Origin of the sequence: Gordonia otitidis, from assembly GCF_020735545.1 — a bacterium.
Classification (GTDB): Bacteria; Actinomycetota; Actinomycetes; order Mycobacteriales; family Mycobacteriaceae; genus Gordonia; species Gordonia otitidis.
In genome coordinates this window covers 2,072,777-2,130,447 of the sequence record NZ_CP085974.1, presented here as the reverse complement: position 1 = coordinate 2,130,447, position 57,671 = coordinate 2,072,777, and the positions used below count along the sequence as shown (strand labels likewise).

General features: G+C 66.5%; 48 protein-coding genes (2 of these 48 running past the window's edge). 29 read left to right on the top strand and 19 right to left on the bottom strand.

What is annotated here, in order from left to right:
* The 4 genes in view from dhaK to LK459_RS09600 are tightly spaced (at most 48 nt apart) and all read left to right on the top strand, a layout consistent with a single transcriptional unit that may run on beyond the window.
* Nucleotides 1-488 carry the 3' end of a dihydroxyacetone kinase subunit DhaK gene (gene dhaK, locus LK459_RS09615; protein WP_227923008.1) on the top strand. 502 nt of this gene lie to the left of the window's left edge, so 488 of the gene's 990 nt are visible here — the last part of the coding sequence; the start codon falls outside the window, past its left edge; the stop codon is at nucleotides 486-488.
* 48 nt (nucleotides 489-536) lie between these two features.
* Entirely contained in the window at nucleotides 537-1,175 is a 639-nt protein-coding gene (gene dhaL / locus LK459_RS09610) for a dihydroxyacetone kinase subunit DhaL (protein ID WP_227923006.1), read from the top strand.
* Complete coding sequence (ptsP, locus tag LK459_RS09605) at nucleotides 1,172-3,709, top strand: phosphoenolpyruvate--protein phosphotransferase (RefSeq protein WP_227923005.1); 2,538 nt, start codon at nucleotides 1,172-1,174, stop codon at nucleotides 3,707-3,709. The genes dhaL and ptsP overlap by 4 nt, the downstream gene beginning before the upstream one ends.
* Nucleotides 3,709-4,689 carry an aldo/keto reductase gene (locus tag LK459_RS09600; protein ID WP_227923004.1) on the top strand — a complete coding sequence of 327 codons (981 nt, stop codon included), beginning with the start codon at nucleotides 3,709-3,711 and terminating at the stop codon, nucleotides 4,687-4,689. Before ptsP ends, LK459_RS09600 begins: the two co-directional genes overlap by 1 nt.
* Nucleotides 4,690-5,453: 764 nt before the next feature.
* On the opposite strand, the gene LK459_RS09595 is transcribed toward LK459_RS09600, so the two are convergent.
* Both LK459_RS09595 and LK459_RS09590 read right to left on the bottom strand, forming a co-directional pair.
* Nucleotides 5,454-6,071 (bottom strand): class I SAM-dependent methyltransferase, encoded by a 618-nt coding sequence (locus LK459_RS09595; RefSeq protein ID WP_227923002.1) that lies wholly within the window; start codon nucleotides 6,069-6,071, stop codon nucleotides 5,454-5,456.
* Nucleotides 6,072-6,174: 103 nt separating this feature from the next.
* Nucleotides 6,175-7,365 (bottom strand): MalY/PatB family protein, encoded by a 1,191-nt coding sequence (locus tag LK459_RS09590; RefSeq protein WP_227923000.1) that lies wholly within the window; start codon nucleotides 7,363-7,365, stop codon nucleotides 6,175-6,177.
* 91 nt (nucleotides 7,366-7,456) lie between these two features.
* On the opposite strand from LK459_RS09590, the gene LK459_RS09585 reads away from it, so the two are divergent.
* From LK459_RS09585 to LK459_RS09575, 3 genes are all read left to right on the top strand, one after another.
* Nucleotides 7,457-8,239: an LLM class F420-dependent oxidoreductase gene (locus LK459_RS09585; protein WP_007237102.1), complete on the top strand. Its 783-nt coding sequence runs from the start codon at nucleotides 7,457-7,459 to the stop codon at nucleotides 8,237-8,239.
* Between the two features lie 10 nt (nucleotides 8,240-8,249).
* Nucleotides 8,250-9,047 carry a DUF1295 domain-containing protein gene (locus tag LK459_RS09580; RefSeq protein ID WP_227922998.1) on the top strand — a complete coding sequence of 266 codons (798 nt, stop codon included), beginning with the start codon at nucleotides 8,250-8,252 and terminating at the stop codon, nucleotides 9,045-9,047.
* Between the two features lie 94 nt (nucleotides 9,048-9,141).
* A complete protein-coding gene (locus LK459_RS09575) occupies nucleotides 9,142-11,247 on the top strand; it encodes a TPM domain-containing protein (protein WP_407648763.1) in 2,106 nt (701 codons plus the stop codon).
* A gap of 29 nt (nucleotides 11,248-11,276) precedes the next feature.
* On the opposite strand, the gene LK459_RS09570 is transcribed toward LK459_RS09575, so the two are convergent.
* Nucleotides 11,277-12,131, bottom strand: coding sequence for a phytanoyl-CoA dioxygenase family protein (locus LK459_RS09570; RefSeq protein WP_007237099.1), 855 nt, complete (start codon nucleotides 12,129-12,131; stop codon nucleotides 11,277-11,279).
* Nucleotides 12,132-12,189: 58 nt separating this feature from the next.
* Complete coding sequence (locus LK459_RS09565; RefSeq protein WP_007237098.1) at nucleotides 12,190-12,408, bottom strand: hypothetical protein; 219 nt, start codon at nucleotides 12,406-12,408, stop codon at nucleotides 12,190-12,192.
* A 58-nt stretch (nucleotides 12,409-12,466) separates the two neighbouring features.
* Between LK459_RS09565 and LK459_RS09560 the strand changes: the two genes are divergently transcribed.
* Both LK459_RS09560 and LK459_RS09555 read left to right on the top strand, forming a co-directional pair.
* Nucleotides 12,467-12,925: a MarR family winged helix-turn-helix transcriptional regulator gene (locus LK459_RS09560; RefSeq protein WP_007237097.1), complete on the top strand. Its 459-nt coding sequence runs from the start codon at nucleotides 12,467-12,469 to the stop codon at nucleotides 12,923-12,925.
* 58 nt (nucleotides 12,926-12,983) lie between these two features.
* Complete coding sequence (locus LK459_RS09555) at nucleotides 12,984-14,270, top strand: MFS transporter (protein WP_007237096.1); 1,287 nt, start codon at nucleotides 12,984-12,986, stop codon at nucleotides 14,268-14,270.
* A gap of 113 nt (nucleotides 14,271-14,383) precedes the next feature.
* On the opposite strand, the gene ggh is transcribed toward LK459_RS09555, so the two are convergent.
* A complete protein-coding gene (ggh, locus tag LK459_RS09550) occupies nucleotides 14,384-15,724 on the bottom strand; it encodes a glucosylglycerate hydrolase (RefSeq protein ID WP_227922997.1) in 1,341 nt (446 codons plus the stop codon).
* 95 nt (nucleotides 15,725-15,819) lie between these two features.
* On the opposite strand from ggh, the gene LK459_RS09545 reads away from it, so the two are divergent.
* The gene (locus LK459_RS09545; protein WP_227922995.1) at nucleotides 15,820-16,497 is read left to right on the top strand and encodes an SDR family oxidoreductase; all 678 of its coding nucleotides are present in this window, start codon (nucleotides 15,820-15,822) and stop codon (nucleotides 16,495-16,497) included.
* A gap of 4 nt (nucleotides 16,498-16,501) precedes the next feature.
* Here LK459_RS09545 and LK459_RS09540 read toward each other — a convergent pair whose 3' ends face one another.
* On the bottom strand, nucleotides 16,502-16,897 hold the full coding sequence (locus tag LK459_RS09540) for a nuclear transport factor 2 family protein (protein ID WP_007237093.1): 396 nt from the start codon (nucleotides 16,895-16,897) through the stop codon (nucleotides 16,502-16,504).
* A 158-nt stretch (nucleotides 16,898-17,055) separates the two neighbouring features.
* Here LK459_RS09540 and LK459_RS09535 point away from each other — a divergent pair, with 158 nt between their 5' ends.
* The gene (locus LK459_RS09535) at nucleotides 17,056-17,214 is read left to right on the top strand and encodes a hypothetical protein (RefSeq protein ID WP_227922993.1); all 159 of its coding nucleotides are present in this window, start codon (nucleotides 17,056-17,058) and stop codon (nucleotides 17,212-17,214) included.
* A 29-nt stretch (nucleotides 17,215-17,243) separates the two neighbouring features.
* Here LK459_RS09535 and LK459_RS09530 read toward each other — a convergent pair whose 3' ends face one another.
* The gene (locus tag LK459_RS09530) at nucleotides 17,244-18,443 is read right to left on the bottom strand and encodes an acyl-CoA dehydrogenase family protein (RefSeq protein ID WP_007237092.1); all 1,200 of its coding nucleotides are present in this window, start codon (nucleotides 18,441-18,443) and stop codon (nucleotides 17,244-17,246) included.
* A gap of 136 nt (nucleotides 18,444-18,579) precedes the next feature.
* Between LK459_RS09530 and LK459_RS09525 the strand changes: the two genes are divergently transcribed.
* Nucleotides 18,580-18,912: a TfoX/Sxy family protein gene (locus tag LK459_RS09525; RefSeq protein WP_227922991.1), complete on the top strand. Its 333-nt coding sequence runs from the start codon at nucleotides 18,580-18,582 to the stop codon at nucleotides 18,910-18,912.
* Between the two features lie 24 nt (nucleotides 18,913-18,936).
* Here LK459_RS09525 and LK459_RS09520 read toward each other — a convergent pair whose 3' ends face one another.
* Both LK459_RS09520 and leuS read right to left on the bottom strand, forming a co-directional pair.
* Nucleotides 18,937-19,806 carry an adenylate/guanylate cyclase domain-containing protein gene (locus LK459_RS09520; RefSeq protein WP_227922989.1) on the bottom strand — a complete coding sequence of 290 codons (870 nt, stop codon included), beginning with the start codon at nucleotides 19,804-19,806 and terminating at the stop codon, nucleotides 18,937-18,939.
* The gene (gene leuS / locus LK459_RS09515) at nucleotides 19,803-22,724 is read right to left on the bottom strand and encodes a leucine--tRNA ligase (RefSeq protein WP_407648762.1); all 2,922 of its coding nucleotides are present in this window, start codon (nucleotides 22,722-22,724) and stop codon (nucleotides 19,803-19,805) included. The genes LK459_RS09520 and leuS overlap by 4 nt, the downstream gene beginning before the upstream one ends.
* A gap of 73 nt (nucleotides 22,725-22,797) precedes the next feature.
* On the opposite strand from leuS, the gene LK459_RS09510 reads away from it, so the two are divergent.
* Both LK459_RS09510 and LK459_RS09505 read left to right on the top strand, forming a co-directional pair.
* The gene (locus LK459_RS09510) at nucleotides 22,798-23,343 is read left to right on the top strand and encodes an SdpI family protein (RefSeq protein WP_227922987.1); all 546 of its coding nucleotides are present in this window, start codon (nucleotides 22,798-22,800) and stop codon (nucleotides 23,341-23,343) included.
* A gap of 6 nt (nucleotides 23,344-23,349) precedes the next feature.
* Nucleotides 23,350-24,336 carry a bile acid:sodium symporter family protein gene (locus LK459_RS09505; RefSeq protein WP_227923655.1) on the top strand — a complete coding sequence of 329 codons (987 nt, stop codon included), beginning with the start codon at nucleotides 23,350-23,352 and terminating at the stop codon, nucleotides 24,334-24,336.
* On the opposite strand, the gene LK459_RS09500 is transcribed toward LK459_RS09505, so the two are convergent.
* Complete coding sequence (locus tag LK459_RS09500; protein WP_227922985.1) at nucleotides 24,220-24,954, bottom strand: DedA family protein; 735 nt, start codon at nucleotides 24,952-24,954, stop codon at nucleotides 24,220-24,222. The genes LK459_RS09505 and LK459_RS09500 overlap by 117 nt on opposite strands.
* Before the next feature lie 315 nt (nucleotides 24,955-25,269).
* On the opposite strand from LK459_RS09500, the gene LK459_RS09495 reads away from it, so the two are divergent.
* A complete protein-coding gene (locus LK459_RS09495) occupies nucleotides 25,270-27,066 on the top strand; it encodes an HNH endonuclease signature motif containing protein (protein WP_227923653.1) in 1,797 nt (598 codons plus the stop codon).
* Between the two features lie 103 nt (nucleotides 27,067-27,169).
* Here the strand turns inward: LK459_RS09495 and LK459_RS09490 are convergent, their stop codons facing one another.
* Nucleotides 27,170-29,137 carry a CocE/NonD family hydrolase gene (locus LK459_RS09490; RefSeq protein WP_227923651.1) on the bottom strand — a complete coding sequence of 656 codons (1,968 nt, stop codon included), beginning with the start codon at nucleotides 29,135-29,137 and terminating at the stop codon, nucleotides 27,170-27,172.
* 219 nt (nucleotides 29,138-29,356) lie between these two features.
* On the bottom strand, nucleotides 29,357-30,022 hold the full coding sequence (locus LK459_RS09485) for a YqgE/AlgH family protein (protein WP_007236963.1): 666 nt from the start codon (nucleotides 30,020-30,022) through the stop codon (nucleotides 29,357-29,359).
* 40 nt (nucleotides 30,023-30,062) lie between these two features.
* Here LK459_RS09485 and LK459_RS09480 point away from each other — a divergent pair, with 40 nt between their 5' ends.
* Nucleotides 30,063-31,463: an MFS transporter gene (locus tag LK459_RS09480; RefSeq protein ID WP_407648761.1), complete on the top strand. Its 1,401-nt coding sequence runs from the start codon at nucleotides 30,063-30,065 to the stop codon at nucleotides 31,461-31,463.
* Here the strand turns inward: LK459_RS09480 and LK459_RS09475 are convergent.
* A complete protein-coding gene (locus tag LK459_RS09475) occupies nucleotides 31,430-32,083 on the bottom strand; it encodes a hypothetical protein (protein ID WP_227922984.1) in 654 nt (217 codons plus the stop codon). The genes LK459_RS09480 and LK459_RS09475 overlap by 34 nt on opposite strands.
* Before the next feature lie 130 nt (nucleotides 32,084-32,213).
* Between LK459_RS09475 and LK459_RS09470 the strand changes: the two genes are divergently transcribed.
* On the top strand, nucleotides 32,214-33,305 hold the full coding sequence (locus LK459_RS09470; protein ID WP_007236966.1) for an aminotransferase class V-fold PLP-dependent enzyme: 1,092 nt from the start codon (nucleotides 32,214-32,216) through the stop codon (nucleotides 33,303-33,305).
* Between the two features lie 143 nt (nucleotides 33,306-33,448).
* Nucleotides 33,449-34,381, top strand: a complete 933-nt coding sequence (locus LK459_RS09465; RefSeq protein WP_227922982.1) for a diacylglycerol/lipid kinase family protein — start codon at nucleotides 33,449-33,451, stop codon at nucleotides 34,379-34,381.
* Nucleotides 34,382-34,474: 93 nt separating this feature from the next.
* Here LK459_RS09465 and LK459_RS09460 read toward each other — a convergent pair whose 3' ends face one another.
* On the bottom strand, nucleotides 34,475-35,938 hold the full coding sequence (locus tag LK459_RS09460; RefSeq protein WP_227922980.1) for a CCA tRNA nucleotidyltransferase: 1,464 nt from the start codon (nucleotides 35,936-35,938) through the stop codon (nucleotides 34,475-34,477).
* A 193-nt stretch (nucleotides 35,939-36,131) separates the two neighbouring features.
* On the opposite strand from LK459_RS09460, the gene LK459_RS09455 reads away from it, so the two are divergent.
* The 3 genes from LK459_RS09455 (at nucleotide 36,132) to LK459_RS09445 (ending at nucleotide 44,771) form a co-directional block, all read left to right on the top strand.
* Entirely contained in the window at nucleotides 36,132-37,307 is a 1,176-nt protein-coding gene (locus LK459_RS09455) for an NUDIX hydrolase (RefSeq protein WP_227922979.1), read from the top strand.
* Nucleotides 37,300-40,209, top strand: a complete 2,910-nt coding sequence (locus tag LK459_RS09450) for a DUF6049 family protein (protein ID WP_227923648.1) — start codon at nucleotides 37,300-37,302, stop codon at nucleotides 40,207-40,209. Before LK459_RS09455 ends, LK459_RS09450 begins: the two co-directional genes overlap by 8 nt.
* A gap of 602 nt (nucleotides 40,210-40,811) precedes the next feature.
* Nucleotides 40,812-44,771, top strand: a complete 3,960-nt coding sequence (locus LK459_RS09445; protein ID WP_227922977.1) for a murein biosynthesis integral membrane protein MurJ — start codon at nucleotides 40,812-40,814, stop codon at nucleotides 44,769-44,771.
* An 18-nt stretch (nucleotides 44,772-44,789) separates the two neighbouring features.
* Here the strand turns inward: LK459_RS09445 and LK459_RS09440 are convergent, their stop codons facing one another.
* The gene (locus tag LK459_RS09440; RefSeq protein ID WP_227922975.1) at nucleotides 44,790-45,725 is read right to left on the bottom strand and encodes a sterol desaturase family protein; all 936 of its coding nucleotides are present in this window, start codon (nucleotides 45,723-45,725) and stop codon (nucleotides 44,790-44,792) included.
* 124 nt (nucleotides 45,726-45,849) lie between these two features.
* Between LK459_RS09440 and LK459_RS09435 the strand changes: the two genes are divergently transcribed.
* Together LK459_RS09435 and LK459_RS09430 are read left to right on the top strand one after the other, a co-directional pair.
* The gene (locus LK459_RS09435) at nucleotides 45,850-46,548 is read left to right on the top strand and encodes a TetR/AcrR family transcriptional regulator (RefSeq protein WP_227922973.1); all 699 of its coding nucleotides are present in this window, start codon (nucleotides 45,850-45,852) and stop codon (nucleotides 46,546-46,548) included.
* Nucleotides 46,549-46,593: 45 nt separating this feature from the next.
* Complete coding sequence (locus tag LK459_RS09430) at nucleotides 46,594-47,022, top strand: PPOX class F420-dependent oxidoreductase (RefSeq protein WP_007236974.1); 429 nt, start codon at nucleotides 46,594-46,596, stop codon at nucleotides 47,020-47,022.
* Between the two features lie 80 nt (nucleotides 47,023-47,102).
* Here the strand turns inward: LK459_RS09430 and LK459_RS09425 are convergent, their stop codons facing one another.
* Entirely contained in the window at nucleotides 47,103-49,088 is a 1,986-nt protein-coding gene (locus LK459_RS09425; protein WP_227922972.1) for an alpha/beta hydrolase, read from the bottom strand.
* A gap of 169 nt (nucleotides 49,089-49,257) precedes the next feature.
* Here LK459_RS09425 and LK459_RS09420 point away from each other — a divergent pair, with 169 nt between their 5' ends.
* The 6 genes from LK459_RS09420 (at nucleotide 49,258) to LK459_RS09395 (ending at nucleotide 54,587) form a co-directional block, all read left to right on the top strand.
* Nucleotides 49,258-49,914 (top strand): CPBP family intramembrane glutamic endopeptidase, encoded by a 657-nt coding sequence (locus LK459_RS09420; protein WP_007236976.1) that lies wholly within the window; start codon nucleotides 49,258-49,260, stop codon nucleotides 49,912-49,914.
* A gap of 167 nt (nucleotides 49,915-50,081) precedes the next feature.
* Nucleotides 50,082-50,645, top strand: a complete 564-nt coding sequence (gene sigM, locus LK459_RS09415) for an RNA polymerase sigma factor SigM (RefSeq protein WP_227922970.1) — start codon at nucleotides 50,082-50,084, stop codon at nucleotides 50,643-50,645.
* A gap of 142 nt (nucleotides 50,646-50,787) precedes the next feature.
* Nucleotides 50,788-51,555, top strand: coding sequence for an anti-sigma factor family protein (locus LK459_RS09410; protein WP_227922969.1), 768 nt, complete (start codon nucleotides 50,788-50,790; stop codon nucleotides 51,553-51,555).
* Nucleotides 51,556-51,670: 115 nt separating this feature from the next.
* A complete protein-coding gene (gene trxB, locus LK459_RS09405) occupies nucleotides 51,671-52,669 on the top strand; it encodes a thioredoxin-disulfide reductase (RefSeq protein ID WP_227922968.1) in 999 nt (332 codons plus the stop codon).
* Nucleotides 52,670-52,725: 56 nt separating this feature from the next.
* The gene (trxA, locus tag LK459_RS09400) at nucleotides 52,726-53,064 is read left to right on the top strand and encodes a thioredoxin (protein WP_007239602.1); all 339 of its coding nucleotides are present in this window, start codon (nucleotides 52,726-52,728) and stop codon (nucleotides 53,062-53,064) included.
* Between the two features lie 263 nt (nucleotides 53,065-53,327).
* Nucleotides 53,328-54,587, top strand: coding sequence for an N-acetylmuramoyl-L-alanine amidase (locus tag LK459_RS09395; protein ID WP_227922966.1), 1,260 nt, complete (start codon nucleotides 53,328-53,330; stop codon nucleotides 54,585-54,587).
* Between the two features lie 55 nt (nucleotides 54,588-54,642).
* Here the strand turns inward: LK459_RS09395 and LK459_RS09390 are convergent, their stop codons facing one another.
* The 3 genes from LK459_RS09390 to LK459_RS09380 all read right to left on the bottom strand — a co-directional run.
* Complete coding sequence (locus LK459_RS09390) at nucleotides 54,643-55,578, bottom strand: hypothetical protein (RefSeq protein ID WP_227922965.1); 936 nt, start codon at nucleotides 55,576-55,578, stop codon at nucleotides 54,643-54,645.
* 240 nt (nucleotides 55,579-55,818) lie between these two features.
* Nucleotides 55,819-56,922, bottom strand: a complete 1,104-nt coding sequence (locus tag LK459_RS09385; RefSeq protein ID WP_227922963.1) for a ParB/RepB/Spo0J family partition protein — start codon at nucleotides 56,920-56,922, stop codon at nucleotides 55,819-55,821.
* Nucleotides 56,919-57,671 carry the 3' portion of a ParA family protein gene (locus LK459_RS09380; protein ID WP_007239597.1) on the bottom strand. The gene runs 222 nt beyond the window's last position, so only the last 753 of its 975 coding nucleotides appear in the window; the start codon falls outside the window, past its right edge; it ends in the stop codon at nucleotides 56,919-56,921. The genes LK459_RS09385 and LK459_RS09380 overlap by 4 nt, the downstream gene beginning before the upstream one ends.

The following is a 57,671-nucleotide window of genomic DNA, read 5'->3' as shown; positions in this document are numbered from 1 at the left end:
CCGAAGTCGCCCGACTCGCACGCAAAACCGATGACAACGCGCGCACGATGGGGCTGGCCCTGACGTCGTGCACGGTGCCCGCCGTCGGACATCCGACCTTCGATCTGCCGGAAGACCAGATCGAACTCGGCGTCGGTATCCACGGCGAACCGGGCCGCAAGCGCGTGCAGCTGCCAACGGCCAACGAGATGGCACACATGCTCATCGATCCCGTCCTCGGAGATCTCGACTTCCCGGTCGGCGAGCAGGGGGTCGTGCTGCTGGTCAACGGACTCGGCGGCACGCCACTCATCGAGCTCTACCTGATGTGCGCAGAGTTCACGCGACTACTCGACGCCGCGGGCATCACGGCCACGCGCACACTCGTCGGCAACTATGTGACCAGCCTCGACATGGCCGGATGTTCGGTCTCGTTACTGCGCCTCGACGACGAGCTACTCGACCTGTGGGACGCTCCCGTCGACACTCCGGCCCTGCACTGGGTCTGACACCAACCGCGGCGCCTGTTCCCACCACGCCACCCCGAAGGACACACCATGATCACCACCGACACCATCGCCACCTGGCTCCGCCTGTTCACCAGCGACGTCGTGGCCAACGTCGACGAACTGACCCAACTCGACGCCGCGATCGGCGATGCCGACCACGGGTCGAACATGGAACGTGGCATGACCGCTGTCGTCGACGGACTCGCCGACGGCCCGGCCCAGCCTGGTCCGCTTCTCAAGAAGGCCGGCATGACGCTCGTCAGCAAGGTCGGCGGTGCGAGCGGCCCGCTCTACGGCACCCTGATGCTGCGCATGGCGGGCACGATCGGCGACACCACCGAGATCGACGCCCCGATGCTTGCCGCCGCACTACGCGCGGGACTGGCGGGCGTCGTCGAACGCGGGCACGCACAATCGGGCGACAAGACCATGTTCGACGCACTGAATCCGGCATGCGACGCGCTCGACGCCGCACTCGCCGACGGTGCAGATCTCGCGAAGGCACTGCGCGCCGCGGCCGACGCCGCCGCGGCCGGACGGGACTCGACCGTCGACATGGTGGCGCGCAAGGGCCGAGCGTCGTATCTCGGTGAGCGCAGCGTCGGACATCAGGATCCCGGCGCGACCAGTGCGGCGATGCTGATCAACGCACTCGCGCGCGCAGCCAACGAGGTTCGGCAACCATGACCGGGCTGGTCGTCGTCTCGCACAGCAGGGCGCTGGGCGACGCCGCGGTGGCCCTCGCCGCGGAGATGATCACCGGTTCTGACATGACGATCGAGGTCGCCGCCGGTCTCGACGCCGACACTTTCGGTACCGACGCCACCGCGATCGTCTCAGCCATCGAGGCGGCGGACGACGGCCAGGGCGTCGTCGTCCTGATGGATCTCGGCAGTGCCGTGCTCTCGGCGGAACTGGCGCTGGAGCTGATCGATCCGGCGCTTCGCGCACGAACCGTTCTGTCCGCAGCACCGCTCGTGGAGGGACTCATGTCGGCGGCTGTGACCGCGGCGTCGGGGGCGTCACCGGCGGATGTGGCCGCCGAGGCAGCGGCGTCGCTGACCCCCAAGCGTTCGGCACTGGGCGAGGGGGAAGACGCGCCGGCGGCGACCGGCGAGACGCCGGTGCCCGACGATGCTTCGGTCGACACGGGCGATGCCGGCGCTGTCTCCGCGGTCGTCGAGATCGAGAATCCGCACGGCCTGCACGCCCGACCCGCGGCCCGGTTGGTCACGGAGGCAAGGCAATTCGATGCCGACATCACCCTGATCAACCTCGACAACGGCGCAGGTCCCGCGTCTGCGGTGAGCATCTCCGCCGTGGCGAGCCTCGGTGTACGTTGCGGGCAACGCCTCGAGATCCTCGCGAGCGGTCGCGAGGCGCGCAAGGCCGTCGACCATCTCGCCTCGTTGGCCCGCGACCGCTTCGGCGAGGAGGTCGACGCTGACACGGTCCCGGCAGTTCCGGCAGATCGACAGGCGTCCGGCGCTTTTGCCGACACCCCCGGTGAGGCGGCACCCGCAGGTCGAGCTCGTCGAAATCACACGGCCCTACCGGCATCGCCCGGCATCGCGATCGGACCCGCATTCACACCGACAGTCGTCGACGTCGAGGCACCCGACGAGCCGTTCGACTCCGCAGAAGCTCAGCTCGCACGCCTGCGCGACGCCCTCGCCGAGACCCACACCGACATCGAACGGATCCGTGACCACACCGCGCACCACAGCGCTTCCGATGCCGAGATCTTCGACGCCCACCTGCTGCTGCTCGACGATCCCGACCTGCGTGCGCGTGCTCGCGCGACCATCGATTCCGGTGTCAGTGCGGCACGTGCGTGGGCGGCGGCCGTTGCGGAGGTCGAGGCGGAGTGGAGCGCCCTCGACGACCCCTATCTGCGTGAACGTGCCGCTGACGTGCACGCGGTCGGTCAACAGGTGCTGCGTCGGCTCACCGGAACTGCGGACTCGACGATCGACGGCACCGGCATCCTCGTCGCCGCTGATCTCCTTCCCGCGCAGGCCGCGGTCCTCGATCCTGACAAGGTCGCGGGCATCGTGCTCGCGGGTGGCAGCCCGACCAGCCACGCCGCGATCCTCGCCCGCGCCCGTGGGATACCCGCGGTGGTCGCCGCCGGACCCGACGTCCTGGCGGTCGATCCCCAGGTCACCGTCGCTCTCGACGGCTCGACAGGCGAGATCGTCGTCGACCCCGACGAAGCGACGCTCCAGAACCTGCGTGCCGCCGCCGCCCGCGCCGACGAACGTCGAGACAGTGCACGCGAGGCGGCGCACCAACCCGCAACGACCGGCGACGGCACGCGAATCCTGGTGGCGGCCAATCTCGGCTCCGTGCAGGACGCGCGTGCGGCGGCTGACGCCGGAGCCGACGGCTCGGGATTGATCCGTACCGAGTTCCTCTACCTCGACCGCACGCAACCGCCGACTGTCGACGAGCAGATCGATGTCTACCGTCGAATGGCCAATGCGCTTGGCGGCGAGCGCATCACACTGCGGACCCTCGACGTCGGCGGCGACAAACCGCTACCCTTCGCGCGGCAACCCGTCGAGGAGAACCCCTTCCTCGGGCTGCGCGGACTACGGCTCGCGCTCGCGGAGAAGACACTGTTCGACGATCAGCTGCGCGCCATCATCACCGTCGCGCACGAGACTCCGGTCAGTGTCATGTTCCCGATGGTGACCACGGTCGACGAAGTGCTCACGGCGCGTGGGTGCCTCGATGCAGCCATCAATGCGGTCGGGCGCGGTATGCCTGCCGATCTGCAGGTCGGCATCATGATCGAAGTACCCGCGGCGGCACTCAAAGCGGCGGCATTCGCGCCGCACGTCGACTTCTTCAGCATCGGCACCAACGACCTGACGCAGTACACTCTGGCCGCCGAGCGCGGTAACACATCCGTTGCAGCGCTTGCCGATCCACTCGACCCCGGTGTGATCGCCCTGATCGACGCGGTATGTCGGGGAGCGGGCCCGGACCGTCTCGTCGCGGTCTGCGGTGAGCTCGCCGCGGACGAAACCGCAACGGAGTTGCTGATCGCGTTGGGCGTGCGGGAGCTGAGTGTCGCCCCGCGCGCGGTGCCGTTGGTCAAGGAGTCGGTGCGCGGCGTCGCAGTCACGTCGAACCCGGGCCTCGTCGAGCGCAGCGTCGAAGCCGAGGACGCTGCCGCGGTGCGCGCGGGTTTGCGAAACTACCCTCACACCTGATGAACACTGCCCGCAACACCCTCAGCACAGGCGCAACCATCGGACTGGGACTGGCCGCCGTCGGCCGGCCCGCATACATCACCACGACGCGGGAGGACGATCTCGGTGACGAGCGGAGCATCGAGGAGATGCGCCTGCGGACGTTCGACGTGCTCGACGCCGCGTACGCCGACGGCGTGCGCTACCTCGACTGCGCGCGCTCGTACGGATTGAGCGAGCAGTTCCTCGCCGACTGGCTGCGCGAGCACCCGGAGGTCGACGACGTGACGGTTGCGTCGAAATGGGGATACCGGTACGTCGGCGAGTGGGAGGTCGACGCCGAGGTGCACGAGGTCAAGGACCACAGCCTCGGCGCATTCACCGACCAGTCGACGGCCAGCCGCTCGATCATCGGCGATCCGCTCGCGATCTATCAGATCCACTCGCTGACTCCCGACAGCCCGGCATTGACGAACAATGCTTTGCACAGGGCGCTCGCTCGGTTGCGCGCCGACGGTTACACGGTCGGGTTCTCGACGTCGGGTCCCGCGCAGGCCGACGTCGTTCGCCAAGCGATGTCGATCGAGGTCGACGGCGAGCCGCTGTTCGGGGTGGTGCAGTCCACCTGGAATCCGTTGGAGACGTCGGTCGGTCCGGCGCTCGCCGAAGCCGCCGAGGCCGGACTCTCGGTGGTGATCAAAGAGGGCATGGCCAACGGCAGACTGGCGCCGGGCGTCGAGGATGAGAGCGAGGCCCGACGCGTCGTCGACCGTGTCGCCCACGAACTGGACTTGTCGTCTGATCAGGTCGCGCTGGCGGCGGCACTCGCACAGCCGTGGGCCGCGCATGTGCTGTCCGGCGCGGTGACCGTCGAACAGGTCGACAGCAATGTCGCGGCGGAGGAACTCGGACTGACGTCCGAGACGGTGTCGGAGTTACTCGCGCACCCCGAACCGCCCGCCGAGTACTGGGCAAAGCGCTCGCAGCGGAGCTGGAGCTAGAGGAGCCGCGGGCCTCTCGGTTCTGCATCCCGGGGTCTCGGCCGCTACGGAGCGTCGAACCTGGGCCGCGGGCGTGGTGTCATGGGCCGCGGGGTGCGCTGCCGCGGGTGCGCGGCGGGTGCAGAAAGTCGGGGAAGAGTGCACGGCCGGTGCAGAAACTAGGGGAAGCGTACGCGGCCGCTGCAGAAAGTAGGGGAAGAGTGCGCGGCCGCTGCAGAAACTAGGGGAAGCGTACGCGGCCGCTGCAGAAACTAGGGGAAGCGTACGCGGCCGCTGCAGAAACTAGGGGAAGCGTACGCGGCCGCTGCAGAAACTAGGGGAAGCGTACGCGGCCGCTGCAGAAAGTAGAGGAAGGGACTCTTCCCGGGGTTTCAGACCGTCCCCCTAGTTTCTTCCAGCGGAAAGGACAGTTTCCCGGGGAAGGACCCTTTTCCCTAGATTCCGCACCGGCCGACGCCCGAGCGGCGCCCTTTCCGCTACTTTCCGCACCTGCCGGCGCCGCCGCGACACCCTTCCCCCGTGTTCCGCCCTGCACTGCACCTGCAGGCCAGTTGCAGAAACCCGGGGAACAGACTCTTCCCCGGGTTTCGGACCCTCCCCCTAGTTTCTTCCAGCGGAAAGGACAGTTTCCCGGGGAAGGACCCTTTCCCCTAGATTCCGCACCGGCCGACGCCTGCGCGGCACACCCTTCCGCTACTTTCCGCACCGGCACCGGCACCGGCACCCACCCCGACCCCCACCCGGCACCCGGCCCCCCACCCGCCCTACGCCGAGCGGCGGGCCCGCAGCACGGTGTCGTCGACGTGGTGTCCGCCGCCGGCGGCGATACCGCGCGGTCTGGTCTCGTGGGTGATGACGTCCCAGCCGTCGCCGAGAAGCTGTGCGAAGTCGTCGGGCTGCACGTAGTCGTCGGGGTCGAAGCCGTGCGCGCGGACCCCCTCCGGCGCGTGCATCACGACGAGCAGCGTGCCGCCCGGGCCGACAGCGTCGACGAGTTTCGTTGCCACACTGCGGTTCTCGACGTGTATCGGGAAGTAGTGGGCGGTGACGAGACCGAAGTCGCGGCCCGGCACGTCGTCGACGGTGAGATCGGCCTGCAGCCAGGTGATCTCCGGTCCCGGTGAGATCTCGCGGGCGCGGTCGACGGCCACCTGCGAGATGTCGATGGCCGTCACCTGCCAGCCGCGCTCGGCGAGCCAACGGGCGTCGGCACCCTCGCCGCTGCCGACGTCGAGCGCGGTGCCCGGCACGAGGTCGGCGGCCTCGGCGATCAGGGACGGATTCACGTTCGACGTCCACAGCCGGTCGGCGCTGCTGTACCTGGCATCCCATTCGGCTGCGGTGTGGGGGTTCTGGTCGTGGTGCCCATGTGTCGTACTCATGAGTCGAGCGTGACACGGGCCCAGCGCGACGTCGAGCGGCCTTGCGCGCGAAGCAAAAACCCGCTGGGCTGCAACCCTCGCACACCACTCGACCAGCGACGCGCTAACCCTCGACGACCCGCGCAATCCGGTCGACGGCCTCGGTCAGCACCTCCGGCGAACACGCGGCGTTGAGACGTGCGAAGCCGTTGCCCTCGGCACCGAACGCCGGTCCGCGGTGCAGCGCGACCCGGCCGTCGGCGAGGATCGGGCCCGCCGAGTCGTCGCCGAGACCCGTACGCCTGAAGTCCAGCCACGCCAGATACGACGCCGCGGGCCGTGCGTACCCGACCGTCGGCAGCCGCTGCGCGAGCAGACGTTCGAGCAGGTCGAAACTCTCCTCGACGACGACGACGGTTGCGGCGAGCCACTCGTCCCCCTCGGCGTAGGCGGCCTCGGCCGCCGTCCGTCCCAGGATGCTCGTGCGGTAGGTGACCTCCTCGGGCTGACGGTCGACAGCAGCGCGCATCGGATTCGAACCGACCACTGTCAGAGCGCATTTCGCTCCGGCGAGGTTGAACGCTTTACTCGCGGAGTGGGCTGCCATCCCCACCTCCCGTGCCGTCTCCGACACCGACAGAAACGGCACGAACTCCACTCCGCGATGCACTAGGGGCGCGTGGATCTCGTCGCTGAGCACCACCGCGCCATGCTCGGCGGCGAGGTCGGCAAGGGCTTCGAGGTCGGCTCGGGGGTGGACGAGACCGACGGGGTTGTGCGGATGGCACAGCAGGATCGCACGCGCCCCGGCAGCGAATGCCGCGGCGATGCCGTCGAGGTCGAGGCGCCACACGTCGGCGGCGCTGGCCCGTCGGCCACCAAGCGCCTCGTCGTCGACCACGCGTAGCGGAACCTGTACGACCGTGCCACCCGCCTCGGGCACGATGTCGAAGAAGGGCGGATAGATCGGCGGCGTGATGATCACGCCATCGCCCGGTTCGATCAGCACGCGCAGCGCCTCCACGAGCACCACCGAGACGTCGGTCGTGGAGCGCACGTCGTCGGGTGCGACGGTCCATCCCCAGTGTCTCTGCGCGAAGTCGGCGAACGACCGGCCGAGGACCTCCGGTTCGGCGGCATACCCCAGGTCGGAGGCGGCGACCTGCGCGGTCAATGCGTCGACGACGACGGGCGCGAGTTGGTAGTCCATCTCGGCGATGAACAGCGGCAACACGTCGTCGGGATAGGTGCGCCACTTGGCGCTGGTGCGTCGGCGCAGAACGTCGAGTGGCGGCGCGGTCGGTCGCTGGGTCACACCTACGTGTCTACCGCGTGCGGTGGCGTTCCTCGACCCGGTTCGCCCGGGATCGTCGACGCGGCGCGCGTCGAGGGGCAGACTGGGACGCATGGCATTTCCCATTCGCATCGGAGTCCAGATCCAGCCGCAGCACGCGCCCGACTACTCGCTGATCCGCGACGCGGTGTTGCGGGCCGAGGACCTCGGCGTCGACATCGTGTTCAACTGGGACCACTTCTATCCGCTCTACGGCGACCCCGACGGTGCTCATTTCGAGTGCTGGACGATGCTCGGCGCCTGGGCCGAGCAGACCGAACGCGTGGAGATCGGCGCACTGGTCACGTGCAACTCGTACCGCAATCCCGACCTTCTGGCCGACATGGCGCGCACCGTCGACCACATCTCGGGCGGCCGACTGATCCTCGGGATCGGCGCGGGCTGGTTCGAGAAGGACTACGACGAGTACGGCTACGACTTCGGCACCAAGGGCAGTCGTATCGGCGACCTCGGCGACGCCCTGCCCCGGATCACCTCGCGGTTCGAGAAGCTCAATCCGCGCCCGACGCGCCACATCCCGATGATGATCGGCGGCAGCGGCGAGAAGAAGACCCTCCCGCTCGTCGCGCAGTACGCCGATGTGTGGCACGGCTTCAACGACGTCGAGACCTACCGCCACAAGACGAAGGTGCTGGCGGGCTACTGCGAGGAACACGGCCGCGATCCCGAGACCATCGAGCGGTCGGCGGGCATTCCGTTCACCGGCGACGTCGAAGAGCTCGTACGCACTGCCGACGCGATCAGCGCCGAGGGCGTTTCGCTCATCACCGTCGGCACGACCGGCCCGGAGTACGACCTGACGGCCGTCGAGGCGCTGTGTCGTTGGCGCGGATGAGCTGACCGACATGTCGAGCCTCGCCGTGGTGGCGATCATCGCCTGCGTGATCTCGCTGGGCTGCTGGGTGGCGTCGCTGATCACCGGAGACACCTCCTGGGTCGACCGGATCTGGTCGATTGCACCGGTGATCTACCTGTGGGTGTTCGCTGGATTCAGTCACTTCGACGCCCGGGTGACCGTGATGGCGGTGCTCGTCACCGCGTGGGGCATACGCCTGACGTTCAACTTCGCGCGGCGCGGCGGCTACAGCGGCACCGAGGACTATCGCTGGGCTGTGCTGCGCTCACGCATGACACGGTGGCAGTTCTGGCTGTTCAACCTGCTGTTCATCGTCGCCTACCAGAACCTCCTGCTGGTGCTGATCGCCTTGCCCGGCTACACCGCGCAACGCCATCCCGGCGGGTTCGGTGTGCTCGACGTCGTGCTCGCGGTGGCCTTCCTGGCGTTTCTCGCGGGCGAGACCGTCGCCGATCAGCAGCAGTGGGAGTTCCACGCGCACAAGGCTGCGGGCGAGACGTCGACCCGCTTCTGCACGACAGGCCTGTTCAGGTACTCCCGACACCCCAACTACTTCTTCGAGCAGGCGCAGTGGTGGGTGATCTATCTGTTCGGCGCGGTCGCGGCCGGCTCGATCCTGCAACCGACGATCGTCGGAGCCATCCTCCTGACCCTCTTGTTCGTCGGCTCGACGAAGTTCACCGAGTCGCTGACACTGGCGAAGTATCCCGAATACGCGGAGTATCAGCACACGACGTCAGCGCAGATCCCGTTGCCGCCGAAGCGGCGACGCGCTGCGACAGCCTGAGAGATCGGACGCGGCGCGTCGAACGAACGACTCGTCGGTGCCCGGCGTGTGGCAGCGGTCCGCGGATGGTGACCGACCGCCTAGATTTGATGTCATGCTCAGACGGTCCGCATCTGGAAAGAACAGCCAACCGAACACGGTGACCCGCCTTGTCCGCGTGCTCATCGTCGGTGCTCTGCTGATGTTCGGCCTCGCCGCGACGTCGCTGACCGCCACCGCTCGTGCCGAAGCACCCATGCGGCTACCCGCCCAGGTGAACGACCCAGCCGATGCGCTCTCGACGTCGGATCGCGACCGCGTCCAGCAAGCGGCCGAGACGCTCTTCAGCGACCACGGCGTGCAGCTGTGGGTTGTCTACGTCAAGACGTTCAACGGCATGAGCAGTGAACAGTGGGGCAGCCAGACCGTGCAGATGAGCGACCTCGGCGAGCACGACGTCCTGCTCGCCGTCGCCACCGACGACCGCGCCTACCGGTTCGACGCGCCCGACTCGGTCGACGGACTCGATCGGTCCACTCTCGACTCGATCGCGCAGGACGACATCGTGCCTGCACTCAAACGGTCGGATTGGGCTGGTGCGGCAGTGGGTGCCGCGAACGGCCTCGGCTCGGCGCTGACACCGTCACACGCAGGGGCGATCACCGCGGGCGTCGTCGGTGGCGTGGTCGTCGTCGGCGGGGGCGGCGCCTACCTGTACTCACGACGTCGCCGAAAGCAGAAGTTCGAGTCCCAACTCGAGACCGTCCGCGGGCAGGAATTGACCGGCGACGAACTGCTGTCACAACCGATCGAGGTTCTCGAGCCGTGGTCACGGGAAGTGCTCACCGACACCGACAACGCGATCCGCACCAGTGAGGAGGAGCTCCGACTGGCCGTCGACGAGTTCGGTCCGGCACAGACCGCACCGTTCACGCAAGCACTCGACGCCGCGAAACGTGGACTCGCGACCTCCTTCTCACTTCGACAGCGACTCGACGACGACATCCCCGAGACCCCGGACGAGCAGCGCTCGATGCTGGTGCAGATCATCACCACCTGCACCGACGTCGACGCCGCACTCGACGAGCAGGTGTCGGCGTTCGACGAGATGCGCAACCTGTTGATCAACGCTGACAGTCGCTTCGAGCAGATCACGCAACAGCTTGTGGCGTTGCGTGCCCGACTCGAAGGTGCCGCGACCCGGTTGGCGTCGCTCACGCAGAAGTACGGTGCTCCCACCCTCAGCTCGATCGAGCACAACGTCGATCTCGCAGCCCAGGAGATCGGATTCGCCGAGAGCAGCGCCGACCAGGGCCGTGCGGCGATCGCGCGCCCCGTCGGCGAGCAGGGTGCGGCGGTTGCCGCCATCCGCTCGGCCGAGGGGGCGATCGCACAGGCCGACAAACTGCTCGACGCGATCGACAACGCCGACGCGAACATCACCGCCGCCCATACGCAGTTGCCGGCACTGATCGCAGAAGTGGAGGGCGAACTGCGGGAGGCCGCCGGATTGTCTCTCGACGGTGGATCGGCGTTGGCGACCGCGGTGGCGTCGGCCACCACGGCGCTCGCCCGCGCCAAGTCGGAAGCGGCTGGTACGCCGGGCTCGGAAGGCGACGACGATGCGGCGTCTCGAGAACACGGCGACCTACTCGGCGCGTTCACCGCACTCGTGGACGCCGACGCCGACCTCGATCGCGCTCTCGACGCGGCACGCGATACGTCGGCGCAGCGTCAGCGTCGTACCGAAGTGCTCACCGCCGCACTGACCAACGCTCAGGCCAAGGTCACGGCGGCGTCGGACTTCGTGGCGACCCGACGCGGAGCCATCGGCTCCACTGCGCGTACGCGTCTCGCCGAGGCGCAGCGGCTGCTCGAGACGGCCAACACGACAGCGCAGAGCGATCCGACCGGCGCCACGGACGCGGCACGTCGAGCAGGCTCGCTGGCCGACCAGGCCCTCATGGCGGCCCAGGGCGATGTGGTGAGCTGGCAGCAGAGTCAGCAGCCGCGCTCGGGTGGCGGCTCGGCGGCGGGCGCAGTGCTCGGTGGAATTCTCGTCGACAGCTTCCTGCGCGGATCGATGCGCGGCGGGGGCTACGGCGGTGGTTTCGGTGGGGGCTTCGGGGGTGGCGGATACACCAGCGGCGGCGGGCGCAGTCCCGGCTCGTTCGGCGGATCGTCGAGTTCGGGGCGCATCGGCGTCGGCGGGCGGTTCTGAGCGGGGAGGATTCGGGCGACCAGCTCCCCTCAGCGCGCGGCGTTCTTGACGAACTCGTCGGGCGTGCCGATCGCCGGCTTGCTCCCAGCGAAGAAGCCACCCCGCACATGTCGGCGCGTGGTGTCATCGTCGGTTGCCCGTGCGGCGGAATGCCAGAGGTAGGCGTCGTGCAGCAGGATGTCGCCGCGCTCGAGGTACACACCGATCTCGCCAGGTACCTTCTCGAAGCCGAGCGGCATCTCGAATGGAGGCGGGGTGTCGGTCCAACCACGCGCAGGCTGCGCGGTGTCAGGAACGTCGACGTTGTTGACGTTCCGGTACGGTGCAGGTGTTGCCCACAGGTGGCTGCCGGGTACCACGCGCAGGAACCCGTTGGCGGGTGATGTGGCGTCGATGTGGATCGTGAAGGCCGTCGACGGCCAGATGTCCATACTGGGACTGGCCTGCCAATCGGAGTGCCAGCCGATTCGTGAGTAGCCGGACTCCCGTCCCGGACGTGCGTCCTGGTAGACGACACCGAAACCGTTGCTCTCCCGCAGCCACGCGCTGTCGCCGATCACCGCGCGGACCGCCGCCAGGAGACGCGCATCGGCAAGGGTGGCGCGCAGTGCGGGCGACAGCTCGTTGACGAACTCGACGTAGTTGGCGAACCTCTCTGCCTTGGCGACGTCGTCGAGGAAGACCGTCGACCCGTGACGCTCGGGGAGCTCTCCCGCGACCACGCGCTGCTGGGCGTCGACGCACTCCTGCTCGATGGCGATGGTCGACGACTCGTCGAGTAGTCCGCGGATCGTCGCGAAGCCGTTGGCACGGTAGAAGTCTGCGAGTCCGCTGACGTCATCGGGTGCGAAGACGCCGGGCTCGGGCGATGTCGGGACGGCCATGCGCGGTGAGTGTAGTTGCGGTGCACCGCGACCGCGCGGCAAGCAGATCGTTCGGTGACTACTTCCGCCCGACCGCCAGATAAGCGATCGGTCCGACGAAGTTGATGAAACTCGCTGCAGCCCAGAGCTTCTTGGGACCGCGGACATGATCGGGCTGACGCTTCTTGAGATCACGTAGCGCGTAGCCCTGCAGCGCGAACTGGGCCACGGCGGCGACGCTGACAGCCACCCGCTTGGCCGGTGAGAGCTTCGAGGACTTCTTCGTGTCACGAGTCACACGATCAGGCTACCTTCTCGCTTTTATTTCATAAGCCTAAGTATTAGACTTACTAAACGTGACCGAGAAGACCGCAGACATCGCCAGAGCGCTCCGCCCATCCGTGACGCGGCTCTACCTGGCACTGCGTCGGCACACCCCGATCCCCGAGTACACCGCTGCTCAGGCGTCGGCACTGGCCACGATCGTCGACCACGAGCCGATGCGGATGGGTGAACTCGCCGAGCGCGAGTCCATCCGAATGCCCACGGCCACCGCACTCGTCGACGGCCTGTGCAAGAACGGGCTCGTCGTCCGCGCTCCCGATCCGGAGGACCGTCGCGCCGTGTTGGTTGCGCTGACCGAGCACGGGCACGAGGTTCTCGAGCGGGTTCGCGGGCAACGCGAGGACGCTCTTGCCGCCGCACTCGAACGACTCTCCGACGACGACCGCGACCGACTGGCAGCGGCAGCCCCCGCCTTGCGGGCGCTGCACGCCGAACTCGAGGGGACCACATCCCTCGCCGGGGAAAAGTAGCCGTTCTCGCTCGACGACATTCGTATCAACCACTACTCGAAATGAACACGAGGTAGACGTGACAACCACAACGGAGAAGCACACAACAGAGAAGCCGACGCTGCCGGCAGAAGAGGAACACCACTCACTCGCCGAGGCCTTCAAAGGCCAGCCACGTGCTGTGTGGGTGACGGCATTCGCAGCCGTCATCGCCTTCATGGGTATCGGTCTGGTCGATCCGATCCTCAACACCATTCGTGAGGAATTGAACGCGCCGCCGTCGAAACTGACGCTGCTGTTCGCCGTGTACCTCGGCGTCCAGGTGATCGCGATGCTCATCACCGGGTGGGCCGCCTACCGGTACGGCCCGAAGCGCACCCTGACCGTCGGGCTCGTGCTGATCGTGCTCGCCGCCGGGATCTCCACCTTCGCGGGCAACATCGACCACCTGATCGCCATGCGCGTCTTCTGGGGTCTGGGCAACGCGCTGTTCATGGCAACGGCGCTGGCCTTCATCGTCGGTGCTGCCAAGGGCGGTCAGCACGGCGCGATCCTGTTGTACGAGGCCGCGCTCGGCGTCGGTCTGGCGGTCGGACCGCTGCTCGGCGCGCTGCTCGGCGCATGGACCTGGCGTGCACCGTTTGCCGGTACCGCGGTTCTGATGCTCATCGGTGCCGTTCTGTGTGCGTTCATGCTCCCCTCCGACGGTCCGCGCAGCGAACGCGTGTCGGTCAGCATCGTCGATCCGCTCAAGGCGCTGCGTAACCGCACGCTGCTGTTGACCTCGATCGGCTCGGCCTTCTACACCGGCGCACTGTTCACCGTCATCGCCTATGCACCACTTGCCATGGGACTCAAGCCCATTCCCGCGGGCATCGTGTTCTTCGGATGGGGCCTGTTGACTGCTCTGTCGGGTGTGTTCGTCGGGCCGAAACTCGCCGAGAAGATCGGCCAACGTGGCGGCGTGATGACCGCCATCGCCGGCTACGGCATCGTGATGGCTCTCGCTGCCGTCGGTGTCGCCACCGACCAGGTCTGGCTGACCGGCCTGGCGATCGTGCTCTCCGGCCTGCCGTCGGGCATCCTGAACACGCTGTTCACCGGTGTCGCGATGTCGTCGGCCGACCCGAACAAGCCACGGTCGGTGGCCAGTGCCGGTTACAGCTTCCTGCGCTGGATGGGTGGCGCGGCGTCGGCTGTGCTCGTGGCCTACCTCGCAGAGTGGTTCGCCCCCTCCGCCCCGTTCTGGTTCGCCGTCGGCTACTGCGCCGTCGCTGTGATCGCCGTCGGATTCGTGAAGTCGAAGAAGGCCGAGTCGCACCACGTCGACGAGGACGCCGCCCTGGTCGGCGCCGAGGAATTCTGAGTCCACCTCCCCGAACTGACAGCGCTCCCGAATCCGCAGTGCCCGTCGATCCACTTGGATCGGCGGGCATTGTCGTATCTGCGGTACGGGTGTCCTCCGGAGGAGGTCGATTCTCAGTCGAGCCAGTCGAGGACGCTTGCCGCGGTCCAGCTCTGTTGCATACTGCCCAACGCCTCGCCGGTGAACGGCTCGTAGTACTCGGCGAACGCGCCGTCGGTCGCCTGGCGAAGACCCTCCTCGCGCAGTCGCGCCGAGCGTTCGGTCCAGCCGCGACGTGCGAAGGCCCAACTGAACAGCCACGTCATCACCGGCCAGACGGGGCCTCGCCAGTACTCGCGCGGACGGAAGTCCGCTGAGATCGGCGACGTCGACGGGGGAACGGTGAACCTCAGGTCCGGGTGGCCGCAGAACCGCGGGCCGTCGAAGAGTCGGAGAAGTGCCCGTTCGCGATCGCGCGAGAGTCCGCCGCTCAGCAGCGGCGCGAATACCGCGATGCTCTCGGAGTTGATCCACTGCCCGGCCCGGAGGTCGTAGTCACGCGCAGCGCCGTTGCGATCGTTCGCCGCCGCGACGACACCGGCCTTGAAACGGTCAGACCAGGCACGCAGATCACGGACGTCCGAACGCGGCTTGGAGTAGTCCTCCCCGATCGTCGCGAGCACATCGCATGCGACGGAGAAGATCGCGCTGACGAAGACGTCCTCGACCATGAAGTCCATGACCTTGGGCAGCACGGCGTCGTCGTAGTGGGCGCGTTTCATCTCCTCGACGAGCCAGATGTAGCGGTCGTATTCGAGATCGGTCGGTCGCATCGACAGGTCGGCGACGTGTTCGAGGTCGGCGCGGGTGTAGGGCGGCAGATCCTCACCGGGGACCACACGCGAGTACGGGCCGTCCCACCGCGGTGAGTTGTCCATACCCGATTCCCAGCCGTGGTAGATGGTGATGCGGCCGCGCCCGAGCGGATCGCGGGCATGCGCGAGCCACCGGTGCCACCGCACGAGGGCGCCCCAGCGTCGATCGATGAACTCGTTGGCGACTGCTCGCGTCGAACGGCCATGTCGCCGAGAGTGATCCAGGATGCGTTGCACTGCGATCGCATGCACGGGCGGCTGTGTGATGCCGGAGGTCTCGGGGTAGTCGGGAGCGCACTCGGCCAGGCGCGCACACTCCCAGCGTCCCGGGCCGGGAAAGTATCCGTCGCGTCCATTGGCGAAGACGATGTGCGGGATCATGCCATTCGACCACTGCGCGGAAAGCAGCGTGTCCATCTCGATGACCGCACGCTCGACACTCAACGGCGCCAGACCGACGGTCACGAACGCCGCATCCCAACTCCACATGTGCGGGTACAGACGGGGTGCCGCGCTCGTCATCGTGCCCAGATCGTTTCCGCGGAGCAGATACGCGGCTCGTGCCGACAACTGCGTTGGGGTGAATCCGTACCTGGCCACGCGTTGATTCTGCACTGCCTGGTCTGTCCTCGCCGCGCGAGGTCGCGGGCTGCGACACTCGAGCCGACGGTGTCGGCAGCCGTACGGTTGAAATCATGCCAACCGCATTGATCACCGGCGCCAGCCGCGGCCTCGGCGCCGCCATCGCCCGACAGCTCGCACCGACGCACTCTCTCGTACTGGGCGGCAGGCCGTCGGACACGCTCGATGCACTTGCCGCAGAGCTCGATGCGACGACCTTCGCCGTCGAACTCACCGACCACGACGCGGTGGCCTCCGCAGCGGCAGCGATCGGGTCGTTGGATGTTCTCGTGCACAGCGCGGGTGTCGGTTCGACGCTGTCCCCCGTCGCGGAGACGACTGCCGACGAGTGGCGGCACGTGCTCGAGGTCAACCTGGTGGCCGCCGCGGAGGTGACACGCACGCTGCTGCCCGCACTGCGCGCAGCGCGGGGTCACGTGGTGTTCATCAACTCCGGCGCCGGAATGCGCGCCAATCCCGGGTGGGGCGCCTACGCGGCGAGCAAGTTCGGGTTGCGCGCCCTCGCTGACGCGTTACGCGGTGAGGAGCCGTCACTGCGTGTGACGTCAGTGTTCCCCGGCCGCATCGACACCGACATGCAACGCGAGTTGGTCGCGATCGAGGGCGACGACTACGACGGGTCGAAGTTCTTGACGCCCTCGACCGTGGCGGGCGCGGTGGTCACGGCGATCCAGACGCCGGCAGACGCCCACCCGACAGAGATTGTGCTGCGCCCGACCGGTCGGGCATGACCTCCTACAGCTGCTTGAGGTCGCTGGGCTCCCACACCGCGCGCATCGAGGAGATCTTGCCGTCGGCGTCGAAGACCATGATGTCGATCGGCGTGATCTCGAAACGCATGTCGGCGGTACCGGTGACCAGCGTGAACTCGAAGACCGCGGTGTCACCGGCGATCTTCTTCCAGTTCAGGGTCGCGACGTGCTCGTCCATCCCGGTGATGATCCCGTAGAACTCGACGAGTTGCTCGCGGGTGTCGCGGATGTCGGCACCGATCGGGTCCTCGACGGTGGCGTCTGCCGCAAAGAGATCGGCGATCTGCTCGGCGGTCCCATTGGTGAGCAGGTCGATGTACGCCTGCACGGTGGCGTCGATCCTGCTCGACAGCTCGGTCTGGTCCTGCTCGACGGTCATCTACGTCTCCGATTCTAGAACGTGTTCTACTTGGAGACAAAGTATCAGTCGACCCGCTCGTAGATGGTGGCGTTCGCGATTCCTCCGGCCTCGACATTCATCGCTGAAACCGACACCCCGGTCTTGCCCGTCCGCGGTCAGATGGGTCCGCCCCCACAATGGACTTCACGGGAAGAGACGCTGGCGACCTCGAGCAGTGGGCAGCCAATGCCGATATCGGTGTCCTGACCGACCACGAGGCCATGCTGATCCGCGGATTCCTCTGCCGCGCATCGTCGTTACGTGGCGAGAACCCTCGACGCGGTCTGCTGCGCTGAGCAATCGGCGTCGAGCCCTGCGGCGGAACCTACTTCAGCTCGCTGCTCGACTTGCCGAGCACGCGGCGCGCGATGATCAGCTGTTGGATCTGCTGTGTGCCCTCGAAGATGTCAAGGATCTTGGAGTCGCGGGCCCACTTCTCGAGTAGGCCTACCTCCGAATAGCCCACGGTTCCGCCGATCTCGACAGCCTTGTTGGTCAACTCGGTGACCATACGCCCGGCCTTGGCCTTGGACATCGACGCCTCGGTGGAGTTCGGCTGCTTGTTGTCGGCCATCCATGCGGCGCGGATGGCCAGCAACCACGAAGCCTCCCAATCGGATTCGAGGCGGATGAAGTCGTGCACGGCGGCAGCCTGGTTGGCTGCGGGCTGATCGTAGTCGATCTCGAGGCCCGCACCCTCGATGACAGTGCGCAGCTCCTCGAGCGCAGCCCGGCCGAGTCCGATCGCCATGGCCGCGACGAGCGGACGGGTGTTGTCGAAGGTCTGCATCACGCCGGCGAAGGCCTTCTTGGTGTCGACTTCCGGTGAGCCGAGCAGATTCTCGGCGGGGACACGTGCGTCCTCGAAGCGGAGAACCGCGGTGTCGGAGGCACGGATACCGAGCTTGTGCTCGAGACGCACCACCGAGACGCCCTCGGTGGTCATCGGCACCACGAAGCTCTTGATGGCCGCGCGACCGGCAGACTTGTCGACCGTCGCCCAGACGACGACGTGGTCGGCGCGTGACCCAGCGGTCACGAAGATCTTCTCTCCGTTGATGACGTAGTCGTCGCCGTCGAGCGTCGCGGTGGTACTGACCGCAGCCGAATCGGAGCCGAAGCTCGGCTCTGTGATGGCCATCGACGCCCAGACGTCCTTGAACTTCTCGAGCTGCTCAGGGTTGGCGACCGCGGCGATCGCTGCGTTACCCAGACCTTGGTACGGGATCGACAGCATGAGCGCGACGTCGCCCCAGCCCATTTCGACGCCGTGCAGCACAGCCCGCATGTTGCCGCCGTTGACGACGTCGGACTTCTTTGCCGACGACTTGTCTGCGGCGTCGGATTCGCGGCCCTTTCGCGTGGCCTCGCGAGCGAGCTTGCCCAGCTCGTCGAGCTCCTGCGGGTAGGTGTGCTCGGCCTTGTCGTACGTGCGCGAGATGGGCCGGAAGATGTGCTCGGCGGCGAGGTGCGCCTGCTCGGTGACCGGGGCGAGCTTCTGGGGGAGCTCGAGGTTGATTGCCATGCCGGTATCTTACTGCGCGGTAAGATCGATTTCCAGCCCCCACCGTAACCGCGTGCCGGTCCCGCGGGGCGTCGTCGGTCAGTCGTCGGTCAGCAGTACCGCTCCGTGCAGCCTGGAGACCGTTTACGCTGGCCACATGGTCTACGACGACGACCTCGCCCACCGCATCCGCGAGTTGCTGTCTGGTGAGAGCGGCGTCGGAGAGAAGGCGATGTTCGGCGGTCTCGCGTTCTTGGTCGACGGCAACATGGCTGTTGCGGCGAGCGGGTACGGTGGACTGATGGTGCGCGTGCCGCCGGACGAGACCGACGCCTACTTGAGCGCGGCGCACACCGCTCCGGTGGTCATGTCGGGCCGGGAGACGCGTGGCTGGTTGCGGGTCTCGGCCGAGGGCATCCGCACCAAGCGTCAGCTCGAGAAGTGGGTCAGCCTGGGTGTCGGGTACGCACGATCGCTGCCGCCGAAGTGACGAGCTCTACCTCTGACGGCCCGCTCATTCGTCGAGAAGCGGCACTACTGCGAACACTTCGAGGTCGCGGGGCGTGCCCTTCGCCTTGAAGCGTCGCTTTCGGCTGAGCAATTGGAGGCCTTCTGCCGACTGCAGGGCATCACTGGTGGCGAGCACCTCGCCGGTTCCGGCGGCATCGGCGACGCGTGCCGCGATATTCACGTCGACGCCGAGGTAGTCGTCACCGACCTGACGCGGAGTTCCGGTGTGCACTCCGGCGCGCAGCTGCGCACGGTAGTCATCGTGGGTGATCGCGCTGACGGCGCCGCACAGTTCGAATGCGGCGAGAATGGCATCACCCGCGTCGGGGAACACTGCCATGACGCCGTCGCCGAGCGACTTGACGATCCGACCCCGGTGCGCGGCCACGATCTCGCTGCTCACGCGATTCACCTCACCGATCAGCGACAGCACGCTGTCGTCACCGGCACGTAGCGCCCACGACGAGAATCCGACGAGATCGGTGAACACGACCGTCACGTCGCCGGTGTGCGGGCTGTTCGCAGATCTGCGGTCGACGAGGGCCTGCCACACCTTCACCACCGTGAGGGCGAGCTCACGCGAGGCGCTCGGCGACCGGTCGGCGCCGGTCAGCAGCCGCTCCATGCGGTCCGACAGTCGGGTGGGGCGCGAGAGATCGAGCTCGGGAACCGTTTCGGGCGTCAGCTTCCTTGGCAGCTGTGCGGCCCGGATGAGCGACGGCGTGCGGTCGGCGCGACTGAGGAACTCTCCGACACGGGCCGGTCCCGACTGCCCGCGCACGTCGTCGCGCGGGTTGTTGTCAGCGGGTGCACCGTCGCGGGACTCATCGTCTTTCGAGCCACCACCGGGCGTCGCGCCATCATCGGCGATCACGGAACGATGTTCACCATCCGTCCGGGTACGACGATCACCTTGCGCGGCGGTTGGCCGTCGAGCAGCGCGACGACCTTGTCGTCGTCGAGTGCTGCTCCGCGAATGGTCGCTTCGTCGGCGTCGGCGGGGACGGTGATGCGGCTGCGCACCTTGCCCTTGACCTGGATCGGGATTTCGATGGTGTCGTCGACGAGATACCGCTCATCGGCGACGGGGAACGGTCCGCGTACCAGCAGCTCGTCATGCCCGAGACGTGACCACAACTCCTCGGAGATATGCGGTGCCAGCGGCGCCAACATGAGCACGACCTGCTCTACCGTGTCACGGGGAGCGCCGTCGGGATAGCGCTTCGTCAGATGGCTCGTCAGTTTGGTCAGTGCGGCGACGGCGATGTTGTCTCGAAGACCGTTGTAGTCCTCGCGAACCTCGGCAATCGTCTTGTGCAACAGGCGAAGTGTCTCGTCGTCGGGATCGATGTCGGCAACCCGCACCTCGCCTGATTCCTCGTCGACGACGAGGCGCCACACGCGTTGCAGGAATCGCTGGAGGCCGACGACGTCCTTCGTCGCCCACGGCCTCGACTGATCGAGCGGACCCATGAACATCTCGTAGAGCCGCAGCGTATCCGCGCCGTACTCGGCGGCGATGTCGTCGGGTGTCACCGAGTTCTTCAGCGACTTGCCCATCTTGCCGTACTCCTGGGTGACCTTCTCGCCGTTGTAGAAGAACTCGCCGTCGAGTTCGGTCACCTCGTCAGCGGGCACGTAGATCCCGCGCGAATCGGTGAACGCATACGCCTGGATCATGCCCTGGTTGAACAGCTTTCGGTACGGCTCGCTACTTGTGACGTACCCGAGGTCGAAGAGCACCTTGTGCCAGAAACGTGAGTACAGCAGGTGCAGCACGGCATGCTCGACTCCGCCGATGTAGAGGTCGAGTCCGCCGGGATCGCTGAGTCCGTGCAGCTCCGGCCGCGGACCCATCCAATAGGCCTCGTTCTCCTTGGCGCAGAACTCTTCTTCGTTCGTCGGGTCGATGTAGCGCAACTGATACCACGAGCTTCCGGCCCACTGCGGCATGACGTTCGCGTCCCGCTTGTACATCTTGGGTCCGTCACCGAGATCGAGTTCGACGTTGATCCAGTCGGTTGCCTTCGCCAGCGGCGGGCTGGGTTCGCTGTCGGCGTCGTCGGGATCGAACGCGACGGGTGCGTAGTCCTCGACCTCCGGAAGCTCTACCGGCAGCATCGATTCCGGCAGTGCGTGTGCGCGACCGTCCTCGTCGTAGACAATCGGGAACGGCTCACCCCAGTACCGCTGTCGCGCAAACAGCCAGTCGCGGAGCTTGTACTGTACGGTGCCCTTGCCCTTGCCCTGGTTCTCGAGCCATTCGACGATGGCGGCCTTCGCGTCCTCGACGTTCTTGCCGTCGAGGAAGCCTGAGTTCACCAGCGGGCCGTCACCGACGTAGGCCTGCTCTGCGACGCCCTGTTCGGATCCGATGACCTCCACGATCGGCAGTCCGAAGACCGTGGCGAACTCGTAGTCGCGCGAGTCGTGGGCGGGCACGGCCATGATCGCGCCGGTGCCGTAGCCCATCAGGACGTAGTCCGCGACGAACACCGGAACCTGTTCTCCGTTCACCGGATTCGTCGCGTACGAGCCGGTGAAGACGCCTGTCTTCTCCTTGTTCTCCTGGCGCTCGAGATCCGACTTCGCGGCGATCGACGCGCGGTAGTTCTCGATTGCCGCTGCGGGCGAGTCCGCGGAGTACGTCCAGCGCGTGTCGACACCGTCGGGCCAGGCGTCGGCGGTGAGAGCGTCGACCAATGGGTGCTCCGGGGCGAGCACCATGTAGGTGGCGCCGAAGAGGGTGTCGGGTCGGGTTGTGAAGACCTCGATGACCGCATCGCCGTCGGCCTGCGCCGGGACTCCCGGCACGGGGAACTGCACCTGCGCGCCGCGAGAACGTCCGATCCAGTTGCGCTGCATGGTCTTGACCTTCTCCGGCCAGTCCAGCAACTCGAGGTCGTCGAGCAGGCGGTCGGAGTAGGCGGTGATGCGCATCATCCACTGCCGCAGGTGCTTGCGGAACACCGGGAAGTTGCCGCGGTCGCTGCGACCGTCGGCGGTGACCTCCTCGTTGGCCAGCACCGTGCCCAGACCGGGCGCCCAGTTGACCAACGAATCACTGAGGTAGACAAGACGATACGAGTCGACGACGTCGGACTTCTCTGTCGCGGACAGGTCGGCCCATACCCGACCGTCGGCGAGTGTGCGTGTGCCGCTGTCGAACTCGGCGATCAGCTCGTCGATACGACGCGCCTTGCCCGCCTCGTCGTCGTACCAGGCGTTGTAGATCTGCAGGAAGATCCACTGTGTCCATCGGTAGAACGAGACGTCGGTCGTCGCGATACGACGACGCTCGTCGTGTCCGAGGCCGAGGCGTCGGATCTGGCCGAGGTAGCGCTCGATGTTGGCCTCGGTGGTGGTACGTGGATGGGTACCGGTCTGCACCGCGTACTGCTCAGCCGGAAGACCGAACGAGTCGAAACCCATCGTGTGCAGCACGTTGGCGCCCGTCATGCGCTGGAACCGCGCGAAGACGTCGCTGGCGATGAACCCGAGCGGGTGCCCGACGTGCAGTCCCGATCCGGACGGATACGGGAACATGTCCTGGACGAACAGCTTGTCGGGAGCGTCGGGCCCGCTGCCGTCGAAGGCGCTCATGTCGCCGGCGAGCGGTCCGACCGGGTTGGGCGCCTCGAAGGCGCGGCGCTGCGTCCACTCGCGCTGCCAGCGCTCCTCGATCTCGCCCGCGAGTCGAGCGGTGTAGCGGTGCCCCGGCGTCGCGGAAGCTGGGTCGGTGCTCGCCGGATTGGCGGCGCCCTCGGGGGTGGAGATGTCGGCGGTGCTCACCTCACCAGGGTAAATCGTGGCTTCGGCTGCCCTGAAATCGACGTCGGGTGGACGGGAAAAGTATGGTGGTCGGGTGCATGTGGTGTCGATCGTGGTCTCGGTATGCGTCTGTGCGTTGGCCCTGGTGTGGCTGATCGTGGGAGCGACCGGCCTGGTCGGCCGTCTCCCACGCAACCGTTACTTCGGGGTTCGCACCGACTCGACGATGGCTTCACCCGAGGCATTCGCACTGGCGAACCGCATCGCGGCGCCCGGAACACTCGGCGCCGCGGTCATCTTGATCGCCGGTGGCGCACTGACACTGGCCGTCGACAGTGCGTGGTCTGTGGTGTTCGGGCTGATCGCACTCCTGGCGGGCATTCTGCTGGTCGGCGCGGTCAGCGGCTATGCCGTGCGGGCAGCCGACGCCGTGGCACCCGCCGACGACGCCGGCTGCAATTGCTGCTCGTCTGATCACGGCGCTTCCGACCACTCGCACGAAGCCCCTACGCCTGCGGAATCGGGTTCGGATCCGGCCGCCGACTGCGGCACCGACAGCTGCGCGTCGTGCACGCTGCGCGGCATGTGCAGCACCGACGACACCTCCGCACACTCCGACCGTCGCGCGCCGACCAGCTAGGACGTGCTGCGCAACCTTCTTGCCCGCTCCCCGATCGACGGGTTCATCCTCGCGATACTCGCAGCGGTGCTCGTGGCGGCGATCTTCCCCGCACGCGGGACGTTCGCCGACGTGCTCGACTGGGTGGTCACGATCGCCATCGGCTTCTTGTTCTTCCTGTACGGCGCGCGACTGCACCCGCGGGAGGCACTCAACGGGCTTGCGCACTGGCGTCTGCACCTGACCATCCTCGCGTTCACCTTCCTGGTGTTTCCGCTCATCGGGCTGGCGCTACGGCCGGTCGTCGAACCACTGATCGGCCACGACCTCTACACCGGCCTGTTGTACCTGACCCTGGTGCCGTCGACGGTCCAGTCATCGATCGCCTTCACCTCGATCGCCCGCGGCAACGTACCGGGAGCGATCGTCAGCGCCTCGGCGTCGAATCTGATCGGTGTGGTGCTGACGCCGCTGCTCGTTGTTGCACTGATGAGCGGAACCAACGGGGTACACATCACCGCGTCGTCGGTGGTGGAGATCCTGCTGCAGGTCCTGGTTCCCTTCATCGTGGGCCAGCTCTGCAGGCCGCTGGTGACGCCATTTCTCAAGCGGTACGCCGAGCCGACGAAGTTGGTCGACCGGGCGTCGATCGTGCTCGTCGTCTACGCAGCGTTCAGCGAAGGCGTGCGCAACGGGATCTGGTCGATCGTGAGTGCGTGGCAGGTCGTCGCGGTAGCGGTCATCGCCGCCGTGCTCGTGATCGTGATGCTCACACTCACCTGGTGGAGCTCCCGACGTCTCGGCTTCAACCGCGCCGACGCCGTCGCGATCCAATTCTGTGGCACCAAGAAGAGTCTCGCCACGGGACTGCCGATGGCCACGGTGTTGTTCGGCGGTTCAGTGGTCGGGCTGATCGTGTTGCCGCTCATGATCTTTCATCAGATCCAGCTCATCCTCTGTTCCTGGCTGGCCACCCGCTACAGTCGCACCCACGACGCCGTCGACGCCGCCTGACGCCTGCGCGACGCGTCGCCGCCGAACGTAGAACATGACGAGCACGTAGATCACCGCACAGCAGACCAGCGCGATCACCACGTAGAGCAGGATCGTCGCGCCGAGAACAGCGCCCGCGAAGTAGCCGACGAGCAGCACCGCAGTCACCCAGCTGACCGCTCCGACGATGTCGGCGACACCGAACTTCGCGAACCGCATCCCGCTCATTCCCGCGACCCGGGGCATCAGCGTGCGGACATACCCCACCCAGCGACTCGCCGCGACCATCACCATGCCCGACTCGTCGAGGCGGATGCGGGTCTGTTCCCACCGCTGCTCGCCGAATCGCCGCCCGAGCGACGATTCCATGAGGCGCGGTCCGCCGATTCGTCCGAACGAGAAGCCGACCGCATCGCCTGCGATCGCGCACACGCACGCCACCACGATCAAGACGCCGATGTTGGTGTCGCCGACAGCTGCCGCCACCCCTGACGCCAACAGCAACGCCTCACTGGGCATGATCAGCCCCGCGAAGACGACCGCGGTCTCTGAGAACACGACGCCACCGGCAATGAGATAGACCGCCCACACCGGGACCGATCTGATCAAATCGATCAGCCAGTCGGCGATGGAATGCACCTGCCCGAGGTTAGTTCAGCCCGGGATTCCACGCCGCAGAGGAGACCCGGTCGTCTCGGTGCCGAGCTCGCCGATGTCTCCGCGAGATGCCGCCCGAACTTGTCGGTGGGGTCGGCTAGTGTAGAACACATATTCGATCCAGGTGGTAGTGGTGGAGATGACAGGCGGGGGTGACAGAGCGTGAACAGTGATCATGGCGGCGGGGCCGATGGTCGGGGTGGTGTCCGTCGTGACGACCCGGCACCTGGTGACACTGGATCTGAAACCGGGTGCGCGCCTTCGTTGTTGGATGCTGCTGGGTTGGGTTCTGCGGTGGTGGGGTCGGTGGATGCTCGGGTGGCGGATGTGTTGTCGCGGTTGGCGTCGGTGGTTGAGGAGTTGGCCGGCTGTGATGTGTCGCAGCTGTCGGATGCCGGTGTGGTGGAAGCGGCCGCGGTGGCCGAGCGGTTGGCGCGGCGGACGGCTGCAGCGGTGACTGACCGGCTGGTGGTGGAGGCGTCGGATCGGAATCTGCCACACGCGTTGGGGTACCGGGATGTCCGCGGGTTTCTGGCGGACCGGTTGGGGGTGGGTGATCCGGCAATCCGCTCGCAGATCATCACCGCGACCGGCTCGTTCACCTCGATTGTGGGTGAGGTGCGGGAACCGGCATGTCCGACGTTGGCACGGTATTGGGTTGATGGTCAGATCGCGCCGGCCCGCGCGCGGGCGGTGCTGGAGGTGTTGGATCAGATCCCGCATCAGATTGCTGCTGATGTGCGGGCGGCGGCTGAGGCGCAGATGGCTGGCTATGGTCTCGACTTCACGCCGAAAGAGATCACCAATCTCGGCACTCGATTGATGGCGCATCTGGATCCGGATGGGACGGTCACTGATGACACCGACCGTCAACGGCGTCGCCGGTTGTGGGTGAACCGGCAGGGTGCGGATCTGATGTCACGGTTGACGGCCGATCTTGATCCGGCGACCCGCGCCCGCCTGGATGTGGTGTTGGACGCCTGGGCGAAACCCGGCATGAACAATCCCGACGACGCCGACTCGCCTGTCGGGCCGGTCACCGCGGCGAACGCCGAACAGGTCGCCGAGGCAGCCGCGCGTGATCAGCGGTCGCAAGCGCAACGCAACCATGATGCGTTTTCCGCGTTGCTGGCGCGGGTGGTGGAGTCAGGCATGCTCGGCGGCACCCACCGCGGGTTGCCGATCCAGGTGATCGTGAAAACCACGCTGGCCGAGTTGGAGGCACAGGCCGGGGTGGCACAGACCGCATCCGGGACCCTGTTGCCAATACCGGATCTGATCTCGATGGCCACCCGGTCGGCGAGCGGGGTGCAACCGTATCTGGCGGTATTCGCCGAGCACACCACCGTCCCGCTATATCTGGGCCGGTCGAAACGACTCGCTTCGCCAGGGCAGCGGTTGGCGTTGTTCGCTGCCGAGGGCGGCGGCGTGTGTTCAGCACCCGGCTGTACCCAGCCGGCGTCGCGGGTGGCGATGCATCACGCCGCCAAGGACTGGGCTGCTGGTGGGTGCACCGATATCGACCAGTTGGCACCGGCGTGCGACATGCACAATTCACGGGTGGGTTCGCGCCCTGGTCAGTTCACGACCCGCATCATCACCGACGGCCCCGATACCGGGCGGGTGGCGTGGCGGTTGAACGCCGCCCCCGGTATGCCGCCCAACCCCGAACACGTCAACCGGGCCGCGGATGTGGCCGCCGATTTCCGTGACCACCTCGCCACCACACGCGCCGAAACGTCGGCCGCCACCGGCACCATCACCCACCTGGCAGACCGACGCCGCCGACACACACGCACAAGCACAAGCACAGATGGTGCAGGTGCTGTGCGGCAGGGCGTCGACCGCGGCGACGTGACCGCCTCGGCCGATCAGCGCGACGCGCGTGACACTCCCGGCAACCCGCCAACGCCCTACTCGATCAGCATCGTCGATCACCAGATCCTGACCGCACTGCTCGACACCACACCCGAGCGCGCGGGTGACCGCCGCGTCGACATCACCTGGAACCCACCCCGACCACTCGACCCCGACCCACCGCCCGATGGCGAACCACCCGGCAACGTCGGCCCGCCTCTACCCGACGCCGCCTGACAGACCCGGCCCGCCCCATCGGGTCACGGACCACCCCACACCCCGCCACCGCGCCAGGTGGCGGGGCAGAAGTGGTGGCCGCATGTCGTGCCCGATGCGAGCCTCAGATGCCGTCCGACAGTGGAAGGTTCACGAAGCTCGGCTGCGCAGGGTCGAGCATGATGTGCTGCGGTTTGAGGCCCGACTCGTTCAACAACGGACGGAGGGGAAGACCGCGCGGCATATTCATGGCGAAGACGTCGATCCGCAGTCGATGACCGGCCGGGATTCGCGCCTCAGTCGGCAGTAGTCCGACGTCGAGTGTGACCGGCTTGCCCGGTGTGACCCGTTCTCGAGCAGCAAGAGTCATCGTGTACATCGGGTCGATCACGTCACCGTTCGACGCGAACTGCGACTCCGCCCGGTTGTAACCACGCAGCGACGCCATCACCTGACCCGAACTGATCACCTTCGACGTTCCGTCCGGTGCAACGTCGTTCAACGTCGCCGTCCAGTAGCCGTCGGTGGCATCCATGACGGTATTGAGGTGAAGGTTGCTGTAGCCCGACACCTGACGGGTGCTGCTCAGCGGAGCAGTCGTGAACGAGAGTGCACCCCGCTCCGAGATCCTTGCGTCGTCCGAGCAGCCCTGGAACACAGCGGTCAGACCCGCCATCTGCTGGGCGGAGTCGCGCGAACACAGCGTCCACAATGTCGGCGACACGGTCATCGATCCGCGCGCTTTGGTGGCCGCAGGCGTCAGGGTTCCGTCGCCTTGCGCGTGCGGGGCAGTTCCACTGCGACGATTCGACAGATACAACCGCTGCCGGGTCATACCGTCACGCGGGAACTGTGACGCGCTGATCCAGCTGTCGCCCACCTGCTTCAGGTTGACAGGCCCGTACGAATCGATCCCGTTGTCGATTCCCTTGAGCCACTTGTCGAACCACGCCTTCTGCAACACGTCGAGTCGCGGTGGGGTACCCGGTCGGCCCTGCCCGCCGCCGATTGTCATGTGGTAACCGTCGCCCATCACGAGCTGTTTGCGTCCAGGTGAGAGCGGAATCTTGTTGTACATCCGCACCTCACTGTTGGTGAACAGATCGAACCATCCGCCGTAGATGAACGTGGGCGTGGTGATCCGCTCGGCGTGGTCCTGCCACGACTGCCGCGGCTCCGAGCCGGTTCTCAGCAAGTCCTTCAAGTACGGGGGAATGGAGGGGATATCGGGGGTGGTGAGCGCCGCCATGAGCTCGGGATAGAAGGTCAGCGGGTCTTTTACCCTGTCCGCCAGCCACTTCCAGTCGAATGTGCCGTTGAGCATCGATGCAACGTTGGGAATCATCTTGGTGCCATTGACCAGGGTCAGCCACAACGGTAGAAAGCCCGCTCCGAGCGCTCCGCCCGGGGCGACGATGTCGCGGATGAGGTCGCCGCCGGGCTCGACGGGGAAGATAGCCTTCAGCGCCGCGGGGCGCTTGTTGGCAGCCTGGATCTGGTTGATCGCCGAGTACGAGACGCCCGCCATGCCGATCTTTCCGTTCGACCAGCGTTGCTTGGCCGCCCAGTCGATCACCTCGGTCGTGTCCTGCTGCTCACGACTCTGGAACACGTCCCAGACGCCCTGGGAGAAGCCGGTGCCTCGGACGTCGACGACCACCACTGTGTACCCGCTGCGAACCAGATCGAAGTCGGCCGAGAAGTTGCGGGTCCCGCCGTCGCTGACGGTTCTCGCCAACTGGTTGATTCCGTCGATCGGAGTTCCACGCAGATTGATTGCCTTAGCGAGTTGCATCGCATAGGGGGCAAGCACCGGGTGCTGGAGCGCCTCCGAGGCAACGGCGGTGACGAGCTTGGTGTACGGAGTCATGTTCACCACGACCGGGGTCCGCGTCGCGACGGCCCTGCCACGAGCATTCGCGGGCCGATACACGTTGGCGCGGAGCACGGTGCCGTCGCTCATGCGAATCGGGACGTCCCATTGCGTTGCCACGCCAGCGTACGGATGGGCGCCGTCGTGGGACGCCTGCCAGCGGGCTGCCGCCTGGCCGCCGTCGGGCGTCGACGCGTCTGCGACACCCGGCCCGGCCATCGCCAGCACAACCGCCGAGAGAACGGCGATCACCGCACCCCATCCTGTCGAACCTGACACACTTCGCAACCGACCGACCACCGGGACCCCTGACCGTTGAACGCATTGTGAGACGAACCCGTCGAAGAGTATCAGCCTGCTGTGGCACACGTCACTTACGGTCGCGAAAAGGGGCTCCGTCGCAGGCCTCCGCAGGTCCGGAAGCTTCCGCGCAGGCGATCAGTTCTGCTCGACGTCGATCGGATGCGTCGCGAGCAAGGGCATCGGCCAGGGCTGGCGACGCAGCACGTCGGCCCACACGTCGACAGTGGGAGGTGCCAGGAGATCACGCGGCAGAGCCGAAGCCAGCAGCCAGCTGTCCTGCGCCAGCTCGGCGTCGAGCTGCCCGATCCCCCAACCTGCGTACCCGGCGAAGATACGAACGCCTTCGAGAACTTCGGCAAGGAGTTCTTCATCGGCGTCCAGGTCGACGAGAACCACTCGACCGTCGACCGGACGCAGCCCTTCGAACGCCTCGATCTCCACGCCATGTTTCGCGACACCGAGGCACAACGCGGCGTCCTGCTTGACCGGCCCCCCGATGAAGAGTGCCTGCGGCGACGCCGCGAGATCGGTCCACTGCGGAAGGATGTTGTGCACCGCGGTCTGACTCATCCGGTTGAGGATCACCCCGAGGCTGCCACCGTCGTTGTGCTCGATGACATAGATGACCGAACGGGCGAAGGTGGGTTCGATCAGGTCCGTGGACGCGAGCAGCAGCGTGCCGGGTCGCACACTGTTTGCCGATTCCATGTCACGGGCACCGGGGATGCCGCTGCCGCCCTCGGTTCCGTCAGAGTTCTCGGGTGAGAAATCGTCCGCGCTGTCACCACCCACGGTGACCATCATCTCATGCCTGATGCGCGTGGGTCGGTACTCTTGATCGGTGAGCTCTACTGCACGCGACGGCCGTTCTGTGCGTGCTGCGTGGCGCGATCTCCTCGACTCGTTGCGCCGATCGCCGGGGCTCGGCCGACTACTCTCCGTGCGCCTTGCAAGCCAGTTGACCGACGGCGTGTTCCAAGCAGCACTGGTCGGCGGCGTGCTGTTCAATCCCGAGCGCCATGCCGACCCGCTCGCTGTCGCGGGCGGTATGGCGGTGTTGCTGCTGCCCTACTCGGTCATCGGGCCGTTCGCGGGAGCGCTCCTCGATCACTGGGATCGTCGAGCAGTTCTGTTGTACGCCAACCTGATTCGCGGTCTGATGATCACCCTGGTCGCAGTTGCCATTGCGACGGGAAGTCCGGACAGCGTCGTGCTGGTCGGCGCGCTCGCAGTGACCGGCGCCAGCCGCTTCGTCGCGTCCGGACTGTCGGCAGGCCTTCCCCACGTCGCGTCGCAGGACGTCATCGTCGCGACCAACGCGCTGTTCACCACCCTCGGCGGCTTCATGTTGTCGGTGGGTGCCGTCATCGCGATGGGTGTCCGTCTGCTCGCGGGATCAGGTAACTCCGGCAGTGCCGTCACCATGATCGCTGCCGTGGTGATCGCGCTTGGCGCCGCTCTCCTGGCGCGTGGCTTCCCCCGATTGCAGTTGGGACCCGACCGTCCCGACGATCCCGGACGCTCCGCGGTGCACGCTGTCGCCGTCGGACTGCAGCACGGTGCGATAGCAGTTGCGCGCTGTCGCCCGGTTGCCGCCGCACTTTCGGCGATCGGAGCTCATCGTGTCGTGTTCGGTATCAACACGCTGATGCTGCTCGTGCTCGCAAGACACATGGGATCCGGTGACGGGCTCAGCCAGGTGGGGATGGTGGTCGCCTGCACGGCCGCCGGGGCACTCGTCGCGGCCTTCGTCACGCCTGTCGCCGTCGACCGCTTCGGCCGCAAGGCCACACTCATCACCGCCCTGTCGGTCGGCGTGGTCGCCGAACTGTCGCTGCTGTCGTTCTCACTGGTCGTCTTCTGCATCTCGGCGGTGGTACTCGGACTCGTCGGCCAGGTCGCCAAGCTGTGCGGCGACGTCTCGATGCAGGTCGACATCGACGACACCGTGCGCGGCCAGGTCTTCTCCGTCCAAGACGCGGTGTTCAACGTCGCGTACGTCGCCGCCATCGCCATCGCCGCATCGACCGTCGCGCCCGATGGCCGGACGCCCGCGCTCGTCGTGGTCGCCGTGGTCATCTACCTCGCGGGAATCGCTGTCGTGCGGCTCGTCCACCCCGGCCGCGACGAACTCGTCGGTGCGAGTCAACACGCGATAGAGCACGCGCACGACGACGAGCGCGAGGACCAATCCCGAGCCTCGGAGTCTCATCTTCCGAACTCCGGCGCTTCCGCGCCGTAGACGGCGTCGGCGATGCCGTCTCCGTCGGAGTCGACGAGAACCGTGTCGAACGCGCCGTCGCCATCCTGATCGATGTAGAGCCGACGCTGCTTCCCCGAACCGACGACCTCGCCGTCGACCCGACCATCACCGTCGAGGTCGAGACGTTGCGGTGACGGCTGCCGTCCCGCTCGCGGTGGGTCGGGGGATCGAGATGATTCGGACGACTCGCGCGATTGCGGCTGTTCACCTCCGGCGGGAGGACCACCGTCACCCGCGCCGGGCTCGTTCCGCTCGGCATCCCCCGCCCCCTCATCGCGCTCAGCCTCGGCCTTCTCCCCGCCGGCAACCCTCTTCCCGGCCACATCGTCATCGGCGACGGCGATGTCCCACAGACCGCGCCCGGAATCGCGGTACAGACGTTCCGGTCGGCCGTCGTCGTCGACGTCGAGAGCTGCGATATCAGCGCGGCCGTCCCCGTCGACATCCCACAGGGCGTCGTCGGCGCGGCCGTCGCCGTCGAAGTCGACGGCGACCGCGTCGGGGGTGCCGTCGGAATCGAGATCGAAGTCGGCGGGACTCGACCACCGGCTCAACGTGCCATCACCGGGGCCGAACACGTACTCGATCAGAGGATCCACGCGTCATCAGACGTTCCCGGACGCACGTGGGTTCCGCCAGCCCGCAATCGTCGCCCGCCCGCTGTGCCGACTTCCCTCTTTCGCACTTCCCGCGATCATTTCCGAGTTCGCAGCACGGTACGTTTTGTTCATGTATGTGAGCGAGCTGGGAGAGCAGTTCCACCGCGCTCGTCTCGAACCGGCGATCACACATCTCGACGCCGCGTCGGCCGGACGTTCGTCGAACGCCGTCATCGGGACGGTGTCGGCGCACCTCTGGCGCGAGGCCGAGCGCGGATCGTATGTCGCGGCCGACGACCGCGCTGCGGAGATCGCGCGGGACAAGCGCGACATCGCGCAACTCCTCGGCCACACCCCGGACGAACTGACCTACCGCGAGAGCGCTCGTGCCGCTCTCCGCACGCTCCTGACCTCGTGGAGCCTGCCGATCGCGTCGACGGTCTGGGTGGCCAAGAACGAGTTCGGACCCAACCTCGTGGAGTTCGAGCGGCGCGGCTACGCGGTCCGACCGCTCCCCGACGGCGACGTGTACGGACACGTCGACACCGACGCCCTCGAGAACATGCTGCAGTTCGAGCAGCCCGACTTCATCCACGTCTGCCACGTCGGCTCCATGTCGGGGGCCGTGCAGCCCGTGGCCCGCATCGTCGAGATCGCCCATCAGGTCGGGGTGCCGGTCGTCGCCGACATGGCACAGGCCGTCGGTCACGTACCGACGGTCACCGGCGCCGACGTCGTCTACGGCACCAGCCGCAAATGGCTGACCGGCCCGCGCGGCGTCGGATTCCTTGCCGTGCGCCGTGATTCGCTGCGCCCGATCGAGGTCGACGCCTCACAATCGTTCATCGCGGGCATGCTCGGCCTGGGCGTCGCTGTCGCCGAAGTGCTCCAGATCGGGCAGCAGCGGGTGTTCCGCGAACTCGCCGGGATAGGCCGGGCCACCCGCGAACGGCTCGACGGCATCGGCAGTTGGCAGGTACTCGAACCGGTCGACGAGCCGTCTGCCATCGTCACCCTCGCCCCACCCCCCGGATGGGAAACCGCAGACGTCCATCACGCGCGGGACAAGCTCTTCGAACTCGGACTGCTGGTCACCGCTGCCGACTCCTGGCGGGCCCCACTCGCAGGCGAGACGTCGGTCCTGCGGATAAGCCCGCACCTCGACGTGACACGCGAACAGCTCGACAGACTCGCCGACGCACTCCGCACGATGGGCTACTGACTACTGCTAGATGCGACATTCCGTACAGCCTGCCCGGCCGGTGAGCAGTCGTCGAATCCAATTTTGCAGATCCTGAAACTCGTTCCGCGACCCTCTGTGTGACCTGCCACTTTGCTGGGATGCGATGTGTCAGACTGTGCTCAATGTCCTCGAGCCGTAAGAGCACGAACACCGTCGGTCGCCTCGCCGTCATCGCGAACCCGGCGTCGGGCCATGGCGCGGGAGAACGCACCCTCGGCGCCGCCACCGCCATTCTTCGCGGACGCGGCGTGAGTCACGAGGTTCACGTCGGCACCTCCCGTGAGCACAGTTCGCAACTCGCGCACGAGGCCGCCGAACGTGGCGCCGACGCGCTCGTCGTCATCGGCGGAGACGGAACGGTACAGCCGGTCCTCCGATCGGTCCTGACCCACGATCTGCCGCTCGGCATCGTCCCGGCGGGCAGTGGTAACGACACCGCGCGCATGCTCGACATCCCGCTCGACGACGCCGCGCGCGCGGTACAGATCATCCTCGACGGACGCACCCGGCGCATCGACCTCGGTCGTGCCTCCTTCTCCGACGGGACCGACGAACTGTTCGCCACGATCGCGGCGACCGGGTTCGACGCCGCCGTCGCCGAGCGCGCCCAGGATCTCTCCTGGCCGAGCGGACGAGCGCTGTTCGCACTCGCCGCGCTCCGACAACTACCGATGTTGAATCGCCACCACTACGAGGTACGCGTCGACGACGTCGAGGTGGAGACCGACGCGGCATTCACTGCCATCGCGAACGGACCGACCTATGGCGCAGGCATGCGGATCGCTCCCCGCGCCAGTGCGGATGACGGGGTCTTCGACATCGTGATGGGCACCCATCCCCGGCATCTGCCGCGACTGTCGCTTCTGCGAGGTCTGGTGCAGGTGATCTGCGGGCACGTCGAGAACAATCCGCTGTTCAGAGAGCTGCACGGACGCGAGGTCGAGCTGTACTGCGATCCGCCCGCAGACGTGTCACTCGACGGCGACATCGTCGGGTCACTTCCCACCGTGTTCGACGTGGTGGCCGACGCGATCGACGTCTTCGCGCCGCGCTGAACCCGACCCCGTGCTGGGCGCTTGCGGCCCGCACCGAACCTTCGCGAGACAGCGACGCCAGTCATCGGCGGGGACGAAACTCGTTGTGCAGGGCTAGCTTTCGCCGCGCTCGGCCCACCACTCCTGCAACGCGGCCACTGCCTCCTCGTGGGAGAGCGGACCGCGGTCGAGGCGCAGTTCTTTCAGATACCGCCATGCTTGTCCGACGACGGGCCCCGCCGGTATCCGCAGGATCTCCATGATCGCGTTGCCGTCGAGATCGGGCCGCACCCGTTCGAGATCCTCGGCCGCCGCCAGCGCGGCGATCCTCTCCTCGAGGCTGTCGTAATTCTCCTGAAGCCGTCGGGCCCTGCGCTTGTTGCGGGTCGTGCAGTCGGCGCGGACGAGTTTGTTGAGTCGATCGAGCAGTGGGCCGGCATCGGTCACATAGCGTCGAACGGCCGAGTCGGTCCACCGACCTTCCCCGTACCCATGGAACCGCAGGTGTAGGAAAACGAGCGTCGCGACGTCCTCGACGACAGCCTTCGGATACTTCAGGGCACGCATACGCTTGCGGACCATCTTCGCGCCGACCACCTCGTGGTGGTGGAAGCTGACGCCGCCGTCGGGTTCGTGGCGCCGGGTCGCGGGCTTGCCGATGTCGTGGAGCAGCGCCGCCCACCGCAATATGAGGTCGGGGTCGCCCTGCTCGAGGTCGATCGCCTGCTGCAGCACTGTCAGCGAGTGCTGGTAGACGTCCTTGTGCTGATGGTGTTCGTCGATGGTGAGCTTCATGCCCGGGACCTCGGGCAGCACGCGCTCGGCGAGCCCGGTCTCGACCATCACGTCGATCGCCTCGATCGGATGCTCACCGAGGATCAACTTGTCGAGTTCGGTGCGCACGCGCTCGGCCGTGATGCGGTCGATCTCGTCGGCCATCTCGGTGATTGCGTCGAACACCCGCGGCGCGAGACGGAACCCGAGCTGCGAGACGAACCGCACCGCGCGAAGCATCCGTAGCGGGTCGTCGTTGAAGGACTCCTGCGGCGTTGCCGGGGTGTCGATGATCCCGGCGAGCAGCGCGGTCATCCCGTCGAGTGGGTCGTGGAACTCGGCGGGTCCGCTCGGACCGATGGCGACGGCCATCGCGTTCATGGTGAAATCGCGACGCACGAGGTCGGCGTCGAGCGAATCGCCGAAGGTGACGTCCGGATTCCGGCTTAGCCGGTCGTACTGGTCGGCGCGGAACGTCGTGATCTCGATCATCACATCGCCCTTGCGCGCCGATATGGTGCCGAATTCGATGCCGGTATCCCATATGGCGTCCACCCACCCGGTCAGGAGACGGACGATCTCCGCCGGCCGGGCGTCGGTGGTGAAGTCGAGGTCGTTGCCGAGCCGACCGAGCACGGCATCTCGGACCGAACCGCCGACCAGATACAACTCGTGATCGGCCGCGGCGAACCGCTCCCCGAGCGGCGCCAGGACGTCCGAGAGCCCTTGCAGCGTGACCGCCGCGGCGGCGAGTAGCCGGGTTCGGCGCTCGATGCGTGCATGCGATGCGGTCGGGTCGGTCACGGCACGCCAGCCTACCGGCGTACGTGCCGGACAGACATCTCGCCTGCCGCTACAGCACAAGCCGCACCAGTCGCCGAGACGTCGACGGAGCGGCGCTCGACAGAAGCACCGCATGCCGACTGACCGGTAATGTTCCGGGCGCACCTGGCGGCACTGGGCAAACGGCAGGTGACCAGCGGCTAGCATCGAGTCTGTGTCCACCGAGTCCCCGACCAATCGCACAGACGTCTCCGGCGACGTCTCGTCGGCTGGTCACGGGAACAATTCGGGTGGCAATCCCGCTGGCAACAACCCGAATGCGTCACGTCGCTCGCGGCGCGGCCGACGCCGACGACGCGCCCAGGACAATCGCCGCGCCGACGGTGGCGGCAACGATCATCGCGGCGGTAGCGACTCCTCGCTGACCAGCAAGAACACCGACAACCAGCGCGACAGACAGCGCAAACGCGCGCCTTCTCCAGCCGACGTCGCCCGCGCCACCGCACGGCCGCACCGCGCCGAACCGGGACTCGTCGACGCCGAGAGCACCGAATGCGACGCGGAGACCTCGATCGAGGGTGCGCGCGCCAAGGTGACACCACCCAAACCGTCGGACATCGCTGTCGTGAGCGCGAAGATCACCAAGACCGGCCTGGCCCACGGGTCGACCGGCCCTAAGCCCGGACAGAACCGCAATCGACGACGCGCGCGCACCGGCGAACGTGGTGGCAGCCCTGACCGACTGCAGACCGTCCGGGAAACCTCGGCTGGTGGACTGGTGATCTCCGACCTCGACCTCCCCGTCGACGAGTTGTCTGCCGCACTCATCGGACGTGTGGACAGGCGCGGACGGCTGATGTGGTCACTACCCAAGGGCCACATCGAGACCGGGGAGACCGCAGAGCAGACGGCGATCCGCGAGGTCGCCGAAGAGACCGGCATCCAGGGCACCGTCGTGGCGCCGCTCGGCAAGATCGACTACTGGTTCGTCAGCGAGGGCAAACGCATCCACAAGACCGTGCACCACTATCTGCTTCGCAGCATCGGAGGCGAGCTCTCCGACGCCGATTACGAGGTCAGTGAGGTGGCGTGGGTGCCGTTGCACGAGTTGCCGCGCAAGCTCACGTACTCTGACGAGCGGCGACTGGCCCGGATGGCACGCGGCGTGATCGCCGATCTCGCCGCCGACCCCGCGCGGTTGGCCCAATCCGAGGCCGAGAGCAGCCGCACCGAACCGAACGCATATGAGAAAGCCGCAGCCGCACGTAATCAGCGACGCAATGACGTCGGGCACCGCTCGGAGGTCAAGCGCCGCACGGACGGTCAGCCCCAGTCTCGGTCGCGTCGACGACGCAGGCGTCCCCGGCGACCTGCGTCCGGGGATGCGTGACGTCCTGCGCACTGGTGTTTCCCGGCGCTCTGGCGCCTCCTTTGTCACGCGTGCGCGCGTTCTCGTCGCCCTCGTCGGAGTGGTGATCGTCGCCGCACTGTGTGCCGCGCCCGCCGCGGCGGCACCGGGCACGCCGTCGGATGGCGGAACGTCGGATGGCGGCGATCAGCGGTTCGCGTCCGTGGTGATCGACACACTCACCCCGTCGCTGGTCACCACGACGTCAGGTCCGGATCTCACGGTCCAAGGTCATGTGCGAAATACCAGTTCGCGCACGATCAAAGATCTCAGCATCCGACTCGAACGTGGCGACGCCGTCCGTGATGCGGCAGGGCTGCGGAGCAGTCTGGCCGTCGCCCACCCGCCGATCGCTGTCGCGGGTCCGTTCCGCGCTCTCACCGACGAGTTGGCGCCGGGCGCACAGGTGTCGTTCCGGATCACCATGTCCCTGTCGGGTGAGGAGGGCATGCAGATCTCTCGGACGGGCGTGTATCCGTTACAGGTCAACGTCAACGGCGTACCCGATTACGGATCGATGGCGCAGGTCGCCGGCTCGCGCACGCTGCTTCCCGTGCTCTCGCTACCGCCGGACAAGAACCGGGCAGCGCAATTCGACTCCTCTGGGTTCGATTCCTCTGGGTTCGATTCGGGCACCTCGGATCCGAGCACTGACTCGGGGACGCCCGCCCCCGGAAGCGGCGGTCTGGGCGCCGACGGGGCCGTATCCGCCGACACCTCCGATCCCGCTCGCATCACGATGCTCTGGCCCCTGGCCGCACCCCCACAGCTCGCTCCGGGAGGTGTCGGCGGCGGTACCGAACCCGTCCGCCTGATCAGCGACGACATGGCGCGCTCGTTGCGCGATGGCGGTCGGTTGCACGAACTCCTCGATTCGGTCCGCACCGTGGTCGGGACTTCGGCTCCCGACGCGACCACCGCACAGGGCAGCGCCGACAACGACACCACGAGCGACAGCGGCAACGAAAGCGCTGCGGGCACGCCGCCGAGTGGTACCGGATCGTCGTCGCCACCGGGCACATCAGCACCCGGTGCGCCCACGACCTCCGACCTCCAGCGCAGCATCTGTCTTGCCGTCGACCCGGATCTGCTGGTGACGGTACGAGCGATGTCCTTGGGTTACGTAGTGTCGAGCAATCCGTCCGACCCGACGTCGCGCACGACGCCGGGTACCGGAAGCGACGCTGCGACCCAGTGGCTGGCGGACCTCCGCGGAGTCGCATCGCGAACCTGCGTGGTCGCCCTACCCTTCAGCCAGGCCGACATCACCTCGCTGGCCCGGATCGACCGCTCGGGCCTCACCGCCGCGACACTCGACACCCCGGCAGACGTCGTCGACGCGATCCTCGGTGTGCGCAGCGTGCGTGGACTCACGATTCCAGCTCTCGGCGCAGTCGACCAGACGGGCAGCGCTCTACTGCGCAATTCCGGGCACACCCGCGTCCTCGCCGCGGCGTCGTCGGTGGATCCGGCCGAGAGCCCGAACGCCGCCGGTCTCTACGACGTCGGAGGATTGTCGACCCAGACCTACGACCCGTCGCTGAGCGCCGCGCTGGGCGCGGTCGGGACGGGCCCACTCGTCACGGCGCTCACCCCGCCGAGTCAGCGGGTCGACCTCGCCGACGAATCCCCGGTCAGCCGACGTCAGGCCGCGGTCGCGGCACTGGCATTCCGGTCGATCCAGACACCCGGTGCACGGACGTCCGACTCCGACTCGTCGTCGACGGGCACCTCGGGAGACGCGGCCGTCACGAACACGACCGGTAGGGCCGAGGTGGTCATGCCGCCGACCTATTGGTCGGCGACCACCGACGACGCCGACGCGCTGATGAGCACGGCCACTGTCCTGTTCGGCTCGCGCGCGGCAACCCCCGCGCCACTCGACGACCTCGTGACCAGGATCGGCGCGGCGTCGGCACCCGCGCGCCTGATCGACCCCCCGGGCATCGGTCCGGTGTCGCGGATCGGACCAGCACTGTCCGACGACAACGTCGACGCGATCCGATCGGCAGCCGACGACTCGTGGCGAGTCCAGGGTGCGCTGGTCGACTCGACAGACGTCGACGCCAGCCCGGAGCGCTACGTCTCCCAGTTGCGTGAGGATCTGCTCCGCGCCATCCGCTCCCCCGACGAGAACAACGCTGCAACCAGAACCCGGCTCGCCCGGGAACGTCAGCAGCGGATCGGCGCGGTGCAATCGACGCTCAACCGGATGCACAGATCGGTGACCATCCTCGACCCCGGCGGCAGATACACGCTGGCTTCCGAGCGAAGTCCGCTCCTGCTCGTCGTCCGCAACGATCTCGCGCTCCCGATCCGCGTCCGGATCACCACGACCGCGCCGAAGGATCTCGAGATAGGCGACGTCGGTGTGGTCGAGATTCCCGCGCGAGGAACGCGGCAGATTCAGTTGCCGACCCACGCACAGTCATCCGAGGTGATGACGGTGACCATCGGGATGTCGACAGTCACCGGCGTCACACTCGGGACACCCATCAAGCTGTCGGTGTATTCCAACGCATACGGAAAACCGCTGTTCATCGTGACGATCTGCGCCGCGGTCGCATTGATCCTTCTCACGGCACGCCGACTCTGGCGCCGATTCCACGGCAGGCCCGACCCCGCAGACCAGGATCGTCCCGAGCCCGACGAGCTCGAACGGATGCTCGCTGCGACCACATACCAACAACGGCGCCGTACCCTCCAACAGGAGGGACCGTTCGCCGAGACGGCAGCAGGTGCGGAGCAACGACCGCCTGGCCCTGCTGATGTCGACGACGCTCCGCCGAGCGGTCGAGGCGATGCGCCGCAATCACAATCCGACGGCGACGGCGCGGAAACCAGTACAGCGAAGGACAGCGGCACAGACAGGACGGGCGCATGAGCGATCGAGGACACCGCGGCGAGCCACCGCGGCGAGCCACGCCGCGCCGCATGCCACCCGGCGAACACACGCCGCCCCGCGACAGCCGGTCCCCCAACGACTCCGCACCTCGCCACGAGCCCTCGTCGCACCCCGAAACTGCGTCACGTCACGAACCACCGTCGCGTCACGAATCTGCGTCACGTCACGAACCGCCGGCGCCGTCACGCGGATCCGCCGCACGGAACCCTCGCGGCCGGGACTCCGACGTCGGCCCCGCTCCGCTCAACGGACCCGTCGGTGCACGGCCACCGCTGTCCGGCCGCGCTACCCCTCGTGTGATTCCGCCGGCCCCCGACGATGCTCGACGATCCGCTCGTCCCGGTTCGCGCCGCCCGGATGCCGGGCACTCGGATGCGGGCCGGGACGGTTCGCCCCGATCAGCTCCAACCCCTTCTGATCCGCGGCGGTCGTCGGCAGCCCGCGAGCCCCGCCCATCGCGCGACCACGCGCAAAGCAACGACCCCGACCAGCGCAGCGATCCCACCCAGCGCAGCGACCCCCGCAAGCGCAACGATCCTGCCCCGCGCAACGGCCGACGCCCGGAACGCGACGGTAAGCCGATGCGGCCCCGCACTCCCGAGCCGCCCCGAGCCTCGCCCCGCCCGGGCCGACCGCTGCGCGGAACCCGACCCGCACCCGGGGCACAGCGCTCCGACCAGTCCCGATTCAGTGGGTCCGCTCAGTCGACGCCCTCCGAATCGACGCGTTCGACGCCCCTCGCTGCGTCAGCGCGCGCGTCGGCCGCAACGAGCACACGTGCGAGCACCGATCACACCCACACCACCGACGCCGACGCGGCGTCGCCGACGGGGCTCTCACGTGACTCGGATGCGAGCATCGTCAAGACCTCCGGTTCGATCGCCCTCGCCACGCTGACCAGCCGGATCACCGGATTCGTCCGCACCGTCCTGGTGCTCGCCATGCTCGGACCGGCGATCGCCTCGGCGTTCCAGGCGGCCTACGTGCTGCCGAACATGATCGCCGAAGTGGTGCTCGGCGCAGTGCTGACCGCCATCGTCATCCCGACACTTGTCCGCGCGGAGGCCGAGGACCCCGACGGCGGTCGGGGATTCATCAACCGCATCTTCACCCTGGCGCTCTGCACACTGGGCGCCGCGACGGTGATCGCACTGATCGCCGCTCCCCTGCTCACCTACCTCAACGTGGGCGACGGCGACGTCAACCGGCCGCTGACCACGGCACTGGCCTATCTGCTGCTTCCGGAGATCCTGTTCTACGGCCTCTCCGCGTTGTTCATCGCAATCTTGAACATGAAGGGCCTGTTCAAACCCGGTGCGTGGGCGCCGGTGTTGAACAACGTCGTCCAGATCGCGACGCTCATCCTGTACGCGCTCATGCCCGGCGAGATCACCCTCAACCCGGTCCGCATGTCCGAGCCCAAGCTGCTGGTACTGGGCGTCGGGACCACGCTCGGCGTCGTGCTGCAGGCATCGATCCTTCTCCCCTGGCTTCGTCGCGCGGGCGTACATCTGAAGCTGCAGTGGGGCATCGACGCCCGGCTGCGTTCCTTCGGCCGCCAGGCTGTCGCGATCGTGGGCTACGTGGCGATCTTGCAGGTCGGACTCGTCATCACCTATCGCATCGCGTCACACGCCGATTCGTCGGGCATCTCGGTCTACGCGACGCATTGGCAGCTGCTCCAGCTGCCCTACGGCGTACTCGGTGTGACGATCCTGACCGCGATCATGCCGCGATTGTCACGCAACGCAGCTGCCGACAACCGTGATGCCGTCGTCGACGATCTCTCCCTCGCCTCACGTCTCACCATGGTCGCGCTGGTGCCGACAGTCGCGTTCATGACGTTCTTCGGTCCGGCCATCGGCATCGCGATCTTCAACTTCGGCAAATTCGACGCCTCGATCTCCTCGCAGCTGGGTTCGGTGCTCGCCTGGGGCGCCTTCACGCTGATCCCCTACGCCATCACGCTCGTGCAGCTTCGCGTGTTCTACGCTGCGCAGGACGCGTGGACTCCGACCTGGATCGCGCTGGGCATCACAGTCGTCAAGATCGCGTCGTCGTATCTGGGCCCGGTGCTCTTCTCCGATCCGCACCTGGTGATCCGGTGGCTCTCGCTGTCGAATGGACTCGGATATCTCGCAGGCGCCATCGTCGGACACTTCCTCCTCCGCAAACGACTCGCCTACCGACGCCTCGAAGGTGTTGCGCGCACAACGATCGTGACGCTCATCGTGTCGATCGGTGTCGCCGCCATCGTGTGGGTGGTGGCCGAACTGTCCGGCCTGCACTATCTCGGCACCGCCGAGGGCAAGTTCGGCTCGCTTGTCTACCTACTGCTCACCGCCGTCGTGGTGCTCGGCGTGACCTACGCCGGACTCTCCGCAGCGGGACTCCCCGACGTCGTCGCGATCGGGAATTCGGTACGACGCCTCCTCGGCCGATTCGTACCCGCCCTCGCGCCCGCAGCGGGCGAGGTAACGGATTCGACGCCGACCATCACGGTTCAGTTTCCGCGGGTCACTGCTGACGAATCGCTCCCGTACTCTGGTCAGGTACAGGTGATCCGGCGTTTCGACCGCGGTACCGCGACATGGCAGTCGTATGCGGTGCACAGCGGTGGGGCGGCCGGTGGTCGGGGTCTCGAGGTCGCATCGCCTACGCGTGAACCACGAGATATTCGTTATCGGAGGAGAGGAGTCCGACGCGTGACTGACAGCGGCTTGACAGACAGCGGCTTGACAGACAGCGGAGTCGAGACTCCCCACCGACCCGGGTCACCGACCGAGCAGACAGTCGGTCCGGTCTCGTCCTCGTCCTCATCGGACTCGCCGGCGACCGGCAATGACGCCTCCGGTGCCCCCGCATCGAGCTCGTCAGACCCGACGACATCCTCGCAGACTTCTGCATCGAGTCCGAGTTCTGGTGAGCGCAGCGGAGATTCGACGCCTGGTCGGGGAGGTCCCGCTCCCGATCCCGACCGTCCCGAGGTCGTGCCGTCGATACGTCGCGGTCCTCGTCTCGTACCCGGCGCGGCGGTTGCCGGTGGGCGTTACCGACTCCTCGACAGCCACGGCGGCACCCGGGGACTGCAGTTCTGGCGCGCACAGGACATCAACCTCGACCGCGAAGTCGGCCTGACCTTCGTCGACGCCGAGCAGCTCACTCCCCCGCCCGCTCGTGGCGATCAGCTCAGCGCAACAGATTCCGGGCCCCAGGGCGTGCTCACCCGCACACTGCGCCTCGGCCAGATCAGCTCTGCAGGCGTTGCGCGCGTCCTCGACGTCGTGCGCGGCTCCTCCGGCGGCATCGTGGTCACCGAATGGGTGCCAGGGTCGTCATTGGCCGACGTCGCACGCTCGGGTCCCTCCCCCATCGGTGCTGCCCGCGCGGTCCGCGCCCTCGCCGCTGCAGCTGAAGCCGCCCACCGGTCCGGCGGAGCGCTCTCGATCGATCATCCCGACCGGATTCGCATCAGCACAGACGGCAACGCAGTGCTCGCTTTCCCGGGAACCCTTGCGGGCGACGACAAATCGTCGGACGTTCGGGGACTCGGCGCCGTGCTGTACGCACTCCTGCTCGCACGTTGGCCCCTCGACGGTGCGACCGGACATCGCCTGGTGACCACCGCCGACACGACGACACCCGTCGGCGGGCTCCCCATCGCGTCCCCTGGACCGGATGGCGAGCCGATCGATCCGCGAGAAGTCAAGTCCGACATACCTTTCGAGATCTCGGCTGTTGCCTCGCGCGCGCTCGACGGAGCGCGTGGCATTCGCACCGCGGGCACCGTGCAGCACGTACTCGACCAGGCGACCGTCGTCGATCTGCAGACCGACATGCTGCCCGCGATCGGCGACGGGACCGCCGAACCCGTTCGGATCGGTGCGCACGAGCCGTCCGCGGCGACAACGCGGAAACGGAATGTCGGCTTGCTTGCCGGCGCCGCGCTCCTCGCATTGTTCGTGGTCATCGCGCTGATCGTCTGGGCGACAGGCGTGTTCGGCGGTGATGATGGCGACACAAACATCAACTCGATCCTTCCGACGACGTCGGCGCCTGCCTCACCGGGCACAACCGCTCCGCCAGCAGCCGCCGCGGGGACCGCGATCCCTCTGAACGCCGTGTCGATCGTCGATTTCTCCGGGCAGCCGCCGGACAACTCCGTCAACCTGCAGAATGTGATCAGCGGCGCGGCGCCCCCGTGGCGGAGCGACAATTACCGCGGCTCAGCGGCTTTCGGTGGTCTCAAGAACGGCATGGGCCTGATGTTCGACCTCGGCAGCGAGCAGAACGTCAAGACCGTGACCGTCAAGACGCCGACTCCCGGGTTCAACGTCGAGATCCGTACCGCACCGTCTGCAACGCCGACTGCGGCGCAGACGTCGACCGTGGGGTCGGGAACCGTCGACCAACCCAGCACCACCCTCACCATCGCCGACCCGCAGCCGAGCCGCTACGTGATGGTGTGGCTCACCTCGTTGCCCGCGTCGAGCAACGGCAGCTACCAGGTACAAATCGGACAGGTCACGATGACAAACTGACCGCCTTCGGTCTGGCGTCTACCGACCCCCGACCTTCGATCCTGTTGCGATCGAACGGCTTTCGCCCGCTTGGCTCTGCACAGGGCTGCTCGGCGTCCAGCCAGGCGGGCCGAACACATAACCGAGACGGGCACGCCAGCCCGCTGCCGCGCGCACATCGCGTGCGATGCTCGCGTACTCGTGGGTCTGCAGCTTCACGATGTTGTAGGTACCGACCGGCTTGGTGAGACCGTATGTCGGACGGTGGGTTTCGGGTTGGAACGATCCGAACAACCGATCCCAGACGATGAGCGTGCCACCGTAGTTGCGATCGAGGTACTCCGGGTCGCTCCCGTGATGAACCCGGTGATGCGAGGGAGTGTTGAACACGAACTCGAAAGGGCGCCACATCTTGTCGATCCGCTCGGTGTGAATCCAGAACTGGTACACGAGGTTCAGGGAGTACGAGGCGAAGACCAGGGCTGGCGGTACGCCGAGGAAGGGGAGTGGGAGCCACATCACCAGTGCGGCACTGATGTTCCACTTCTGACGGAGCGCCGTCGCGAAGTTGAAGTACTCGCTCGAGTGATGCGCCTGGTGTGTCGCCCACACCAGACGGACCCGGTGCGACACCCGGTGCGACCAGTAGAACAAGAAGTCGACGCCGAGGAAGGCGATCACCCACGTGTACCAGGCGGTCACGGGGAGATGCCATGGTGCGAGGTAGGCGAACACGGCGGTGTAGACGAACAGTCCGAGCAACTTCCACACCGCGCTGGTCGCGATCGACACGATGCCCATCGACACGCTCGCGCGGGCGTCGCGGCTCTCATACCCGCCCCTGGGTGCTCGGCCGTCAGCGTCGGAGTCCTCGAGTTTCCACGCGGCGAACCACTCGATGGCCAGCATCGCGACGAAGAACGGGATCGCGAGGACCGTCGGTTCCCTCATGGGGTCGGGGAGTAGGTCGAGCATCTCGGTATCACCTCCGGTCCGGGCATCTGACACGGCAGTGTGTCAGATTCATGTTGACACAGTATCGTGTCAGATGAGAGGTGTCCATGCCGTCGGCACGCGAATTATGACGAGAAGGGATTACATGACACTCGAGACCTCCCACTCCGGTACCGCAGGGCGTCTTTACGGCGGTACGGCGCCGGAGCAGCGGCAGGCTCGACGTCGGGCCGCATTTGTGGACGCCGGACTGAACCTCTTCGGCCGCGAGGGTTTCCGTCAGGTGTCGGTCAAGAAGTTGTGCACCGAGGCAGGTCTCACGCAGCGCTACTTCTACGAATCGTTCTCCGACCGTAGCGCGTTGCTTGCCGCCGTCTACGAACACTGCGTCGACATCTGCCGCACGGCCGTGGGGGAGAGCCTCGGAAAGGTGCCAGACGTCGGCGATGATGTGACGCACGAAGAGCGACTCGTCGAACTGACGCGCGCGGCACTCGACGCACTGCTGTGCTGCCTCACCACGGACCGACGCATGGCACGGGTCATGCTCGTCGAGGTCGTCGGTGTGGATGCCTCGCTCGAACGACTCCGGATGGACGCGATCCACGCGTGGGCCGAGCTTGCCATGCAGATCGCCTTCGGCGACGCTCCGCGGCCACCGCGATTCCGGCTCGCCGCGGTCGGTTTGATCGGTGCCCTGACGCAGCTTCTGGTGGACTGGTACGTGGCCACCGGGACTGGGGACACGGGAGCCGGACCTGTCCGCAGCCCGGCGGCCGACGTCGCCGACATCCGCGACGTGTGCGTCGACATGTTCATCGCCACGTATCAGCGCCTAGCCTGAAAAGAGTTCACCGAGAAGGCGAGTCTCCGACGAAAGGTCCGATCCATGTCCACAGCCGAGCTGACCGACGAGGTCGTCGAGTTCTTGTCCGCGGGTACGCGCACCGGGAAGATCGCCTGGGTGTCGAAGGACGGCCGGGCTCTGGTGACCCCGATCTGGTTCATCGTCGAAGACGGTGCCCTGGTTTTCAACACGGGGGAGAACACCTCAAAAGGCCGTGCGCTGCAACGTGATCCGCGAGCAACCATCGTCGTCGACGACGAGCGCCCCCCGTTCTCCTTCGTTCAGGTACAGGGCACCGTCACCTTCGACGACGACCCCGCCGACCTGCTCCGCTCCGCCACAGCAATCGCCGCCCGATACATGGGTGACGATCTCGCCGAACAGTTCGGCACACGCAACGCCGTCCCGGGCGAGGCCCTCGTTCGGCTCACACCCACGAAGGTCATCGCCGCATTCGACGTCGCCGACTGAGCTACGTTCCCGCCGACGACTCGCGCTGATCGAGTCACCCGTCCGGGCGGACGAGCCGCTGCGCCGGGGCCTCTCGCGCCCTACCCGTCGCGATGCAGGCGCGGCTCGAGTTGCTCGGTCTTCTCATCCGTCCAGCCGGGCGGCTGCAATATGCGCGACCACGCGTACGGAATGGCGGACTGATAGTTGTGCCCGTGGCCGTCGGGAACGTCGACCGAGACCGCCATGTCGGCAGACACCTGGAGGAACGTCACGAACGGAATCCAGTGCGTCGCGGCGATGACGTCGCGTCCACGTGCCTCTTTCAACCAATCAGGCTCGCGCAGAATGAGTTCGGGTGACCACCAGGCAATCGGGTCGGAAGCGTGCTGCAGGTAGACCATGCGGGAGAAGTCCCACGGCGCGTCGGGGCGAGCGAGATCCTTCTTCTCTGCGATGAACCGCACCTGCCTGCCGTTGTTGTAGATCGGCAGCCACTGAGGTGAACCCCTGTCACGTCCGGCGGTCGCGTCGTTCCACAACGTGTTGCTGAACGTGGGACCTGACAGGAGTGCACCGTCGGTGCGTGCCGTAACCGTCGGCACGGTACCGAAAGCTGCCTCGGCGCCGAACGATCCGAGACTTTCACCGAAGACGACGAGCTTCGGACGCTCGGCCTCGGGAAGTTCACGCACCTTGGCGTCGACCGCCTCGAACAGTGCGGCGCCCGCCTGGCGCGCCCGTTCCTTGTCGACGATGAACGAGATCCAGCTCGGCAGATACGAATACTGCATCGCCACTGTGGCGACGTCGCCGTTGTACATGTACTCCAGCGAGTCGATGGTCACCTTGTTCAGCCATCCGGAACCCGTCGTCGATCCGACTGCGATCACCTTGCGCTTCAGTCCGCCCACTCGGACCAATTCGTCGGCCGCCAATTGTGCATTGGCCCGGAGGTTGTCACCCGAGCCCAGACCGACAAACGACCTGATGGGTTCCATCGCCGGTTGCTTGTTGAAGTCCGAAAGCATCGTGACATCCGGACCACCGGACACGATCACACGACCCTCGCGGCCGAGCGACTCCCACGTCACCAGTGACCCCGGACCACCCGATCGCAACCCGGAGGTCGGGGGAGCGGTGTTGGGTCGCACCTCGTCGTTGGCGGTGGCGAAGCTGCTGTTGAGCGCCTTCATCGAGTACTTGGCGACGACGCCGTTGAGGATGAACACTGTCAGCAACGCAACGACGAGCAGGCCCGCGACCGCTGCAACACGGGGCGGCGCAATCTTGTTGAGCTGTCGTACCAGCCATGTCACGAGGCTCGCCCACGCCTGGCCGATCACCATGAGAAGCGCGCACACCAGCACGGCGAACACGACGATGATCGGGTAGGCGGTCCACGACAGGTTCTCGACGCCCATCAGATTGCGAATCTCGGTCTGCCAGCGCGAATACCAGTACAGCATCACGACGGTCCCGATGACGGACACGACTGCGAGCGCGATCCAGTAATTGCGTTTGGGCGACGACCACCGTTGCGGGCGAGACAGCATGTAGCGGATCAGCCAAGCGATGAAGACACCGAGGCAGTATCCGACGGCAGCAGCGCCGCCGGACACGACGCCCTGGAACAAGGGGCCACGGGGTAGTAGCGACGGCGTGGTCGAGAGCCACAGGAAGACCGTCCCGAAGACGAGACCGGCGAAGCTGATCCGATGTGCGTAGGCCGTCGCCGCGCGCCGCAACTTCGACGGCTTGGCGACATCGGCGTCTGCGGACTTCTCTCCAGCGGTGTTCGTGTCCGCTGTGTTCGTGTCCGCGGTCTGCTTTCCGGCGGTGTTCGTCTCCGCTGTCTTCTCTCCAGCGGTCTTCGTCTCCGCGGCCTTCGTCCCCGCGGCCTTCGTCCCCGCGGCCTTCTTTCCGGCGGCCTCCGTGTCTGCGGCTTCGGGAGGGGCGGCTTCGGCGTGGGCAGTGCTGGTGTCGCCTGGGTGGCGGCCAGGACCTGATTCGGTCTGTGCCGTGTCGGGCGCGCTGTCGGTAGCCGACGGATCGTGCTCGGAGCCGGTCGCTGAATTGTCTGGCACCTGGGCACCCTTCAGGGTCGTCGGACATCGATGTGACTCGTGAATCCTAAACCTGTGCGACGCTACCGTGGTGAGCCGCGACGATACTGCGTCAGCCGGCGCCGCCGACGCGTCGAATTCGCGGGGGCGACGTCGGCTCTGGTTGGTACCTGTCGCGGGAGCGGCCCTGATGCTGGCCGCGCAGATGTGTGCTCATTTCCTCCACTTCCCGGGTGTCGACTGGTTGGTGACGGTGGCCGCCGTGCTGTCGGTGTCCCTAGCACTTTCCGCAGGTCTCACACATGAGGATCTGGGGCTGGGCCGCGCAGGACTGCGTACTGGTGCCCGCTTCGCATTGGTTATCGTCCTCGCGGTGGCGGTCATCGTGGTGATCGCTGTCGCGATTCCACCGACTCGCGAGTTGTTCCAGAACGACGCCTATCGCGACCTCGGGCACGCGCTGCTGTCGGCATTCGTCGTCATCCCGTTCCAGACCGTGCTACCTGAGGAACTGTTCTTCCGCGGCGTCCTGTTCGGGTCACTGCGTCGCCTCACGACTCCCATGCGCGCCCTGCTGATCCAGGCGTTCCTCTTCGGTTGTTGGCATGTCATCACCTCGCTGGGTCTCACTGCGGGTAACGCGGGGCTCTCCGATCTCTTCGGCCACAGCGTGTTCGCGCAAGCCATCGGGGTCGTCGGGGCTGTTGCCATCACGGCCGCCTCCGGTGTGCTCTTCGGCTGGCTTCGGGTACGCAGCGACAGTCTTCTCGCGCCGATCGCGCTGCACTGGGCAGTCAACGGGATCGGCGCAGTCGGAGCGGCATTGGCGTGGAGATTTGGAACCTGAGGGTCGTCGGGAGTCGCAATGGACTGGGCAGCCCATTGGTCGCCCGGACCGACACAAGCACGCTCAGCCAACCTCTGATCCCCAGCCCACCATCCCCACCCCGACCTCCCTCCACAACCCTGCGCCAACCCGACATACCCGACACCCTGCTGCACTACTCTCAGTCCATGCCGGGGGAAATCAGCGACACACGCAGCGACGAGCACCTGCTCACCGCCCACATCAACGGCGACCTCCACGCCTTCTCCACCCTCATCCGACGCCACCAAGAACGCCTCTGGGCCGTGGCCTACCGCACCCTCAACAACCCCGACGACGCCGCAGACGCATTGCAAGACGCACTCTTCAACGCACACCGAATGGCACACTCGTACCGGGCCGACGCACAGGTGTCGACGTGGTTACACCGCATCGTCGTGAACGCCTGCCTCGATCGAATCCGGCGAGATAAGTTGCGTCCCACGGTTTCTCTGCCCGAGTTCGATATCCCGGCGATGGCCAGCCGCGAGGATCGTTATGCTGCGGTGGAACTGTCGATGAGTATCGGGGCCGCGCTCGCCCAGCTTCCTGCAGAGCAGCGCGCCGTCGTGGTCGCGCTCGACGTCGAGGGCCTCAGCATCGCAGAGACCGCGCAACGTCTGGGTGTTGCCGAGGGGACGGTCAAGAGCCGCTCGTCGCGGGGTCGCCTTCGCCTGGCCAAACTGCTGGGCCATCTGAGAGACGACTCATGAATGAGACATGTCGCGAGATGGCGGGAACCGTTCGACAGCCGCCGACGTCTTATCTGGCAATGACGTCCTATCTGGCAACGAAGTCTTATCTGGCAACGAACGTTGTCGACCGCAAGAATTGGGGGAGTAGGTCCGCGTCGCGATGAACCAGTCTTATCCCGAACCGCCCTACTCGGAGGAGCTGCTCGCCGACTTCCATGCCGGCGCGCTACCCGACGACGTCACCGCACACCTACGCCGACGCATCGCCGACGATCCATCTGCACTGCGCGTGCTCGCCGCACTCGACCGCACCACGGACGCGCTCCATGCACGCCCGCTGGAGCCGTTACGAGTTCCCGAGGACGTCGACGCCAGGATCACCTCGACGCTGGCCGCCATCCGGGCAGAGTCAGTGCCCGCGGCGTCACATGCAACTGCACACACGTCACCAGAGCGCGTCGTCGACCTCGCCCAACGTCGGCGGCGTCGGTCGCCCTCACGTGCGCGAATCGCCGCAATAGTCGTCGGGACTGCAGCGGCGGTCGCACTGCTGGTCGGAGTTGTCACGGCAGCACTGACGACAACCGACAATGCGCCGGACCGCGGGGTGCAGGCACAGCAATCCACGGCCTCGACGGCCGCCTCCGGTCTCGACGGCGTCGAGAAGGCCGCCGCACTGTCGGTGCTGGGGAAGCGCACACATGCACCCTTCGACTCCGACGCGGCGCTGCGACGCTGCACGGCAGCCAACGGCGTCCCCGCATCCACCCCGGTGCTCGGCTCCGGCGAGATCACCGTCGGCGGCTCGACCCAAGCCGTCATTCTGCTCGGCACCGGTGTCGCCGGTCGGTTCGACGCTCTCGTGGTCGACCGGGACTGCGATACCGGCAATCCGGCCACCGTGTCACGGACCCGGCTCGGCGGCTGAGCGACGCGGCGCCGCGAGCAGCGGGAACATCTGCCCTTAGGCTTGTGTTGAACGAGCCGACAACGCGTACCGGAGAACCGGCAGCACAGCGCGTCGCCACAAGCACGGAGGATGGATGAGCACCACAGACAGCGACCAGATCCACGACCTGATCATCATCGGGTCAGGACCGGCGGGTTACACCGCAGCCGTCTACGCGGCGCGCGCCGAACTCGCTCCGATCGTCTTCGAGGGGACCCAGTTCGGTGGTGCCCTGATGACCACCACCGAGGTCGAGAACTATCCCGGCTTCCAGAACGGCATCCAGGGTCCGGCACTCATGGACGAGATGCGGGAGCAGGCCATCCGCTTCGGCGCCGATCTGCGCATGGAAGATGTCGAAGCCGTTCGGCTGACCGGCACGGTCAAAGAGGTCGACGCAGGGGGCGAGACCTATCGCGCCAACGCTGTCATCCTGGCGATGGGCGCCGCGGCCCGATACCTGGAGATCACCGGTGAGCAGGAACTGCTCGGCAGGGGAGTCTCCGCATGTGCCACGTGCGACGGCTTCTTCTTCAAAGACCAAGACATCGCGGTCATCGGCGGCGGCGACTCCGCGATGGAAGAGGCTACATTCCTGACCAAGTTCGCACGCAGCGTGAAGCTGATCCACCGACGTGACGAGTTCCGGGCGTCGAAGATCATGCTCGAACGTGCTCGTGCCAACGACAAGATCGAATTCGTGACCAATGCCGCGGTCACGGGCGTGATCGGTAGCAACTCGGTCACCGGCCTCGAACTGACCGACACGGGCTCCGGCGACAAGCGCACCATCGACGTCACCGGCATGTTCGTCGCGATCGGCCACGACCCGCGCAGTCAGCTCGTTCGCGGTCAGGTCGACCTCGACGACGACGGCTACGTCAAGGTGCAGGGCCGAACCACCTACACATCGATTCCCGGTGTGTTCGCGGCGGGCGACCTCGTCGACCACACCTACCGGCAGGCCATCACCGCAGCCGGCAGCGGTTGTTCGGCCGCGATCGACGCTGAGCGGTGGCTCGCCGAGCAGGGCGACATCGAACCCATGCCGATCGAGGGCGACGTCGTGGCCACCGTGCCGCAGACCGCCTGACCTGCCGAATCTCACCCAACCCGCTACCCCGCACCACGTCCAGAGGAGGACACATCATGGGAGCAAACACCGTCGCCGTCACCGACGCCACCTTCAAAGACCAGGTACTGGAAGCCAGCGGACCGGTCCTCGTCGACTTCTGGGCCACCTGGTGCGGACCCTGCCGCATGATCGCGCCGGTGCTCGAAGAGATCGCCCGCGACCACAGCGACAAGCTGACCGTAGCCAAGGTCGACGTCGATGAGAACCCCGGCGTGGCCCGCGACTACAAGATCATGTCGATCCCGACCATGATCTTGTTCGAGAACGGACAGCCCACCAAGACCATCGTCGGCGTCAAGGGCAAGGCAGCGCTTCTCCGCGACCTCGATTCCGTTGTGGGGTCGAACGCCTGACCGACCCGCTGTCAGTGAGAACAGCCACACCCGTGGCACTCGTCTTGATCACCGTGAACACCGAGCTGGTGTTCGACGGTGATTTGTACTGGGGATTCACCATTGCGAAGAGCCTTCGTCGGCCAGTCGGCTACGGACGGTAGCCTCGGTGTGATCGCACAGAGCCGATGAGTTTTGTTCGGGTGCCGTCACCTGAGACAATTCACTTTGGTTCACTGTCGTCCGTGCCCCCAACAGGCGACATGTCCATTTGAGGAGATGAGATGCCAACGTTCCGACTGGGAGATCGCGGGTCGGCAGTGGCCGAGATTCGATCGATCCTCTCCGGACAGGGTCTGCTCACCTCCACGCCGGGTCGACATGCGGCCGCCGAGGGCGACCGTCCGGCCAGCGTCGACAACACGACACAACTGCAATCGTCGACAGCACCTGCGAACGGGCTCGGCGCAGCAGGCCGGGTCATCCACAGCACCGAGGACGCCCTCTTCGACACCGACGTCGACCACGCCGTGCGCGCTTTTCAGCAGCAGCGCGGCCTCATCGTCGACGGCATCGTCGGCCAGGCGACCTATCGAGCACTGCGCGAGGCCTCGTATCAACTCGGCGCGCGTGTGCTCCTCTACCGTCTGTCCGCACCCATGGTCGGCGACGACGTCGCCACACTGCAGAGCAGGCTCCAGAATCTCGGCTACTACACCGGTCTCGTCGACGGCGTATTCGGCGAAAGCACGCACAACGCGATCTGCCTCTACCAGAGCGAGTACGGCCTCTCCGCGGACGGAATCTGTGGGCCCGCCACACTTCGAGCGCTCGACCGACTCGGCACTCGTGTCACAGGCGGCTCGCCGTACGCCATCCGACAGGAAGAGCACGTTCGACGCTCCGGACCGCAACTATCTGGCAAGCGCATCGTCATCGACCCGGGAACCGCTGGGCTGCATGCGCTTTCAACAGGATCCGTTGCTGAACTCGAGTCCAGGGTGCTGTGGGATCTCGCCGCACGTCTCGAGGGTCGGATGGCTGCGGCAGGCATGGAGACCTTCCTGTCGCACGACGGCCGCGGTCACGCCTCCGACGACGAGCGCGCACGAGTCGCAAACCTCGTCGACGCCGACATGATGATCTCGCTGCGCTGTGGACACTATGACACTCCGGCAGCAAACGGCGTTGCCTCCTTCTACTTCGGCAACAACCGCGGCTCGTACTCCACCATCGGACGCAATCTCGCTGACTTCATCCAGCGGGAGATCGTCGCGCGTACGCCGCTGACCGACTGCCGGGTCCACGAACGCACCTGGGACATTCTGCGGTTGACCCGCATGCCGGTCGCGCTGATCGACGTCGGGTACATCACCAACCCCGACGACGCGAAGGTCCTCGACGACCCGCACTACCGCAATGTGATCACCGAGGCCATCCTCGTCGCGGTCAAGCGTTTGTACCTGCTGGGTGAGAACGACCGACCCACGGGTACCTACACGTTTGCCGAACTTCTTGCGGCCGAACGTATTTCCGGGTTCTGATTCAACAGATTCGCCGCTCGCACCCGGGCATCTGCCACTTCGCTGCGCTTTGGTGCTAGCGGGTTCGCGCCCCGCTGCGACGCGCGGTGGGCACTGCCGCACGTTCCTGCCCCACCAGATCGATCGCCGCCATCACGACCAGTTTCTCCAGCGCGCTCTCGACCTCGAACTTCCAGCCGAGCCCCTCGTCGAGCTCGAGTCGGAATCGCGGAAACCGTGGATGTGAGGAGATGACGTCGAATGCCGATTCCTTCAGCAGTCCTGCGTCGATCATGCACTGACCGCACAGATCGGGGCCCGGTCCGTCGAGGATCTCGCGAGCGATCTCGACGACTGCATCGTCCGACCAGGTACTGAGGTCCCCAAAATCTGTTGTGCTCGAGAGGTTTCGACCTTCACCCGGCGCCTGGTCGCCGAGATCTGTTGCAGGAGAGTCAACATCGCGCCGAAGGTCGGCAGAAGATCGAGACGCACCGTATCGGGAGCCACCATGCCTGACCAGTCCGAAGGCCTCGACGGCCCGCACACCGCGTCGGATCAAGTCGGCCACGACGGCATCGATGAGTTGATCCGCGGCTTCCTCGAATCCGGGTTCGGTACGAATCGATGTCAGCAGGACGGCATCTGCGCTGACGGGTGATGTCGGAAAGCTACGCGACCTGGGGACGCGACTCGGCGGCGCGTAGAGTGCCGCGCCCACTACCACCCCTGTCGACGAGTCGATCGCGATCTGACCGCAGGTACCCCACTCCAGGAGTACCGAGGAGATCCACGCTTCTTTGTCGAACTCGCTCTCGAAGTCAGCGAGTCCCGACGCAATCGGTGACTCGATACTCGAGCCAGAATAGCGCAGAGAAGCTGCGTCCTCGTCCGGCCGTGCAGGTGGTGCGTTGGTGAAGGAGGGATCGACTTCCCAGAACACACACCGACGCGTATGCGGGGGGAGCGACTCGAAGGACTCGAGATCAAGGCCGGAAATCGTGAAGTTCATCTGACACCGACCTGTGTTTCGGTGGCCGCGCGCCTCAGCACCGCCGCATTTCGATCCCGGAGTGCAGCGCGAGCAGCTCTATACGTGAAATCTGATGCACCGCACTGTGTTTCACTGTTCTTGCGGTCGCTGTGTTGCTCGGCTGTCACTGTGACGAAACTTTCGGGTGTGGGTGGGTGTCGAAATCTCGGCAATGTCGGCGCTTCCGGACGCAATCATGCTCCGGCGCACCGGCCGACGCTAGGTCTTCGGGTCGATGAGTCCCACGATACGTTCGAGATCGTCCACCGATCCGAACTCCACAACGATCTTGCCCTTTCGCTTTCCGAGGCTGACGGTCACCCGTGTATCGAGACCGTCGGACAATCGCTCGGCGAGATCCTGGAGTCCCGGCATCTGCATCTGTCGCCGCTTGGCGGCGGGGGCGGGGGTCGACGGACCGTCCCCGCGATTGGCCAACGTCACCGCCTCTTCCGTGGCGCGAACCGATAGTCCCTCCGCGACGATTCGCGCAGCAAGCGCCTCCTGCTGATCGCTACCAGTCTCGAGGGAAAGCAGTGCGCGGGCATGTCCTGCAGACAGCACGCCCGCGGCGACTCGACGCTGGACTGGGATCGGGAGCTTCAGCAGACGGATCATGTTGGTGATCACCGGTCGTGATCGCCCGAGCCGGTTGGCCAGTTCTTCGTGGGTGACGTCGAACTCTTCGAGAAGCTGTTGGTAGGCAGCTGCTTCTTCCAAGGGGTTGAGCTGCGCCCGATGAATGTTCTCCAGCAGCGCATCGCGCAGCATGTCGCCATCCGGCGTCTCGCGCACGATGCTGGGAATCGCCTCGAGGCCGGCTTCCTGACTTGCCCGCCAGCGCCGCTCTCCCATGACGATCTGATAGACGACGCCGTCGGCGGTCGGGGCAGGGAGCTTGCGCACCACGATCGGCTGCATGAGGCCGAACTCTTTGATCGAGTGCACGAGTTCAGCCATAGCCTCCTCGTCGAACACGCTGCGAGGCTGATGAGGGTTCGGCTGAATCTCCTTCGGCGCGATCTCGCGATACACCGCGCCCACCTCATCGACAGATCCGGCCACCGAGGAGTTGTCGCCGGAGGTCTCGGGAGCAGTAGGAGTCTGTCCGGTCGTCGGCGATGTCGGAGCAGAAGGTGCAGGCGTGGCGTTGTTTCCCGTGGAACCCGCACCGTTGCCTCCCGGCCCGCCCTTGCCGATCACCACATCGGCAGCTGCGGAGCCAAGGCGGGGCGTCGAATCACTCTCACTGGGACCGGTCGGGATGAGGGCTGCAAGACCGCGGCCAAGCCCTCCGCGTCGTTGGGTGTCTCGTTGACTCACTGCTGTCCTCTCGACAGATCCGTGGGGGAGGGGAATTCGTCCTTGGCGCGCATCGCCAGTTCTCGTGCCGCGTCGAGGTAGCTCATCGCGCCGCGCGAGCCCGGGTCGTACTCGATGATGGTCATCCCGTATCCGGGAGCCTCCGAGACCTTCACACTGCGCGGGATCACGGTGCCCAACACCTTGTCCCCGAAGTGTCGGCGCACTTCGTCGGCGACCTGATCGGCGAGCTTGGTACGGCCGTCGTACATCGTCAGCAAGATGGTCGAGACGTGCAGTTTGGGGTTGAGATGCGCTTGGACCAACTCGATGTTGCGCAGAAGTTGGCCGACACCCTCCAGGGCGTAGTACTCGCACTGGATCGGAATCAGCACTTCGCGGGCTGCCACCATTGCGTTGACGGTCAACAGACCCAGCGACGGCGGACAGTCGATGAAGATGTAGTCGAATCCGAACTCCTCGACCGCCGAGTCGTTGAGTGCATTGCGCAGTCGATTCTCGCGCGCCACCAGCGAGACGAGTTCGATCTCGGCCCCGGCTAGATCGAGCGTCGCGGGAACGCAGAAGAGGTTCTCGTGACTAGGGCTCTGCTTGACGGCCTCCTTCAACGAGACTTCGCCGAGCAGCAGCTCGTATACCGACGCAATGTTGTCCGCACGATGGTCGATGCCGAGGGCGGTGCTCGCATTGCCCTGAGGATCGAGGTCGACCACCAGCACCCGGAGCCCGTGCAGTGCCAACCCAGACGC

Excerpts from the sequence above, each read along its gene's own strand:
- LK459_RS09485 (WP_007236963.1), bottom strand. The coding sequence starts at position 30,022 with ATGGTCACCGTGGGTGGTGACAGCGCGGACGATTTCTCACCCGAGAAC.
- LK459_RS09410 (WP_227922969.1), top strand. The coding sequence starts at position 50,788 with ATGAACCAGTCTTATCCCGAACCGCCCTACTCGGAGGAGCTGCTCGCC.
- LK459_RS09490 (WP_227923651.1), bottom strand. The coding sequence starts at position 29,137 with ATGGCCGGGCCGGGTGTCGCAGACGCGTCGACGCCCGACGGCGGCCAG.
- LK459_RS09450 (WP_227923648.1), top strand. The coding sequence starts at position 37,300 with ATGCGTGACGTCCTGCGCACTGGTGTTTCCCGGCGCTCTGGCGCCTCC.
- LK459_RS09600 (WP_227923004.1), top strand. The coding sequence starts at position 3,709 with ATGAACACTGCCCGCAACACCCTCAGCACAGGCGCAACCATCGGACTG.
- LK459_RS09390 (WP_227922965.1), bottom strand. The coding sequence starts at position 55,578 with ATGAACTTCACGATTTCCGGCCTTGATCTCGAGTCCTTCGAGTCGCTC.
- LK459_RS09395 (WP_227922966.1), top strand. The coding sequence starts at position 53,328 with ATGCCAACGTTCCGACTGGGAGATCGCGGGTCGGCAGTGGCCGAGATT.
- sigM (WP_227922970.1), top strand. The coding sequence starts at position 50,082 with ATGCCGGGGGAAATCAGCGACACACGCAGCGACGAGCACCTGCTCACC.
- LK459_RS09535 (WP_227922993.1), top strand. The coding sequence starts at position 17,056 with ATGGACTTCACGGGAAGAGACGCTGGCGACCTCGAGCAGTGGGCAGCC.
- LK459_RS09435 (WP_227922973.1), top strand. The coding sequence starts at position 45,850 with ATGACACTCGAGACCTCCCACTCCGGTACCGCAGGGCGTCTTTACGGC.
- LK459_RS09530 (WP_007237092.1), bottom strand. The coding sequence starts at position 18,443 with ATGGCAATCAACCTCGAGCTCCCCCAGAAGCTCGCCCCGGTCACCGAG.
- LK459_RS09430 (WP_007236974.1), top strand. The coding sequence starts at position 46,594 with ATGTCCACAGCCGAGCTGACCGACGAGGTCGTCGAGTTCTTGTCCGCG.
- LK459_RS09465 (WP_227922982.1), top strand. The coding sequence starts at position 33,449 with ATGTCCTCGAGCCGTAAGAGCACGAACACCGTCGGTCGCCTCGCCGTC.
- LK459_RS09540 (WP_007237093.1), bottom strand. The coding sequence starts at position 16,897 with ATGACCGTCGAGCAGGACCAGACCGAGCTGTCGAGCAGGATCGACGCC.
- LK459_RS09585 (WP_007237102.1), top strand. The coding sequence starts at position 7,457 with ATGGCATTTCCCATTCGCATCGGAGTCCAGATCCAGCCGCAGCACGCG.
- LK459_RS09570 (WP_007237099.1), bottom strand. The coding sequence starts at position 12,131 with ATGGCCGTCCCGACATCGCCCGAGCCCGGCGTCTTCGCACCCGATGAC.
- LK459_RS09595 (WP_227923002.1), bottom strand. The coding sequence starts at position 6,071 with ATGAGTACGACACATGGGCACCACGACCAGAACCCCCACACCGCAGCC.
- dhaL (WP_227923006.1), top strand. The coding sequence starts at position 537 with ATGATCACCACCGACACCATCGCCACCTGGCTCCGCCTGTTCACCAGC.
- ptsP (WP_227923005.1), top strand. The coding sequence starts at position 1,172 with ATGACCGGGCTGGTCGTCGTCTCGCACAGCAGGGCGCTGGGCGACGCC.
- LK459_RS09440 (WP_227922975.1), bottom strand. The coding sequence starts at position 45,725 with ATGCTCGACCTACTCCCCGACCCCATGAGGGAACCGACGGTCCTCGCG.
- trxB (WP_227922968.1), top strand. The coding sequence starts at position 51,671 with ATGAGCACCACAGACAGCGACCAGATCCACGACCTGATCATCATCGGG.
- LK459_RS09545 (WP_227922995.1), top strand. The coding sequence starts at position 15,820 with ATGCCAACCGCATTGATCACCGGCGCCAGCCGCGGCCTCGGCGCCGCC.
- trxA (WP_007239602.1), top strand. The coding sequence starts at position 52,726 with ATGGGAGCAAACACCGTCGCCGTCACCGACGCCACCTTCAAAGACCAG.
- LK459_RS09580 (WP_227922998.1), top strand. The coding sequence starts at position 8,250 with ATGTCGAGCCTCGCCGTGGTGGCGATCATCGCCTGCGTGATCTCGCTG.
- LK459_RS09575 (WP_407648763.1), top strand. The coding sequence starts at position 9,142 with ATGCTCAGACGGTCCGCATCTGGAAAGAACAGCCAACCGAACACGGTG.
- LK459_RS09445 (WP_227922977.1), top strand. The coding sequence starts at position 40,812 with ATGCGGCCCCGCACTCCCGAGCCGCCCCGAGCCTCGCCCCGCCCGGGC.
- LK459_RS09470 (WP_007236966.1), top strand. The coding sequence starts at position 32,214 with ATGTATGTGAGCGAGCTGGGAGAGCAGTTCCACCGCGCTCGTCTCGAA.
- LK459_RS09525 (WP_227922991.1), top strand. The coding sequence starts at position 18,580 with ATGGTCTACGACGACGACCTCGCCCACCGCATCCGCGAGTTGCTGTCT.
- LK459_RS09420 (WP_007236976.1), top strand. The coding sequence starts at position 49,258 with ATGCTGGCCGCGCAGATGTGTGCTCATTTCCTCCACTTCCCGGGTGTC.